Origin of the sequence: Pseudomonas sp. (assembly GCF_030698175.1) — a bacterium.
Lineage (GTDB): Bacteria > Pseudomonadota > Gammaproteobacteria > Pseudomonadales > Pseudomonadaceae > Aquipseudomonas.
This window is the reverse complement of the sequence record NZ_JAUYNT010000039.1, coordinates 1-56,285: the sequence shown is the minus strand read 5'-3', so window position 1 is coordinate 56,285 and position 56,285 is coordinate 1. Positions and strand designations below refer to the sequence as shown.

Genomic DNA, 56,285 nt, shown 5'->3' with positions numbered 1-56,285 from the left:
CTCGGCGTGGCCCTGAACGAGGTGTTTGTGCCGATTCTGCAAAAGCAGTTCCCGGAAATCACCGACTTCTACCTGCCGCCGGAAGGGTGCTCGTACCGCATGGCGGTGGTAACCATCAAGAAGCAGTATCCCGGCCACGCCAAGCGCGTAATGCTCGGTGTCTGGTCGTTTTTGCGACAGTTCATGTACACCAAGTTCGTCATAGTCACCGACGACGACATCAACGCGCGGGACTGGAACGACGTGATCTGGGCTATTACCACCCGCATGGACCCCAAGCGCGACACCGTGTTGATCGACAACACGCCAATCGACTATCTGGACTTTGCCTCGCCGGTGTCGGGCCTGGGCAGCAAGATGGGCCTGGACGCCACCCACAAATGGCCGGGCGAAACCCCGCGCGAATGGGGCCGGGTGATAGTTCAGGACGAGGCGGTCAAGCAGCGCGTCGATGCACTCTGGTCAGAATTAGGAATAGATTGATGGCAGCCCTATTGGTCTGGATGGCTCGGAGCCAAGGCTTATGAACGTCACCCTGCAACCCTCGGGTGCGGTGCTTAAATTAGAGCCCGGCGAGCGCATCCTCGACGGCGCTCGACGGCTCGGCTACGACTGCCCGCAAAGCTGTCGCAACGGTAATTGCCATATTTGCGCGGCGCTGTTGCTCGACGGGCGGATTCGCCAGGCCGGCGAGGAGCGTGATCACGGCGAGTTGTTCACCTGCATCGCCGAGCCGCTGGGAGATTGCCTGCTGCACTGGGACGGGGTCTTGGCGCCCCATGAGCTGCCGACGCGCCAACTCAGCTGCCAGTTGCTCGAATGCGTCGAGGTGGGCGGCGATGTGTGGCGGGTACGCCTGCGCACGCCGGCGGGCAAAGCGCCGCGCTACCACGCCGGGCAGTACCTGCTGATCGAGCGCGAGGGTGGCGAGCCAGCGGCTTTCTCCTTGGCCTCGGCACCGCACTGCGGGCGCGACCTCGAGTTGCATATCCTCGCCCGTGAAGCGAGCAGCCAAGAGCTGCTGACGCAATTGCAGCGTGACCGGATGGCGCGGGTGCAGTTGCCGTTTGGCGACACCCATTTGGCCGAGTTGCCGGATGGCCCCCTGGTGCTGATCGCCGCCGGTACCGGCATGGCGCAGATGCACAGCCTGATCGAGCATTGCCGCTCGGCCGGTTTCAAGCATCCGGTGCATCTGTATTGGGGCGCGCGACGGGCCAAGGATTTTTACCAACTGCCGCACTGGCAAGAGTGGCAGCAGCTGCCCAACCTGTTTTTGCACCAGGTGGTCAGCGATCCGCGCGATTGGCATGGCCGGCTCGGTCAATTGCACCAGGCGGTGCGCGAGGACTTCGCCGACCTCAAACCGCTGCATATCTACGCCAGCGGCTCGCCGGGGATGGTCTACGCCACCCTCGATGCCTTGGTCGAGGCGGGCATGGACCCGCACCAGCTGCGCGCCGACGTGTTTGCCTACGCGCCACGGGATTAATTTGAGAGTCTAAGGCACGATGCGTGGTGGTTCGTAGGGTGGAAAACCGCGAAGCGTTTTCCACCGGCCGTCCACCAACAGTCGGCGGATGGCAAAAGCGCCACTACATCTCGGTGTTTACCTGACCTGCACCACCAATTTCCCCACTGCCTTACGTTGGCCGAGAGTGTTGATCGCCTCGGCAGCCTGCGCCAGCGGGAACACCTGCGAGACCAGCGGTTTGATTTTGCCCTCGGCGTGCCAAGCAAATAGCTGGGCAAAGTTGGTGGCGTTGTCTTGCGGCTGACGTTGGGCGAAGGCGCCCCAGAACACCCCGAGCACCGCCGCGCCCTTGAGCAGGCAGAGGTTGACCGGCAGTTCCGGGATGCGCCCGCTGGCGAAGCCGACCACCAGCAAGCGGCCGTTCCAGGCGATGGAGCGGATCGCCTGATCAAATAAATCGCCGCCCACCGGATCGTAAATCACGTCGGCGCCCTGGCCGTTAGTAAGACGTTTGATTTCTTCTTTGAGATTGCTCTCGCTGTAGTTGATCAGCTCATCGGCGCCGGCCGCTTTGGCCACCGCGAGCTTATCGGCGCTGCTGGCGGCGGCGATTACCCGTGCGCCCAAGGCTTTACCGATTTCCACGGCGGCCAGGCCGACTCCGCCGGAGGCGCCGAGCACCAACAGGGTTTCGCCGGGTTGCAGATTGGCGCGCTGCTTGAGGGCATGCATCGAGGTGCCGTAGGTCATGCCGAAGGCGGCGGCACTGTTGAAGTCCATGCTGGCCGGAATCGGCATGACGTTATAGGCCGGCACCGCTACTTGCTCGGCAAAACTGCCCCAGCCGGTCAGCGCCATGACCCGGTCGCCGACTTTTAAGTGGCTGACTTTCTCGCCTACTGCGCGGACCACGCCGGCCGCTTCGCCACCCGGTGAGAACGGGAAGGGCGGCTTGAACTGATACTTACCCTCGATGATCAGGGTGTCGGGGAAGTTGACCCCGGCCGCATGCACCTCAATCAGCACTTCGGTTTTTTTCAGCTCGGGGCTGGCGATCTCTTCCAACACCAGGGTTTCGGCGGGGCCAAAGGCTTTGCATAGCACGGCTTTCATCGACAGTAATCCTCGGGTGGTTATCCCCAGACAGTGCCGCAGCTGAGGGGCGCGGGTCAACGAGCATGGCCGACTCTGATGGTGGTCTATAAGCATTGGGCTTGGGTCGGGGCTCGGCAATGGCTATGCTAGGCCATGCCCCTCTAAGGAATGACCTCTGTGAAAGTTTTGCTCACGCTGTTGCTGGCCCTGTCTCTGCCATTGTCGGCACTGGCTCAAGAGAAAAAAGAAGAAGCCGAGGGCGAAAACGCCGCGCCGAAAATCATCTATGTCGGCATAGTGCCGGCGCTGGTGGGCAACTACAGCTCGGGCATGAAGATGAAGTTTTACAAGGCCGACATCTCGCTCAAAGTGACTGGCAGCGAGGCCGAGGAGAAGGTCAAATACCATGAACCGCTGATTCGTAATCAGCTGGTGATGCTGTTTTCCCAGCAGACCGACGAAACCCTCGGCAGCATGGATGCCAAGGAAAAACTCCGCCAAGAAGCGCTTAAGCAGGTTAAGCAGGTGTTGGAGCAGGAAGAGGGCAAGCCCTATGTGGAAGACCTGCTGTTCAACAATCTGATCCTGCAATAGGAAAGCTGCTGCGCTCGTTTATGCGGCGTTGGCGGAGCTGGGAAAAATGCTCATTGGCACCAGCCAACTCCGCTTTTTCCCAGCTCCGCCGCCTAGCCTAACCTTCGCTCGCTACGCTTTCAGATTCTTAGGCGTGCCCCGATCAGGCCGCCAGGCTTTTGCGAAAGCGCGCCAGTGCGACGGCAAAAAACACTAAGCCGATGGTCGTCAGCGCCAGCAGCTCGGGCCAGATCAGCGCCAGGCCGGCATCGCGGAACAGGATCGCCTGGGACAGGCTGACAAAGTGGGTCGAGGGCGAGATCTGCATCACCCATTGCAACCAGACCGGCATGCTGTCCAGCGGCGTGGTGCCGCCCGACAGCAGCAGCATCGGGATGATCACCGGGATGCTCAGCAGGCCGAACTGCGGGATCGAGCGCGCCAGGGTGGCGAGAAAGATCCCCAGCGCCGTGCTGGCGAACAGGTACAGCGCAGTCACCGCGAGAAACATCGGCTGTGGCCCGGACAGCGGCACGCCGATCAGCCATTTCACCACCAGCTCCAGCGACACCCAAGTGCACAGCACCACCACCAGGGCGTTGCTCCAGATCTTCGCCAGCATGATCTCCAGCGCCGTCAGCGGCAGCACCAGCAGGTGGTCGAGGGTGCCGTGCTCGCGTTCGCGCAGCAGAGCTGTGCCGGTGAGGATGATGGCGAGGATGGTGATGTTGTTGACGATCTGGATCACCGCCAGGAACCAGCCGCCCTCCAGATTGGGATTGAACAGCGCGCGGGTGGTCATGCCGATTGGGCTTTGCGGCGTTTGCCCGCTGTAGTCGCTGAGTTCGCGCTGGAAGATCCGTGCCAGATAGCCGGCGCCCATAAAGGCCTGGCTCATGGCGGTGGCGTCGACATTCAATTGCACCTGGGGCTGGCGCCCGGCCAACAGGTCGCTCTGGAAGTTCGGCGGCACGTTGAGTACGAAGGTGTACTGGGCGCTGTCCAGGGCGTTGTCCATTTGCGCGTAGCTGAGCGGCTGCGGCGCCTGGAACTCCGGTGGCAGCAGGGCGTCGGTCAGTTTGCGCGACAGCGCGCTGCGGTCTTCATCGACTATCGCCACGCTGGCGTTGTGCACGCCCATGATCGAGCCCTTGGCCGGCATATAGATGGCGACGCTGAAGGCATACAGCAGAAACAGCAGCAGCACGCTGTCGTGGCGCAGGCTGGTGAGTTCTTTCAGGCCGAGGCGGAAAATATGCGCCAGACGCTGCATCTCAGGCCTCCTGCTTTTTCAGTAGCGCCACGCTCAGCGCGGTAAACACCGCGAAGAAGCCAAACAAGGCCAGGCATTGCGGCCAGAGCTGGCGCAAATCCAGGGCCTTGGTGAAGGTGCCGACGGCAATGTCGAGAAAGTAGCCGGCCGGGAACAGATTGCCCATCAGCGCGGCGCCACCGGCCAGGGACGAGCGCGGCACGATCAGCCCGGAAAACTGAATGGTCGGCAGGCTGGTGAGAATCATGGTGCCGAGGATCGCCGCAATCTGCGTCTTGGTGAAGGCCGAGATCAGCAGGCCGAGGCTGGTGGTGGCCAGCACATAGAGCAGGCCGCCGAAGGCCAGGGTGAGCACGCTGCCCTTCAGCGGCACAGCAAACAGCCAGCGGTTGACCGCCACCAGCAACGCCAGATTGAGCAGGCTGACGGCGATATAGGGCAGCTGCTTGCCGAACAGAAACTCCAGGCGACTCAGCGGCGTGGCGTAAAAATTACTGATCGAGCCGAGTTCTTTTTCACGCACCACACCGAGGGCGGTGAGCATGGCCGGGATAAACACCAGAATCAGCGCCATCACGCCAGGGCCTATGGCATTCACGCTGATCACGTCCTGGTTGTAGCGAAAACGGGTGGCCAGGCTGGCGCCGGCCGGTGGTCGGCTGGTTTGGCTGCTGTTGCTGGCGAATTCCTGCAGATTGGCCAGGTGCACCGCCTCGATATAGTTGCGACTGGTCTCGGCGCGAAACGGCATGCTGCCGTCCAGCCATACGGCCACCTGTGGCTGGCGCCCGGCATACAGGTCGCGGCCAAAGCCGGGCGGCACTTCCAGGACTATTTTGACTTCCGAGCGTTGCAGGCGCTGGTGCAGCTCTTGTGGCGAGCTGATCGGCGGGTGTTCCTCGAAGTAGCGCGAGCCGCGAAAAGCTTCCAGATAACTGCGGCTCTGTGGCGAGTTGTCCTGGTCGAAGGCGGCAAAGCGCAGGTTCTCCACGTCCAGGGAGATGCCGTAGCCGAAGATCACCATCATAAACACCGAGCCGAGCAGGGCGAACGCCAGGCGCACCGGGTCGCGGCGCAGCTCCTTGCCCTCGCGCACGGCCACCGCCCGCAGGCGGTTCAGGCTAAAGCCCCGGCGGGTTTGAATCGGGGTGCTGGCCTCGGGTGCGCTGTCGCCGCCCAAGCTGGCTGCTGCACCAGTGGCGGGTTCGCCTTGGGCTTGCTGCAGGCAGCTGACGAACGCCGCCTCCAGGTTCTCGCCGGCATACTGCTGCTGCAGCGCGGCCGGGGTGTCGCAGGCCAGCACCTTGCCGGCATGCATCAGCGAGATGCGGTCGCAGCGCTCGGCTTCGTTCATAAAGTGAGTGGACAGAAAGATGGTCACGCCCTGTTCGCGCGACAATTCAATCAGCAGGCGCCAGAAGTCATCCCGCGCCGCCGGATCGACCCCGGAGGTGGGTTCATCGAGGATCAGCACTTCCGGTTTGTGCAGCACGGCGACCGCCAGGGACAGGCGCTGACGCACCCCCAGGGGTAACTCGCCGGATTGCTGCTGGGCCACCTCGGTGAGGCCAAAGCGTTCCATCAAGGCCTGGCTGCGCGCCACGCCTTCCGCTGCTGGTAGGTCGAACAGGCGCGCGTGCAGCTCAAGGTTCTGCCGCACACTTAGCTCGCCGTACAGCGAGAAGCTCTGCGACATAAAACCGACGCGCTTGCGGGTGGCCAGGTCTTTGGCGTCCACCTGTTTGCCGAACAGCTTGGCGCTGCCTGCGCTGGCCGCCAGCAGGCCGGTGAGCACCTTCATGGTGGTGGTCTTGCCGCAACCATTGGAGCCGAGAAAACCGAAAATCTCGCCCTGGCGAATGGCGAAACTAACCTTGTCGACGGCGGTAAAGTCGCCAAAACGCAGGCACAGCTCGTTGGCTTCGATGGCGATTTCCGCCTCGCCTTCTGATTGCGGCGGAATTACTAGCGGCTCATGCTTACCCGCCTGATCGCCCTGAAAATGGGTAAAGGCATCATCGAGTTTGCCGCTCGGGGTGGCAGCCGCCAGTTCGGCGCTGGTGCCTTGGGCAATCAACTGGCCACGGTCGAGCATCAGGCATTGCTCGAACTGCGCGGCCTCTTCCATATAGGCGGTGGCCACCAGCAAGGTCAGCTGCGGGCGCTGGCGGCGGACTTGCTCGACCAGCTCCCAGAAATGCCGGCGTGACAGCGGATCGACGCCGGTGGTGGGCTCATCGAGGATCAATAAATCCGGGTCGTGGATCAGCGCGCAGCACAGCCCGAGCTTTTGTTTCATGCCGCCCGACAGCTTGCCCGCCGGCCGTTCGGCGAAGGCGCTGAGGTCGGTGGCGGCCAGCAGCTCGGTCATGCGCGCCTGGCATTGCGCGCGGCTGAGACCGAACAGGGTGGCGAAGAACTGGATGTTCTCGGCAATCGACAACTCGGGGTAGAGGTTTTGCCCCAAGCCTTGGGGCATAAAAGCGATGCGCGGATAGAGGCTGGCGCGGTGTTTGTGATCGGTGATGGCGCCGCCGAGTACCTCCAGCTCGCCCTGCTGGAGGATTTTCACCCCAGCGATCAGTCCCAGCAGGCTGGATTTGCCGGCGCCATCCGGGCCAATCAGGCCGCAGTGGGTGCCGACGGCGAGGCTGAAGCTGACTTCCTGCAGGGCCGGTTGCTTGCCATAGCTGTGGCGCAGACCGTTGGCCTTAAGCGCCAGTTCGCTCATTGCAGATTGGCCGGCCAGGCCGCGCCATTACTGCGCACATAACCGGCGCCGGGCATGCCGGGCTTGGCTTGTGGCGCGGCCGCCGGATCGGTCAGGTGCAGTTTGACGCGGAACACCAGCTTCTGGCGCTCGTCGCGGGTTTCCACTTCTTTGGGGGTGAACTGCGATTTGGCCGCGACAAAGCTGATTTTCGCCGGCAGTGCGTGGTCTGGCAGGGCGTCCAGCAAAATCCGCGCCTCGTCGCCAACGGTCAGGGCGCCGGCCTGGGCGGCCGGTAGATAAAGGTTCATGTACTGGTCATTGGTGTCGATCATCAGCAACACCCGGCCACCGGCGCCGAGCACTTCGCCGGGCTCGGCCAGCCGTAGCTGGACGATACCGTCGATGGGGGCGAGCAGGCTGCTGTCGTCGATTTCGCTGGCCAGCTGGGCGACTTGTGCCTCGGCCGCGCCGATGGCCGCCCGCAGCGCGCCGACTTGCGCCTGGGCGGCATTGACGGCGGCGTTGCTGGTCTCCAGGCGCGACTGTTGCTGTTCAAGCAATTGCCGGCTGGCGTAATTGCGCTGGAACAGTTCGCTGGTGCGCTTGAGCTCCAGGCTGGCCAGACGTTGCTCGCTCAAGCGAAATTGCACCGTGGCCTCGGCGGCCGCCAGGGTTTCCTTGGCCCGCAGCACCTCGGCTTCGGCCTGACTGCGCTGGGCCTCGAGAGTGCGGGTGTCGAGGCGGGCGAGCAGCTGATTTTTGCTCACCCGGTCGCCTTCATTGACCAGTACCTCGGCCAAGCGGCCCGGGGTTTTGCTGGCGATCTGCACTTCGGTGGCTTCCAGCCGGCCGTTGGCCATGCTGAGGCCTTCTGGCAGGCGCGAACTGAGGGATTGCCAGTAACCGAAGCCGGCCACCGCCAACAAAATCAAAATCAGTGGGATGACCAGTAAACTCGATGGGCGGTGCGAGCTAGACATGCTTCCTCCTCCTGAGGTTGATGCTGCAGTCTGCCGGTTTTGGCCGGAGTTTGTGTTGATACCTGTCAATCCAGGCCGTCTGAATCAGCCGCGTTGCACAGGCTCGTGGCGGGCTAGCCGCGTAAGGCCAGCACGGCTTGCCATTGCTCGGCGGTCACCGGCATCACCGACAAGCGGCTGCCTTTTTGCAGCAGCGGCATCTCACCGAGTGCGCTTTGGCCGCGCAGTTCGCCCAGGCTCAGTACGCGGCTAAAGGCCTCGTGGTACGCAACTGTGACGGCGCTCCAGGGGTTCTTCTCGCTGCTGGCCTTGGGGTCAAAATAGGCGCTGTGTGGGTCCAGCGCCGTTGGGTCCGGATAGGCGCTGGCGCTGATGCAGCCAATCCCAGCGATGCCCGGTTGCGGGCAGCTGGAGTGGTAGAAGAAGAACAGATCGCCGACCGCCATGCTGCGCAAAAAATTGCGCGCCTGATAATTGCGTACGCCATCCCACTGGGCGCTGCGCAGGCGTTGCAAGTCGAGGATCGACAGTTCCTCGGGTTCCGATTTCATTAACCAATAGGCCATGGACTGAACTCTGTAAGTACCCGCATTGCGGTTAAAAAATGTGCACTTATTGACACTGAGTGCTGGCAAAAAAATTGCACGGACGTGCCGGTTATTGGACAATAGCGCCGATTAAAAAATGCCACCGGACGGCTTATAACAATAATCAGCGTGGAAAACTGCGCGAAGCTGTCTATCACGGGGGCATTGATGAAACGTAAGCCAGATATATTGTGGATTTTAGTGGTTGTGTTCGGTCTGGGCGTGGTCACCAGCGCCTATGCGCAAAGCTACTGGGCGAGCCAGAGTGATGCGCCGAGCAGTGTGGCGCTCCAAGTTGAAGCCAAGCGCTGATGAGTCAGCGGCACCCTCGCGGTTTACTGCTCAGCTAAACCGTCCGGCATGATCTTCAGTCCGATGGTGGCCTGCTAATACCAGGCCCGATCGGTCACCGTCGCCGTCAGCGCCACATCCCAGCTGGCCAGCGGCAATTTCCCGACTTTTTGACACTCATGGGCCAAGCCCAGTAGCTGCGGCTTTTGCGGCTGTGCGCGCAGTTTGCGATACGCCAAACTTCGGTCATAAAAGCCACCGCCCATGCCCAGACGACCGCCGTCCAGATCAAAACCCACCAGCGGCAGCAGGATTAAATCCAGCGCCCAGACTTTGCGTTGCCTATTGCGGTTGGCCCGCGGCTCGGCAATTTTAAAGCGATTAAGCCGCAACGGCTCGTCGGCGCGCACCCGCTGAAAGACCATCTTGGTTTTCGGCCAGGCGCTAAGGACCGGTAAATAAGTGGCCTTGCCGCGACGTTGGGCGGCGCGCATTAAGTGCTGCGGGTCAATCTCGCCGTCGCTGGATAGGTACAAGGCAATCTGCCGAGCCCGGCGAAACATTGGATGTTGTGCCAGCTGTCGGTACAGATCGCGGGCGGCCCGTTGTTGTTGGCTGCGGCTCAGGGCGCGGCGGGCGGCGCGTAATTGGCGGCGCAGTTGGGCACGACTGAGCGCTGGCTGAGAGCTCATGCTTGCGGACTGCTGGATTGGTTGAGCTGTGCTGTATGCGCAGCGCGCGAGTGGCGCTGCGCTAGGGCTGAACTGCGGCTCAGGCTGAGCGGCAATGTCTGTAAAAATATGACTCCCCGGAGTGCCGCTGCCGGCTTGGCCCTTGAACCCGAAAGTTCAAGGTGGAGGTTGCAGGAGGCGTTAAGGCTTTCCGTCAAGCGGACATGCACACCGACCTCAACGTGCAACCCCCGGGGTTGTGCGAATCGGCTCAGGGACATCGCCAACTGGCGCACACACCAGGGAGGAGTTGGCAGTATACCCCCGCGTCTGGCATATGGGTATGCCGCTCGGCTATCAGCCTTGTGCTTCATCGGGATGGGTGATCAGGGCCTGGTCGACGCGCTCGATTAAGTCGCGCACCGACTCGCGGGTTTCTTCGGCGGCTTGGTCGAGGCGCTGTTTTTTGTGCAGCAGGTCGTGGCTGATATTCAGTGCGGCCATCACCGCAATGCGGTCGGCGCCGATGACTTTGCCGCTGGCGCGGATCTCGCGCATCTTGCCGTCGAGGTAGCGGGCGGCACCTTCGAGGTTGGCGCGCTCGTCGGCCGGGCAGGCGATGCAATACTCCTTGTCGAGGATTTGCACGGTAACGCTTTTGGCTTGGGTCATGAGTCTTGCTCTAGGGCCTTGAGGCGCATAATCATCGATTCGACCTTGCTGCGGGCCAATTCGTTCTTTTCAATCAGTTGGCTGCGTTCCTCGCGCCACGCTTTCGCGCTCGCCAGTAACTGCCGGTTGTGAGCCTTGAGATGCTCGGTGCGCTGGATCAGTAGCTCCAGCTTGGCCGTCAGTGCGCGCAGGTCGGCGTCGTGCATAGGTTCTCTACTTGGGCTCTCTACTTGGCGATGAATAAGCAAAAAAAGCGGTGAAATATATAAGGTCGTTAGGCGTATCGGTCAAACCCGTTGCGCACCATCAATGGTCTTGGCGCGGCTGCCGGTGCTAGGATAGCCACCTTCATTCTAGTCATTGCGTCGTCTGACGCCTAGCTCAGAAACCTACTTCGATGCCCGCCATTATGCCCATTCAAAATTCGCCCTATGCCGCCTTCGCCGCCTTGCTTGCCAGCAATGGTCATCCTGTTTCACCTGCCGAGTTGCATGGTCTGTTGCTCGGTCGCAGTTGTGCCGGCGCCGGCTTTGACAGTGAAGCCTGGCTGCTCGACGCGACTGACTTGCTCGACAGTGAGCCGTCCGAGCAAGTCCGTCAGGCCCTGATTGGCCTGCAAGAAATGGTCAAAGGCGAGCTGTCTGGCAGTGAGGTGACCATCATCTTGCTGCTGCCCAACGACGATGCGCCGCTGGCCGAGCGGGCCCAGGCCTTGGGCCAATGGTGCCAGGGTTTCCTCGGTGGTTTTGGTTTGACTGCCCGCGATGCGGCCTTGTCGGCCGAGGCCATTGAAGTGCTGCAGGACCTGGCCGGGATCGCCCAGGTGCAGGACGCGCTGGAAGAGTCCGAAGACGGCGAGAACGATTACATGGAGGTTATGGAGTACCTGCGCGTGGCGCCGTTGCTGCTGTTTACCGAGTGTGCCAAGCCGCTGGCTGCCGTGCCAAAACCGGCGTTGCACTGATTCCTAGTCTATATCCGCCGGCATTTCACACAGCCTGATTCGGCGGGGTTAATCAAATCGTTGGAGGTCCCCATGATCAGCATCCCGAAAGCCGAATTCGCGCGCCGGCGCAAGGCGCTGATGGCGCAGATGGAACCCAACAGCATCGCCATACTGCCGGCGGCGCCGGTGTATATCCGCAACCGCGACGTTGAGCATATCTACCGCCAGGACAGTGATTTCCAGTACCTCACCGGCTTCCCCGAGCAGGAAGCGGTGCTGGCGCTGATCCCCGGCCGCGTCCATGGTGAGTACGTGCTGTTCTGCCGCGAGCGTAATCCCGAGCGTGAACTCTGGGACGGTCTGCGTGCCGGCCAGGACGGCGCCATCAGCCAGTACGGTGCCGACGATGCCTTCCCGATCAGCGACATCGACGAGATTCTGCCGGGCCTGATCGAGGGCCGCGAGCGGGTCTATTACGCCCTGGGCATTCATCAAGAGTTTGACCGCCATCTGATGGAGTGGATCAACGTGATCCGCTCCAAGGCCCGCCAAGGCGCGCAGCCGCCCAATGAGTTTGTTGCCCTCGATCACCTGCTGCACGACATGCGTCTGTACAAGTCGGCGGCCGAAGTGAAGGTGATGAAGGAAGCCGCGGCGATTTCCGCCCGCGCCCATGTGCGCGCCATGCAAGCCTGCCGCGCCGGCTTGTACGAGTACCACTTGGAAGCCGAACTGGATTACGAATTCCGCAAGGGCGGGGCGAAAATGCCGGCCTACGGCTCCATCGTCGCGGCCGGCAAAAACGCCTGCATCCTGCATTACCGTGAGAACGATGCGTTGCTCAAAGACGGCGATCTGGTGCTGATCGACGCCGCCTGCGAGATCGATTGCTACGCCAGCGACATCACTCGCACCTTCCCGGTCAGTGGCAAATTCTCGTCCGAGCAAAAAGCCATCTACGAGTTAGTGCTGGCCTCCCAGGAAGCCGCCTTCAAGGAAATCGCTCCCGGCAAACATTGGAACGCCGCCCATGAGGCGACGGTGCGGGTGATCACCGCAGGCTTAGTCGAACTCGGCCTGCTCGAAGGCGCGGTCGATGAGCTGATCGCCAGCGAGGCCTACAAAGCGTTCTATATGCACCGTGCCGGCCACTGGCTGGGCATGGATGTGCATGATGTCGGCGACTACAAGGTCGGCGGCGAATGGCGCGAGCTGGAGGTCGGCATGGCCATGACGGTGGAGCCGGGTATCTACATTGCCGTCGACAACCAGAACGTCGCCAAGAAGTGGCGCGGCATTGGCGTGCGCATCGAAGACGACGTGGTGGTGACCAAAACCGGCTGCGAGATCCTCACCGATGGGGTGCCCAAGACCGTGGCCGCCATCGAGGCGCTGATGGCGCCGGCCCGTGTGGTCGCACCTGTAGCGGCGGCGGTGGCCGGCTAATGGCACGGGTGCAACTGGCGATTATTGGCGGCGGCCTAGTCGGCGCCAGCTTGGCCTTGGCGTTGCAAACCGGTGCCAAAGCCCGCGGCTGGCAGATAGTGCTGATCGAGCCATTTGCCCCCGGCAGCAGCTACCAGCCCAGCTACGACGCGCGCTCCACCGCCTTGTCGTTCGGCACCCGGCAGATTTACCAGCGCCTGGGCCTGTGGCCGAGCATCGCCGAGCGGGCCGAACCGATTGCGCAAATTCATGTCTCCGACCGTGGTCGCTTTGGCGCCGCACGGCTAAGTGCCGCCGATGAAGGGGTGCCTGCGCTCGGTTATGTAGTCGAGAACGCCTGGCTCGGCCATTGCCTGTGGCAAGCCTTGGATAAGAATGTGATCAGTTGGCGCTGCCCGGCCGAAGTGCTGGCCATGCACAGTCTCGGTGATGGCTATCGCTTAACTTTGAATGATGACTCGACCCTGGAGTGCGACCTGGCCGTGCTGGCCGATGGCGGCCGCTCCGGCTTGCGCGAGCAACTGGGCATCGCCGTCAGCCAGCAGGCCTATCAGCAGAGTGCGCTGATCGCCAATATCAGCGCCAGTCAGGCGCACCAGGGGCAGGCCTTCGAACGCTTCACCGAGGCCGGGCCGATGGCCATGCTGCCGTTGGCGGATAACCGCTGCGCGTTGGTTTGGACCCGGCCGAGCGCGGATGCCGAACGCTTGCTGCAACTGGATGATCGGCACTTTCTGGCCGAACTGCAGGAGGCCTTTGGTTATCGTCTCGGCGCCTTGCACAAGGTTGGCGCTCGCCATCTGTATCCGCTGGCGCTGACCGAGGCCCAGGAGCAAGTGCGGCCCCATCTGGTGGTGCTCGGCAACGCCGCCCACAGCCTGCACCCGATTGCTGGCCAGGGTTACAATCTGTCGCTGCGCGATACTCTGGAGCTGGCTGAAACCCTGTTGGCCAGCACTGCGCCCTTGGGCGAGCTGGCCTGCTTGCAGGGTTATCTGGAGCGCCAGCGCCTCGACCAGCAACTGACCGTGGGTTTTTCCGATCAGGTCACCAAACTCTTTACCAGTGACCAGCCGCTGCTGGCCGCCGGGCGCAATCTCGGCCTCCTGGGGCTGGATTTATTACCGCCGGCCAAGCGCTGGTTTGCCCGCCAGGCCATGGGCCTGGGCCCGCGCCCGTCGTGAGAGAACTGTTATGAGTGATGCCAAATTGGCCCGTCGCGCGCGTTTGTTGCGCATTGGCCTGAACCTCTATCCGCCTTACCTCGGTGCCGGCATCTCGGTGCAGCAGATCAGTCCGGATTGCCGGCAGGCGCGGGTGAAGATGGCGTTGCGCTGGTACAACCGCAATGCGGTTGGCACCCAGTTCGGCGGCTCGCTGTACAGCATGGTCGATCCCTTCTACATGCTGTTGTTGATGCCCTTGTTGGGCGACGATTATCTGGTCTGGGACAAGGCCGCCAGCATCGATTTTATCGCCCCCGGCAAAGGCCCGGTGTACGCCGACTTTGTCATCGACGATAAGCTGCTGGCGGACATTCGCGCGCACACCGCCGCCGGCGAAAAATACCTGCCGCAGTTGCACGTTGACGTGCGCGACGGCGAAGGCACCCTGGTGGCGCGGGTGCACAAAACCCTTTATGTACGACTCAAGCCGCGCGCGCGGCAGGCAGCCTAAGCATGCAACTACAAGCGGATGTGATCATTGTTGGCGCCGGTATGGTTGGTAGTGCCTTGGCCTTGGCGCTGCAAAACAGTGGTCTGCAAATCATGTTGCTGGATGGCGGCCCGCTGAGCGTTAAGCCGTTCGATCAGGCTGCGGCCTTTGAGCCACGGGTCAGCGCCCTGTCGGCCGCCAGCCAGCGCATCCTTGAGCGCCTGCAGGTCTGGCCGGGGATCGTCGCCCGGCGCGCCAGCCCCTACGGCGAGATGCAGGTGTGGGACGGCTCCGGCACCGGCCAGGTGCATTTTTCCGCTGCCAGCGTGCATGCCGAGGTGCTCGGCCATATAGTCGAAAACCGCGTGGTTCAGGATGCGCTGCTGGATGCCCTGTATGACGCCGACCTGGGTATTTTGCCCAGCGCGCGCCTGGAGCAACTGCGCCGCTCCGGCGACGACTGGTTGCTGACCCTCAGCGATGGCCGCGAGTTACGCGCGCCGCTGCTGATCGCCGCCGATGGCGCCAACTCGGCGGTACGGCGCCTGGCTGGCTGCGCCACCCGCGAATGGGATTACCTGCACCACGCCCTAGTCACCAGCGTGCGCTGCGCCAAGCCACACCAACAAACCGCCTGGCAGCGCTTTACCGACGATGGCCCGCTGGCGTTTTTGCCTTTGGCCGGGCGCACGGGCGAGGATGCCGAGCAATGGTGCTCGATTGTCTGGTCGGTGACGCCGAGCGAGGCCGAACGCTTGATGGCACTGGATGACGCAGCGTTTCGCTACGCCCTCGGCAAGGCCTTCGAGTGGCGTCTGGGTGAGGTGTTGGAGGCCGACCCACGGCATTGCATCCCGCTGCGCCAACGGCATGCCAAGCGCTATGTGGAGCCCGGCCTGGCCTTGATCGGCGACGCCGCCCACACCATTCACCCGTTAGCCGGCCAGGGGGTCAATCTGGGTTTTCTGGATGCTGCGGTGCTCGCCGAAGTGCTGCTGCATGCGCTGGAGCGCGGCGAAAACCCTGCCGATATTCGCGTGCTCAGCCGTTACGAGCGCCGCCGTATGCCGCATAACCTGGCGATGATGGCGGCGATGGAGGGCTTCGAGCGGTTGTTCCAGGCCGATCCGCTGCCGCTGCGCTGGTTGCGTAATTCGGGGCTGAATCTGGTTGATGGCCTGAATGAAGGCAAGGCCTTGCTGGTGCGTCAGGCCTTGGGTTTGTCCGGTGATTTACCGGAGCTGGCGCGGGCGTAGCCAGAGGCCGGCGTATTGGCGGGCTAAAGCCCAGATAAATTGATCGGCGACAAGTGCCGGCGGTGGCGTTTGTGTGAGAGTAATTGCTAACCTAAATGCTATTCATTAGTATTTGTTTAGAATTATCACTCTGCCGAGATTATCGCCATGCGCCTGCGCCAGACGTTGCTTGCCACGCTTCCCGTTCTTGCCCTCTCTACGGTGTCTGCCCCGCTGCTGGCGGCCGAAGAATTGATGGTTTACACCGCGCGCATCGACGAGCTGATCAAGCCGGTGTTCGATGCCTACACCGCCAAAACCGGGGTCAAAGTCAAATTCATCACCGACAAAGAGGCGCCCTTGATGGCGCGTCTCAAGGCCGAGGGCGCCAATACGCCGGCTGACCTGCTGATTACCGTGGATGCCGGCAACCTCTGGCAGGCCGAGCAGGAAGGCGTGCTCAAACCGTTAAAATCGGCGGTTATCGACGCCAATATCCCCGCGCAATATCGCTCCAGCACCGGTAGTTGGACTGGCCTGTCGCTGCGGGCGCGGACCATCGTCTATTCCACCGAGCGGGTTAAAGCTTCTGAGTTGTCGACCTACGAAGCCTTGGCCGACAAGGACTGGGCTGGCCGTCTGTGCTTGCGCACCAGCAAGAAGGTCTACAACCAGTCGTTGACCGCCACCCTGATCGAAACCCACGGCGCGGCTAAGACCGAAGCCATCGTCAAGGGTTGGGTCAATAACCTGGCCACCGACGTGTTTGCCGACGACACCGCCTTGCTGCAGGCCATCGATGCCGGCCAGTGCGATGTTGGCCTGGTCAATACCTACTACTTTGCCCGCCTGCATAAGCAAGACCCGGACCTCAAGGTTAAGCTGTTCTGGCCCAATCAGGCCGATCGTGGTGTGCACGTCAACCTCTCGGGCGCCGGCGTGACCAAATACGCACCCCATGGGGTTGAGGCGCAAAAACTGCTGGAGTGGATGACCACCGCCGAGGCGCAAAACCTGTTTGCCGACATCAACCAGGAGTTCCCGGCTAACCCTGCGGTTAAACCTTCGGCGGAAGTCAGTGCTTGGGGGCCGTTTAAAGCCGACAGCATTCCGCTGGAAGTGGCCGGCAAGCGCCAGGTCGAAGCCTTGAAGTTGATGGATCGCGCCGGCTGGAATTGAGCCTGGCGCGGTTAAAAGACTGAGCCCTTGAGTTGCCAACAACGCCCCGCCATAGTGCGGGGCGTTGTTGTTTCAGCGCCAGGCCCAGCAGCGGGGCCTTTGATCCGCAGAGGCTGGCGATAGGTTCAGGCCGCGCCGCGTCACGACGCTTATTGCAAGCATGCATAAACCCCAAAAGGAGCATTTCATGAGCTGGATTGTTGCGAACATCAAATGGATCATGCTGGTCGCCGGGGTGCTGACTTGCAGCATGCTGTTTGCCGCCATCGCCCCGCAGGCGGCGTTGCTCAGCACCTTTGGCGTGACCCTGGAAGGTCCGTTGGCAGAAATTATCGTGCGCAGCTGGGGCGTGCTGATTGCGCTGGTGGGCGGCATGTTGATTTACGCCGCCTTCAATCCGCCGACCCGATCTTTGGTGTTAGTGGCGGCCTGCGTTAGCAAGCTGAGCTTTATCGGTCTGATCCTGACCTACGGCCGCGACTTTCTTGGCCATCAAGCCGGGCTGGATATCTTGGTGGATGCGCTGATGATTACGCTGTTTGTCAGCTACTTGATCGGCGTGCGGCGCAGCGCTTAATTAAATAGCCTGAGGTTGAGCACCGGCACGCTCAGCAGCAGGCCTTCGGATGACTAGCCGGACGAGGCCAACAGCACTGGCGCATCATCGTCAGGCCGCTCAGCATAACGGTCGTCCGCGGCCGATTACCGCCGGTGTGCCAAGTGCCAATCAGCTTTGGCTGGTGTCGCTGGTCGCGTCGGGCGCGGGCTGGTCGTTGATCCACTGCCAAAACAACTGATAAGCCACCGCCAGCATCACTGGGCCAATAAACAGGCCGATGATGCCGCTGGCAATCATCCCGCCCAAGGCGCCGATCAGAATCACCGGCATCGGCACCGCCACCCCACGACCCAGCAGCAAGGGCTTGAGCACGTTATCGACCATGCCGGCGAGGACGCTGTAGATGGCAAACCCAATGGTCGCGGCAGTGGCGCCTTCAGTGGCGAACACGAAGCCAAGCACCGGGATGATGATCAGGCTGGCCGGCAACTGCATGATGCCCAGCAGCAACACGCCGAGGGCCAGCAAACCGGCGCCGGGAATGCCCATCACCACAAAACCGGCGCCCACCAGCAACATCTGGATAAAGGCGATACCGACCACGCCCTGGGCGACGGCGCGCACGGTGGCGGTGCACAGCTCGGCGATCTGCGGACCTTTCTCCGGGCCGGAAATGCGTGCCGCGATCAGCTGCGCGCTGTGGCTACCTTTGTCGCCGTAGGCCATGACAATGCCGGCGATAAACAGCGCGAAGATAAACATCAGCAGGCCGACGCTGGCCCCGGCCAGTTTGCCCAGCAGGCTCAGGCTCGGGCCCTTGAGATGCGGGGCCACGGTTTGCAGCAAACCGGTGAGGTCGGTCGACGCTTGCAGCCAGAATCCATGCAGGCTTTTGCCCACCAGCGGCCAACTGGCCACGGAATCAGCCGGCGCCGGGATATGCAAACCACCGCTTTTGACCACTGCAATAGTTTGCTGGATCGATTCGGCCATTGAGTTGCCAAGCAGGTACACCGGCACCAGCAGAATGCCCACGGTGAAAAATATAATCAGCGACGCGGCCCGCGCGTCACTGTTGCCCAGCTTGCGTTTAAGCATGCCGTGCAAGGGATAGAGGGTGATGGCCAAAATAACCGACCACAGCATCAGATTGAGAAAGGGACGGAAGATCTGGAAGCAGGAGATCACCAGGGCGGCAATCAAGCCGGCCCGAATCAGTACATCAAGCAGGCCGCGCGACAGCACCTTCTCAGTTATTTGGGTGGGTAGCATGGGGTCGCTCCTAGCGGTCGTGGGCACGGCGGTGGGGCTGCCGGCGACCGATGGTAGCGTAAAGCGCATGTTTGCGGCAGCTGGTGGAGGGCTTTATGCGCCCGGCCAACGTCGGCGCACAGGTAGGCTGCGGGCTTTGGCTATGTGGCTTGAGGTAGAGCGGCCGGCGAGTGCCGGCCGGAGGTGTTGGTTTACGCTTCAAGTTCCGTCGCCGGACCAAAGAACTCATGGTGGCATTGGTCGCCCGGTACACCGAGGCGCTGCAGGTGACGCTTGATCTGTGCCATAAACGGCTTGGGGCCGAGGTAGTAGGCGTCCAAATCCCGCTGCACCGGCAACCATTGCGCCAGCAATGGCTCGGTCAGCAAACCGCTGGCGCAGTGGCCGTCATGGGCGCGCGGCTCGCTGTAGCAGTAGAAACGCTGCAACTGCGGATGCTTGGCCACCATAGTCTCCAGCCAGTCGCGAAAGGCATGCACACCGCCATGGCGCGCGCAGTGGATAAAGTGAACCTCGCGGCCGCTGCTCAGCGCCTGCTCCAACATTGCCAGCGCCGGGGTGATGCCGACCCCGGCGGTAATTAGCGCCAAAGGTTTACTGGATGGGCGCAGGACAAAATCGCCGGCCGGCGGAAACAGCTGCAGGGTAGCGCCGACGGCCACCTGATCGTGCAGGTAGTTCGACACTCGCCCGCCGGCTTCGCGCTTAACGCTGATGCGGTACTCGTGCTGGTTGGCGGCGGCCGACAGCGAGTAGTTGCGGCGCACTTCTTCGCCGTCCAGTTGCAGGGTTAAGCCAATGTATTGGCCGGGGCTGAAACTCAGTAATGCGCCGCCGTCTTCGGGTACCAGGTAGAAGGAGGTGATTTCTTCGCTTTCGACCTGCTTGCGCGCCACTCGAAACGCTCGCGCGCCGCGCCAGCCGCCAGCGCCTGCGGCATTCTCGGCGTAGACCTGTTCTTCGGCACCGATAAGAATCTCGGCCAGTTGCTGATAGGCCGCCGCCCAGGCGGCAATCACCGAATCGGTGGCAATCTCGGCGCCCAGTACCTCGCGAATCGCCCGCAACAGGCAGGCGCCGACAATCGGATAGTGCTCGGGCAAGATTTGCAGCGACACATGCTTGCTGACGATCTGCCCAACCAGCGGGCCGAGCGCCTCCAGGCGATCAATGTGTTTGGCATACATCAGCACCGCATTGGCCAAGGCCCGCGATTGGGCGCCGCTGGCTTGGTGCGCTTGGTTAAACAGCGGACGGACTTCGGGGTACTCGCTGAGCATGATGGTGTAGAAGTGCGCGGTAAGGGTTTCACCACCCGACTCCAGCAGTGGGACAGTGGCTTTAATCAAGGCGGTTTGTGCGGGGCTGAGCATGGCGGTTTTCCTGAAGAGTAATTGAGCATCTACACTGGGACATATCAGGATTCGTGCCATAAAATAAGTCGTTAAATATCAATTGGTTAGTTTTTTAATGAGTCATTAAGACTATGGCTAAATCGAGTCAATATGACTGCTAAAGGGTGTAAATGACTACTAATCCCCTGCTCGCCACCTTACTGCCACTGGTGGCTGATCTGGCCTGTGAGTTGCCCGAGGCCGAGCGGTATCGGCGTTTGCTCGGTGCCTTGCGCGTCTTGTTGCCCTGCGATGCCACGGCCTTGTTGCGCCTGGATGGCGAGCAATTGGTGCCGGTGGCGGTCGATGGCTTGAGCGCCGACACCCTCGGACGGCGTTTTAAAGTGGTCGAACACCCGCGCTTGCAGACGTTGCTGGGCAGTGCGCAGGCCACCCATTTTGCCGCCGATTGTGAGTTGCCCGACCCCTACGACGGCCTCGTCGAGGGCCATCTGGGACAGCTGGAGGTACATGATTGTCTCGGTTGCGGCCTGTATCTGGATCAGCAGCCGTGGGGTGTATTGACCCTCGATGCACTCAATCCACAGCGCTTCAGTGGCGCCGATCTGGGCACCTTGGAGGCCTTTGCCAGCCTCGCCGCCGCCACGGTTAAAGCCGGCGAGCGGATGCAAAGCCTGGCCCGCCGGGTCGAAACCGAGCATGAGTTGGCGCAGCTCTACAAGCAGGCCGCCGCGCAGTTGCGCCCCCGCGAGATGATTGGCCAGAGCCCGGCGCATAAAGCCCTGCTGGCCGAGATCGGATTGGTCGCCGGCACTGAACTTAACGTGTTGATCAGTGGTGAAACCGGTGTCGGCAAGGAGCTGGTCGCGCACGCCATCCACGCCCAGTCGGCGCGGGCCCAGGCGGCGTTGGTTAGCCTGAATTGCGCCGCACTGCCGGAAACCCTGGTCGAAAGCGAGTTGTTTGGCCATGTGCGCGGTGCATTTTCCGGCGCCCACGCTGACCGCCAAGGCAAGTTCGAGCTGGCCGACGGCGGCACCTTGTTTCTCGATGAGGTCGGTGAGTTGCCCTTGGCGGCGCAGGCCAAGCTCTTGCGAGTGTTGCAGAGCGGCCAGCTGCAACGGGTCGGCTCGGACCGCGAGCATCGAGTCAATGTCCGGGTGTTGGCCGCCAGCAACCGCGATCTGGCCGAGGAGGTGCGCGCCGGGCGCTTGCGTGCCGACCTCTATCACCGTCTTAGCGTGTATCCGTTGCGCGTGCCGCCGCTGCGCGAACGCGGTCGCGACGTGATTTTACTGACCGGCTGTTTTCTCGAAGAGAATCGCCCGCGCCTGGGGTTGCGTAGCCTGCGCTTGGGCGCCGATGCCCAGGCCGCGCTGCTCGGTTACGACTGGCCGGGCAATGTCCGTGAGTTGGAGCACTTGATCGGCCGTGCCTCACTCAAGGCGCTGGCCGCGTGCCGTGAGCGGCCACGAATTCTTACTCTGCAGGCGCACGATCTGGATTTGCCCGGCAGCCAGCCGCCCAATGCAGTGGCCGAAACTAATGCAGAGCCGGCGGCCATGCTTGGCGGCGGCGAACTGCGGGCCGCGCTGGATGTGTATCAGCGCCAGTTCATCGGTGCCTGTCTTGAGCGCCAGCAGGGCAACTGGGCGGCCGCCGCCCGCGAGCTGGGGCTGGACCGCGCCAATCTTAATCGGCTGGCCGTGCGCTTGGGGCTTAAGTAAGGTTGTGTTCTAGTCGCAATTGCCTGCAGCGCTGGCTGGCGGTCTGCGCGTTACGCTGCTGAGTCTGCCTTGCGGCGCTTATACTGCGCCGCCCGGCTTGCGGGTGTGGGTTGTTTCCGTCTTGAGGTCATTGCGTGAGTCATTCTGTCCAGCGGCGCTGGTACCCCATCAGCTTTGCCATTGCCGCCCTGGTGCTATTGCCCTTGAGCGTATTGCTGCTCAGTTGGCAGCAAGTCGATGGTGAGATTTGGGCGCATCTGTGGCAAACCCAGATGCCGCGCCTGCTGGGCAATACCGCCAAGTTGCTGCTCGGAGTGGGTGTTGGCGTGACGCTGCTGGGCGTCAGCCTGGCCTGGCTCACCAGCCTCTGTGAGTTTCCCGGTCGGCGCTGGTTGGACTGGGCGTTGATGCTGCCTTTTGCCATTCCGGCCTATGTGCTGGCCTTTGTGTTTGTCGGCTTATTGGACTTTGCCGGGCCTTTGCAAAGCCTGTTGCGCGACTACTTTGGCAGTGGCTTGAAACTGCCGCGGGTGCGCTCCACGGGCGGGGTAATACTGGTGCTGGTGCTGGTGTTTTATCCCTATGTGTACCTGCTCGCCCGCAGCGCTTTTTTGGCCCAGGGTAAGGGCCTGATGGAAGCGGCGCGGATGCTTGGGCAATCGCCGTGGCAGGCGTTTTGGCGGGTCGCGCTGCCGATGGCACGGCCGGCGATTGGCGCCGGCTTGGCCCTGGCCTTGATGGAGACCCTGGCCGACTTTGGTGCGGTCTCGGTGTTTAACTTCGATACCTTCACCACGGCCATCTACAAGACCTGGTACGGCTTTTACAGCCTGAGCAGCGCCACCCAGTTGGCCAGCTTGCTGCTGTTGGTGGTGGCGCTGCTGGTCTGGGCCGAGCGCGGCGCCCGCGGAGCGGTACGTCCGGCCAATGAGCGGCAGCGCAGTAAGGCCTTGTTTCAGCTGCGCGGTTTAGCGGCCTGGGCGGCCAGTGCCTGGTGCGGTCTGGTGTTTGCCTGCGCCTTTGTCATCCCCGTACTGCAGTTGCTGCTGTGGGTCTGGCAGCGCGGCCGTTTCGACCTGGACGAGCGCTACAGCGGCTTGATTCTGCACAGCCTGACGCTGGCCGGGATGGCCGCCTTGCTCACGGTCAGCGTTGCCTTGTTGTTGGTGTTCGCCCGACGCATGGCGCCGACCCGGCCGATTCACCTGGCGGTGGCGGTGGCCAATCTCGGCTACGCCTTGCCCGGCTCGGTGCTGGCGGTGGCGCTGATGCTGGCCTTCAGTTATTTCGACCGTTGGCTGGTGATGCCGCTCTCGACGCTGTTGGGCGGCGCCGGTAAACCCTTATTGCTGGGCAGCTTGCTGGCCTTGTTACTGGCCTATCTGGTGCGTTTTATCGCCGTCGCCTATGGCCCGCTGGAGAGCAGCCTGGCGCGGATTCGGCCGTCCCTGCCGCAGGCCTCGCGCAGTCTCGGGGTCAGCGGCGTGGCGCTGTTCACCCGGGTGTATTTGCCACTGCTGCTGCCCGGCGTGCTGTCGGCCGCCTTGCTGGTGTTTGTCGATGTGCTCAAGGAGATGCCCGCTACCTTACTGATGCGTCCTTTTGGCTGGGACACGCTGGCGGTGCGGGTGTTTGAAATGACCAGTGAAGGCGAGTGGGCGCGCGCCGCCTTGCCGGCCTTGAGCCTGGTGCTGGTGGGGTTGCTGCCGGTGATAGTGCTGATTCGCCGTTCGGCGCGTCCGCTCGGCTAACTCGCCAGTGCGGGTGTCCAGCCGCCGACTGAGGGGCTACAATGCGCGCGTTTTATTGATGCCCACAGTATTCAGCAGGGTTTCCGACGGTGAGCCGCCGCGCCACAGTACATCAGGCTCATTGGCAGCTTGCCCCGACGAACCTCTGCCCGCCCACAGTAGCTTCATAAGGAAATCCCATGGGACAGCGCACACCACTCTTCGAACAGCACCTAGCCTTGGGCGCCAAGATGGTCGATTTCGGCGGCTGGGACATGCCCTTGCATTACGGCTCGCAAGTCGAGGAGCACCATCAGGTGCGGCGTGACTGTGGGGTGTTCGACGTGTCGCACATGACCGTGGTGGATGTCACCGGCAGTCAGGCCAAGGCTTACCTGCAACACCTGCTGGCCAACGACGTTGAACGCCTGCAAGTGCTCGGCAAGGCGCTGTACAGCGGCATGCTGAATGAGCAGGGCGGGGTGATCGACGACCTGATCGTCTACCTGGCCGTCGAGGGTTACCGGGTGGTGGTGAATGCCTCGACTCGCGACAAAGACATCGCCTGGATGGAAAAACAGACCGCCGGCTTTGACGTGACCCTCAATGAGCGCGCCGAACTGGCGATGCTGGCCATTCAAGGCCCGCAGGCCCGGCTGAAAACCGCCGAACTGGTGAGCCCGGCCCGCGCCGCGCTGATCAGCGGCCTCAAGCCCTTCCAGGGTCTGGCCGACGGCGAGTGGTTTATCGCCCGCACCGGCTATACCGGCGAAGACGGCCTGGAAATCATGCTGCCAGCCGCCGAAGCCGCAGGCTTTCTCACTGAGCTGGTGGGTGCCGGGATCGCCCCGATTGGTCTGGGTGCCCGCGATACCTTGCGTCTGGAAGCTGGCATGAACCTCTACGGTCAGGACATGAACGAAGAGATTTCGCCGCTGGCCGCCAACATGGCCTGGACCATCGCCTGGGAGCCGCAAGCGCGTAACTTCGTCGGCCGTGCGGCGCTGCAAGCCCAGCAGGACGCCGGGGTTGCCGACAAATTGGTCGGCCTGGTGCTGGAAGAGCGCGGTGTGCTGCGCGCCCACCAAGTGGTGCGGATCAACGGCGTGGGCGAAGGCGAAATCACCAGCGGCAGTTTCTCGCCTAGTCTGGGTAAGTCGATCGCGCTGGCCCGCGTACCGGTAGCCACCGGCGAGCGCGCCGAGGTGGAGATCCGCGGCAAGTGGTACCCGGTGCGCGTGGTGCAGCCAAATTTTGTGCGTAACGGCAAGGCCCTAATCTAACAAACTGCCGGCTATCGTCGCGAACGCGACCGATGGCGGCTAGCTGCTAACTTTATGCGGGCACTCAGCTGCCCAGTCAAACTTTGAGGACTCTGAAATGAGCAATATCCCCGCCGATCTGCGTTACGCCGCCAGCCACGAATGGGTTCGCCTGGAAGCCGACGGCACTGTGACCGTGGGCATCTCCGATCACGCGCAAGAAGCCTTGGGCGACGTGGTCTACGTTGAGCTGCCAGAAGTCGGCGCCAGCTTGAACGCGGGCCAGGAAGCCGGGGTGGTGGAGTCGGTAAAAGCCGCCTCGGACATCTACGCGCCGATTTCAGGTGAAGTGCTCGCCGTCAACCAAGTGCTGACCGACAGCCCTGAGCAAGTGAATAGCGACCCTTACGCCAGCTGGTTCTTCAAGCTGCAACCAAGCAACGCCGCCGAGCTGAACAAGCTGCTCGACGCTGCTGCTTACACCGCAGCCTGCAACACCGAAGCCTGATTACCGGTTAATTCCACAAAGCCTCGTCCTTCGGGGCTTTGTGCATTTTGAGAGCATGAATATGTCCCAGTCGCCTAGCCTTGCCCAGCTGCAGCAGTCCGCTGCCTTTTTGCGTCGTCACCTCGGCCCCGATGCCCCCGAGCAGCAGGCCATGCTGGCAACGCTCGGCCTGAGCAGCCGCGCCGAGTTGATCGAGCAAACCGTGCCACCGGCGATTCGTCTGAATCGCGAGCTGGCACTGCCGGCCGCGCTGGACGAGGAGGCGGCACTGGCTAAGTTGCGCGGCTACGCCGAGCAGAACCAGCTGTGGACCAGCCTGATCGGCATGGGCTACCACGGCACCATCACCCCGGCGGTGATCGTGCGTAACGTGCTGATGAGCCCGGGTTGGTACACCGCCTACACGCCGTATCAGCCAGAAATCGCCCAAGGCCGTTTGGAGGCGTTGCTGAACTTTCAGCAGCTGACCATCGACCTGACTGGCTTGGACCTGGCCAGCGCCTCGCTGCTGGACGAAGCCACCGCCGCCGCCGAAGCTATGGCCATGGCCAAGCGCGTGGCTAAGAGCAAGAGCAACCTGTTCTTCGTCGACCAGAACTGCCACCCGCAGACCATCTCGGTGGTGCAGACCCGCGCCGACGCTTTTGGCTTCGACGTGGTGGTGGATGCGGTCGAGAACCTCGCCAGCCATCAGGTGTTTGGCGCCTTGCTGCAGTACCCGGACAGCTTCGGCGAGATCCGCGACCTGCGCCCGATCATCGAACAACTGCATTCCCAACAAGCGCTGGCCTGTGTGTCGGCCGACCTGCTCAGCCTGTTGCTGCTGACCCCGCCGGGTGAGTTGGGTGCCGACATCGTGCTCGGCAGCGCCCAGCGCTTCGGCGTGCCGATGGGCTACGGCGGCCCGCACGCGGCCTTCTTTGCCTGCCGCGACGAGTACAAGCGCGCCATGCCCGGCCGGATCATCGGCGTGTCGAAAGACGCCCGTGGCAACATCGCCTTGCGCATGGCCCTGCAAACCCGCGAGCAACATATCCGCCGCGAGAAGGCCAACTCGAACATCTGCACCGCCCAAGCCCTGCTGGCCAATATCGCCAGTTTCTACGCCGTCTATCACGGCCCGGTCGGTCTGAAGAACATCGCCCTGCGCGTGCAACGCCTGACTGCCTTGCTGGCGGCCGGCCTTGCGCAAAAAGGTGTGCAGCGCCGCAACGTGAATTTCTTCGACACCTTGACCGTCGAAGTGGGTGATCAGCAGGCGGCGATCCTCGCCCGCGCCCATATCCAGTGCATCAACCTGCGCGTGATAGGCCCGCATGCCCTCGGCGTCAGCCTGGACGAGACTTGCAGCGCCGACACAGTGGCCAACCTGTTCGACCTGTTCCTCGGTGAAGACCACGGTCTGGACGTTGCCGCCCTGGACGCCACCGACGTTGCCTCGGGTATCCCGGCCGAGCTGGTGCGCACCTCGACCTACCTGACTCACCCGGTGTTCAACACCCACCACAGCGAAACCGAAATGCTGCGTTACTTGAAGCAGCTGGAGATCAAGGACCTGGCCCTCAACCAGTCGATGATCCCGCTCGGCTCCTGCACCATGAAACTTAACGCCACCAGCGAGATGATCCCGATCACCTGGCCGGAATTCGCCAACCTGCACCCTTTCGTCCCGCTTGAGCAGGCCGAGGGTTATAAGCTGATGATCGACGAGCTGGATGCTTGGCTGCGCGCCATCACCGGTTTCGACGCCATCTGCATGCAGCCCAACTCGGGCGCCCAAGGCGAATACGCCGGCCTGTTGGCGATCCGCAAATACCACGAGAGCCGTGGCGATGCGCACCGCAATATCTGCCTGATCCCGGCTTCGGCCCACGGCACCAACCCTGCCTCGGCGCAGATGGCCAGCATGCGCGTGCAGATCGTCGAGTGCGATGCCCAGGGCAACGTCGATCTCGACGACCTGAAGAAAAAAGCCGCCGAAGCCGGCGAGCAGCTGTCGTGCCTGATGGCGACTTATCCATCGACCCACGGCGTGTACGAGGAAGGCATTCGCGAAATCTGCGAAGTCATCCACGCCCACGGTGGTCAGGTGTATATGGACGGCGCCAACCTCAACGCCCAAGTTGGCCTGACCCGCCCGGCCGACATCGGCGCCGACGTGTCGCACATGAACCTGCACAAGACTTTCTGCATCCCCCACGGCGGTGGCGGTCCAGGCATGGGCCCGATTGGCGTGCGCGCGCATCTGGCACCCTTCGTGGCCGATCACCCGGTGGTCAAGATCGACGGCCCGAATCCCGGCAACGGCGCCGTCAGCGCCGCACCGTGGGGCAGCGCGAGCATCCTGCCGATCAGCTGGATGTACATCGCCATGATGGGCCCGCAACTGGCCGACGCTACCGAAGTGGCGATCCTCAACGCCAACTACCTGAAAGAAAAACTCAGCGCCGCTTACCCGGTGTTGTTCAGCGGCCGCAATGGCCGGGTCGCCCACGAATGCATCATCGACCTGCGTCCACTCAAGGCCGCCACCGGGATCAGCGAAGAAGACGTCGCCAAGCGCCTGATGGACTACGGCTTCCACGCCCCGACCATGTCCTTCCCGGTGGCTGGCACGCTGATGATCGAGCCGACCGAGAGCGAGTCCAAGCATGAGCTGGATCGTTTTATCGAAGCCATGCTGAGCATCCGCGCCGAGATCGCCAAGGTCGAAGCCGGTGAATGGCCGGCCGAGAGCAACCCGCTGAAAGGCGCACCGCACACTCTGGCGGATGTCACCAGCCTGTGGGAGCGGCCGTACAGCATCAGCGAAGCCGTGACTCCGTCGCAGCACACCCGCGACCACAAGTACTGGCCAACGGTAAACCGCGTCGACAACGTCTATGGCGACCGCAACCTGCACTGTGCCTGCGTACCGGTAGACGATTACCGTTAAGCCGCAGAACGCTGGATACAACTAGGCCGCCCTCGGGCGGCCTAGTTGTTTGTGCGGTCTTTTATCCTGCGGTTCTGATCGGGCCGTTATTCAGGCTTGAGTTGCAGGCGCGACAGCAGGCCAAGCAGTAGCACGTTGAACAGGAGCAGCAGCAGGTTGCCGAACAGGCCGAGCAGTTGCACCACCAAGGCCGGCAGCAGGGCTAAAATATCGATCTCGACGAGCGAAAACAGGCGGTCGCTGAACCAGATAAGGTTGATCGCAATCATCAGGATCAGCACGGTTTTCAGCGTGGGAATCGGATTGCCCATGGGGGAACTGTCCTTGTTGGTTGGGTTGCTGTGAGCGCCGAATGGTCGCACAGCTCGGCTCGAGGTGTGCCACGCCCAGCGCACAAATCCGCAGATCAATAGGCGGGCTGGCCTGATTGTTTATGCGGCGCGCTATTTGTGTGGGCACGCGCTACCAGCGATTACGCACTTCTTCGGCAAAGCCGGGCAGGTGGCTGAGTTGCAGTACTTGGCCGTTGTCGAGGCTGACGCGGCCACTGAAATGGCCAAACACCTGGTGCTGTTCGCTGGCAATCAGCAGCAGGTTGAGTTTGCTGCTGCGGTCGACCCGTGGCACAAACTCCAATGCGATGCGGCCGTCGTTGCTGTTGATCCGCCAGGGTTTGGTCCAGTTTTTACGGTCGAAATGAAACTCGACCTGATCGAGTTTGTGCGCCCGCCCGCGATACAGCAGCAAGTTCTCCGAGGCCTGGCTGCGGTCGCTGAAGCCGTAGCCGAAGTTAAGCCCGAACGGCTCGCCATCGACAAAACCCGAGGCTGAGGCCCAGTACCAGGTGTTGCGGTAAGTCCAGACGCCACGGCCCCAGTCGAGCACGCCGAGATCGCGTATCGGGCTGAGCTGATAGTGCTTGCCGGCATAGCGAAAGTCGCCGCTGACCGCCAGGCAGTTGAACTTGCTGTTGTAGTAGAAGGCCTTGCGCTGGCGTGGCCATGAGGTGGCGATGTTTAGCGACTCTTGCCGTGGCGGCAGGCGGAAGTACAGCTCGCCGTCGATGCCTTGACCGTGCGGCCCCGGCATCTTCGGGCTGCTAAAGCGCAGTCGATGCTCGCCGGCAATCCGTTGAATACTCAGGCTGAGTTTGTCGCTGCGAAAGCGAATTTCGCCGCTTTCGGCCGTTTCCGGAAAGTTCTGCCGGCCCAGCGGCAAGGCTTGCAGGGCGTCAACCTGCCAGCTGCGGCCGCTGGCCAAGTCGACAAAGCACAGGGCATAGAGGCCGGCGTAGCCAAGGTTGCTGGCGGTTAAGCAGAAGGCGAATTGCTGCGGCGAAACCACCGCGTAGTAATCCCACTCCTTGATTCGCCAGTTACTGGCCTGTACCTGATTGCGCTGATAGTGCCAGTGAGGCTGACGAGCCCAGCCGGGCTCGGTTAGCGTGCCGTTGCGCTGCAACAGCGGCAGGGGCGCGAGAATTTCGTGCTGCATGGGCTGCCTCTGATTTTTATCCTGGGCATTTCCGGCGGAGCAAACTGCAGCACTCGGGTGGCAGGTGCTGCAGTTTTTCAGTCGACGAGGGCGACCTTTAGCAGCACGCCGTCCTGGCCGATTACGCGGATCTGCGCACCCGCTGGTAGCTCTGGACCGGTCACCAGCCACAGGCTATCGCCGGCCTTGATCTTGCCGCGCCCGCCGACTATGGCTTCGTGCAGGGTAAAGGTGCGGCCTTGCAACTCACTGCCGCGCTGGTTCAGGCCTGGTTGGTCGGAGGGCTTGGCCGCGACCCGTTGGCGTCGCCACCAGAACACCGCGGTCAGAATCGACAGGCTGCCGAACAGCAAAAGCTGCCAGCTCCAGGGTAAGTCGGGGAACAGGTACAGCAGCGCGCCGACCATGGCCGCCGCCAGTCCGGTCCAGAGCAGATAGCCGCCGAAGCCGAACACCTCAAAAATCAGCAGCAGGCTGGCGAGTGCCAACCAGTCCCAGTACGACAGGTGATACAGGTAGTCCCACATGACTCAGCGCCTCTTCGAATGTCTATGCCCGCAGACGGGATGAAGGGTGGGCTTTAGCCCACCGCCCCAGGCATAAGGGAATTGGTGGGCTGAAGCCCACCCTACGTCCGCCCTATCCACCCTGCAACGGTGAGTCGGCGCTTAAACCTTTTTGTCGCCGAAGGTGGCTTTGACGATTTCGCCGATGCCGCCGATCGAACCGATCATCTGGCTGGCTTCCAGGGGTATCAGGATCACCTTGCTGTTATTGGCACTGGCCAGTTTGCCGAGGGCGTCGATGTATTTCTGCGCGACAAAGTAGTTGACCGCCTGCACGTTACCGGCGGCGATGGCGTCGGAGACCATGCGGGTCGCTTCGGCTTCGGCGGCGGCCGCCCGTTCGCGGGCTTCGGCTTGCAGGAAGGCGGCCTGGCGTTCGCCTTCGGCTTCGAGAATCTGCCCCTGCTTCTTGCCTTCGGCGGTCAGAATCGCCGCGGCGCGCAGGCCTTCGGCTTCGAGAATCTGCGCACGTTTGATCCGTTCGGCTTTCATCTGCCCGGACATGGCGGCCATCAAGTCGGCCGGCGGGCTGATGTCTTTGATCTCGATGCGGGTGATCTTGATGCCCCAAGGCGCGGTGGCTTCATCCACGGTCTTCAGCAGTTTCTCGTTGATCGCGTCGCGCTGGCCGAGCATCGCATCCAGCTCCATGGAACCGAGCACGGTACGGATATTGGTCATCACCAGATTGCGGATGGCGTGCTCGAGGTTATTCACCTCATAGGCGGCCTGGGCCGAATTGATGATCTGGAAGAAACAGATGGCATCAATCTGCACCGTGGCGTTGTCGGCGGTGATCACTTCCTGGGGCGGAATATCCAGCACGCTTTCCATCACGTTGAGCTTGCGCCCGATCCGGTCCATCACCGGCACTATGATGTTCAGGCCCGGTTTCAAGGTGTTGGTGTAGCGGCCGAAGCGCTCCACCGTCCACTCGTAGCCTTGCGGCACGACCTTGAAACCCATGAACAGAATGGCCACTGCGAGGCCGACGAAGAGCAACATGACACTGCCGATTTGCATAACGATTCCTTGTATTGCTGGGGGAGGGATTAACTAAACAGTTTGTTTAGTCGGGTTCTGGACTGAGTGTAAACAGCTTCAGGCGATGGGCAATGGCCTTGTTACCTTTGCTTACCTTAGGTGAGCGCTGTGACTTTACTGCGCACCAGCCTCGAGGGGTGTGCTGGCACAGACGCAGTTGCGACCGGCCTGCTTGGCCGCATACAAGCGCCGATCGGCTTCGTTGATCAGCTGTTCGAGTTGTTGCTGTTGTGCGCGTTCGGTTACCCCGAAGCTGCCGCTGAGGCTGGCCTGCTGCTCCCCGGCTTGCAGGGCTATGGCTTGAATTGCCAGGCGCAGCCGCTCTGCCAGTGCTTGGGCGTGGGCCAGGTCGGTTTCCGGCAACAGCAGCAGAAACTCTTCGCCGCCCCAGCGCGTGGTCAGGTCGCCGGTGCGGCAGCTGCGCTCCAGCAGTTTGGCGACGGCTTCCAGGGCCTGATCGCCGAAGTCATGACCGTACTGATCGTTGAGCCGTTTGAAGTGGTCGAGGTCGAGCATGATCAGTGAGAGCGGCCGCTGATTGCGCAGGCTGGTGCTCCACAATGTGGCGGCTTGCTGGTTGAAGCCGCGGCGGTTGAGCAGGCCGGTCAGTGGGTCGTGTTGGGCCAGGCGCTCGGCGTGCAGTTTGTCCGTCTGCTGCTGGCGCACCTTGAGGCTCAACCCGAGGGCCAGCAGGGTGGCCTGGAGAATGATGCCGATCTTCACGGCGCCGTAGTTCCAACCGGTGAATGGTAAGGCGCCCCACACGGTGAGCGTGGTGATTACCGCGCCGAGCATGCCGCAGAGGGTCGCCGCCTGGTAATAGCGCCCCGCCACGCGCCCCTGCCGGAGGGTGATCAAACCCAGCAGGGCCATGCTCACGGTGGCCACCAGGCTGTAGCTGAAGGCCACCAACGCCTCGATTGACTGCTGGCCCAGCAGCAGGCTGATCAGCAGCGCGCCGATGCCGATGGTTGCCAGCGCCTTGAGTAGGCGCAGGGCTTTGGGGGCGTTTTGCGCCAGGTCCAGAAAACTGCTGGCGAAGGCCAGGCCGCTGCTACCGAACAGCACCATGCAGACCAGGATGATGTGGTTCTGCAGCTGTGGATTGTTTGCCCAGACCCAGGCAAAACCATGGCCCGAGTAGGCGAAGTTGAGCAGGGCAAACAGGCTCAGGTAGATCGAGTAATACAGGTAACTGCGGTCACGCAGGCCGATAAACAGCATGCTGTTGTAGACGATCAGCGACAGCAGAAAGCCGTAGATCAGGCCGTAGACGAACTTGTATTCACGATCACGGGCGAGAAAGCCCTGTTTGGACAGCACCTCGATCGGCAGCACCAGCGGGTCGGGGCTCTGCGCGCGCAGGTAGAGCTGGCTGCTGCCGCTGGGGATTTGCAGGGGCACCACGTAGCCAATACCGGGGATCAACTCAGCGGCGCCGGCCAGGGCATCGCCGGATTGCCACTGTTTGAGCAGCTGGCCGTCCTGCAGCAGCGAAAGTTGCAGGGCATCGATCCAGGTGGTGCCGGTGACCACCAGTACCGAGACCGGTGCGTTGCTGGCGTTGAGCAGTTGCAGGTGCAGCCAGGTCGGCCGACTGCCGATGCCAAAATTCAGAACCGGGCTCTGCCCCGGCCGGCCCTGGCCTTGCTGGAAGCGCGCCATGGCCTGCTCAACCGTCAACGGGCCGTCATCTTCTTGCAACACCTGGCTGAGCAGGCCGGCGTGGCCGGCGGGCAGCGCGTCGACCTGCAGTGGCTGCGCCCAAACGCCGCGTGCCAGCCCCAGCAGCAGGCACAGCGTGATCAGGCGTAGGTAGGGGGCGAGTCGTCGCTGCATGCTTATCGGCTCTGCGGTTTTGAGTGGCAACGACCCAAGTCTAACCGGGCAGTGACTCGGCGGTCATGTCTCGCGGCGCGAGCCTGACGCAGCGGTTATTTCTGCTCGCTTTGCGGGGTCACGCGCAGCACTTCTTCGATGGTGGTCAGCCCGGCGGCGACCTTTTGCGCGCCCGACAAACGCAAGCTGCGCATGCCTTCCTTGAAGGCCTGGCGGCGCAAGGCCACCAGGTCGGTGTCGGCGCTGATCAGGCTTTTCATGCCGTCATTGAGCAGCATGATTTCATACACCCCGGCGCGGCCACGGTAGCCGGTGTCGCGGCATTCCAAGCAGCCCACGGCTTGTTGCGCGCCAGTCGGCAGCGGTGCGTTCCAGGGCTTGGTCAGGCTCTGCCAGTCGTCTTCCGCCAGTTCCAGCGGCGCCTTGCAGTGCGGGCACAGGGTGCGCACCAGGCGCTGGGCCATGACCCCGAGCAGGGTGGCTTTGAGCAGGTAATGCGGCACGCCGAGTTCCAGCAGGCGGGTGATGGCGCTCGGCGCATCGTTGGTGTGCAGGGTGGACAGCACCAGGTGGCCGGTCAGCGCCGCCTGGATCGCCATCTCGGCGGTTTCCAGGTCGCGGATTTCGCCGATCATGATGATGTCCGGGTCTTGGCGCATCAGGGCGCGCACGCCGCTGGCGAAGGTCAGGTCGATATTGCTCTGCACCTGCATCTGGTTAAACGCAGGCTCCACCATCTCTATCGGGTCTTCGATGGTGCACAGGTTCACCTCGCTGGTGGCCAGGTGTTTTAGCGTGGTGTAGAGGGTGGTGGTCTTGCCCGAGCCGGTCGGACCGGTGACCAGGATGATGCCATTCGGCTGCTCGGTCATGTGCTGCCAGCGGCGCAGGTCGTCCGGGGAGAAACCCAGCTGATCGAAGCTTTTCAGCAGCACTTCCGGGTCGAAAATCCGCATCACCATCTTCTCGCCGAAGGCGGTGGGCAGGGTCGAGAGACGCAGCTCCACTTCACCGCCATCGGGGATCTTGGTCTTGACCCGGCCGTCCTGGGGTTTGCGCTTCTCGGCGATGTTCATCCGCCCGAGGGATTTCAGCCGGCTGACGATGGCCATGGTCACTTGTGGCGGGAATTGATAGACGTTGTGCAGCACGCCATCGATGCGAAAGCGCACCGTGCCTTGCTCGCGGCGCGGTTCGATATGGATATCGCTGGCCCGCTGCTGAAAGGCGTACTGGAACAGCCAGTCGACGATATTGACGATGTGTGCGTCGTTGGCATCCGGCTCCTGATCGCTGGCGCCGAGCTTGAGCAACTGCTCGAAGTTGCCGAAGTTGCTGAGTTTTTGGTCGGTGCTGTTGGCGCCGGTGACCGATTTGGCCAGGCGGAAAAACTCGATGGTGAAGCGCTGAATGTCGGTCGGGTTGGCCACCACCCGCTTGATCGGGCGCTTGAGCACATGGGCCAGGTTGGCTTCCCAGCCGTGCATAAAAGGTTGGGCGCTGGCGATGGTGACGGCGTCTTTGTCGGCGGCCACGGCGAGAATCTTGTGGCGCTGGGCGAAGGCGTAAGACATCAGCGGGGTGACGGCTGCCACGTCGATTTTCAGCGGGTCGATACGCATATAAGGCTGGCCGGCCAGTTCGGCAAGCCAGACGGTGAGGCTTTCCAGGTCGAGTTTTTTACCGGGACGCAGCAGGTCATCGACTTGCTGGCTGGCGATAAACTCCAGCGGATGCTGCTGATTATTCACCGCGCTGCGGCGAATGTTCAGGCATTGCTCGGCGGTTTCTTGATTGATGCGGCCTTGGCTTACCAACTCGCGCAGCAGGTCGTTGAGATCCAGCAAACGATCCGGGGCGGACGAGGGGTTGGCAGACATAGGGCATCCTTGAGGTGATGTGGTGGTCGACTCGCGTAGGGTGTACTCGCCGCAGGCAGTACGCCATAAGACACGGTGTTGTGTCTGGTTGCGAACTGTTCGCGGCGCACATTGGCGGACTGTTCGCTACGCTCCTGAGTCCGCCCTACGCCGGCGGTTGTAGCTTATTTCATCAACAGCTTCCACGCCTTGAGCGTCTGCACAGTTTGCGCCTGGGCGCAGCGCTCGGCCAACAGCTCGGGGTGCAACTCAGAGTTCAGTGGCCGGCAGGCCAGCTCATTGAGTTTGCACAGTTCTCCGTATAGACGGTCGACTTCCGGTACTTCCAACACGCTGCGAGCCAGGTGCAGCCAAGTCAGCAGGCGTTCGATGCGTGGCAGTTGCTCGGCCAAATCTTCCGGTTGCTGCTGGTAACGTTTGAGCTGCAGGGCCACGCCCTCATCTTTGATCAGGGTCGGCAGCCAGTTGCCCAGTGGCGCGGCGCCTTGGCGGTTGCCGCGGTTGTTGCGCTCGGCCGCCCAGCTGCGGGCTAGCAGCCAGCGCGAAGCCTGCAGCGAGAACAGGCCCCAGCGGGTGCCATTAAGTTCCTCGGCAAACTGCGCCGGTGCGGCTTGGCGTACGGCGTCGTCGAGCTGGCCGGCCAGGGCCCGTGGGCGCCAATCGGCGAGCAAGGCATCCAGGTGGCTGCGCAACTCATGGCTGGCCACCCGTGGTGCGGCCTGGCCGAGGCTGCCGAGCAGGGCGCGCAGTTCGACCAGCTGCTCGACCCAGTCGAGCAGCAAGCGCCAGTGACCATTGAAGCGGTATTGCTCGGCCAGGCGCTGGCTGCTGCCCAGCAGGTGCCAGGCCAGGGCGGCGAAAGCGTCGTCCAGGGCCATTTCGGCGTTCAGCTCAGGCGCGGGCAGGCTGAGTGAGTAGCTGTTGGCATCGAACAGGCGATAACCGCGCTCGGCCTTGCTGATGTCGCAGGGCATCAAGGCCAGGTCGGCGGCCAATTCGGCGGCCAACTCCAGCAGGGCGGCGGGTTCGCCTTGGCGCAGCTCCAGTTCCAGCTCGCAGATTTCTTCGCTGTGTTTGCCGGCGATGACTTTACCGAGATCCAGCGCCGCTTCGATTACTACCTTGGCCTTGCCACGGCCCCAGGCGATTTCGGCGCGTTCGCGGACAAAATCGGTGGTGAAGATGGCGCTTAGTTGCTTCTTGTCCAACTCGGCCAGACTGGCCGGCCAGCAGTCGCCGTCGAGTTTTTTCGCGTCGAGTTTGGCTTTGCTCAAGGCCCAGTCGTATTCGTTGCGCTCCGACAGGCCGGCCACGCTCTGACCACGGGTTTTCAGGGTTTGGATAAACTCGTCGCCATCGCGGCGGATGCGCAGCGCGACCTTGGCCTGGGCCAGCTCGCGGCTTGGCGTGTCGAAATACTGATTGAACAGCTCGCGCCGCTCCCAGCCGCTCTTGTTGCGCTTTTTCAGCAGCGGGTGCTCACGCAGTGCGATCAGGGTTTCACGGCTGACGCGCAACTTGATTTCGGTTTCTTTTTGCATGAGCTGGGTGTCCAAACGCGAATAACAGGGCGCAGCTTGATTGGGCTGCTTGAACCCTGCAGTGTACAGGACTAGGAGCCTGCCGGGCCGCCGGCGATAGCGCCGGGCGGGCAGATCACTCTATGATTGAGCCCTACCCCGGAGCCCACCGATGCCAATCCCTTCTCTGCAAGACCAATTCGCCGCGCTGATTGCCGCGCCTTCGGTGAGTTGCACCCAGCCGGCCTGGGATCAGTCCAACTTGCCGGTGATCGAGTTGCTGGCCAGCTGGCTGGGCGATCTGGGCTTTAACTGCGAAGTGCAAACCATCAGCCCCGGCAAGGCCAATCTGCTCGCCACCTACGGCAGCGGCCCCGGCGGCCTGGTGCTGGCCGGCCATAGCGATACGGTGCCCTTCGATGCGGCGCTGTGGCAGAGCGACCCGCTCAAACTGACCGAGGTCGGCGACCGTTGGGTCGGCCTCGGCGTGTGCGACATGAAGGGTTTCTTCCCGCTGGTGATCGAGGCGGTGCGTGGCCTGCTGGATCAGCCGTTCCAGCAGCCGCTGCTGATTCTGGCCACCTGCGATGAAGAAAGCTCGATGTCCGGCGCCCGCGCTTTGGCCGAGGCTGGCCGGCCGCTGGGGCGCGCCGCGGTGATCGGCGAGCCGACCGGGCTCAAACCTATTCGCCTGCATAAAGGCGTGATGATGGAGCGTATCGACATCCTCGGTCAGAGCGGCCATTCCTCCGACCCGAGCCTCGGTCATAGCGCGCTGGAGGCCATGCACGCGGCGATTGCCGAGCTGCTGGTGCTGCGCCAGCAATGGCAGCTGGAATATCGCAATCCGCTGTTCAATGTGCCGCAGCCGACCCTGAATCTGGGTTGTATCCATGGCGGAGACAATCCCAACCGCATCTGCGGGCAGTGCTCGCTGGAGTTTGATTTGCGCCCGTTGCCGGGCATGGACCCGGAAGTGCTGCGGGCGGCGATCCGGCAGAAACTCCAGCCACTGGCCGAGCAGCGCCAGGTGCGCATCGACTACGGGCCGATTTTTCCCGGCGTGCCACCGTTCGAGCAGGCTGCTGACTGTGAATTAGTGCGTTTGGCCGAGCGACTGACGGGGCAAGCCGCCGATGCGGTAGCCTTTGCCACCGAAGCGCCGTATCTTCAGCAGCTCGGTTGCGAAACCCTGATATTGGGCCCTGGCGACATCGCCTGCGCCCATCAGCCCAACGAGTTTCTCGAGTTGGCACGGATCGAACCGACGGTGCGGATTTTGCGCCAATTGATCCAGCATTATTGTTTGCGGTGAGTGGGGCGCTGGGGAGTGGGCAGTGGGAGAGCTGGGGAGTGGGCGCGGTGCGGCGAGCTTGGTTGTTTTAGCTCACAGAGGCGCTGAGGCATGGAGGAAAAGCCGTAAGCAGGGTTTCCACTAACTTCCCACTTTCCACTTCCCAGCTGTCCAACTTCCCACTCCCCACTTATCTTGAGATTCATCTATGCCCGATTACGTTACCTGGCTGCGCCACGCCTCGCCCTATATCAACGCCCACCGCGACTGCACCTTTGTGGTGATGCTGCCCGGTGAAGGGGTGGCCGACGCCAACTTTGGCAATATCGTTCACGACCTGGTGCTGCTGCACAGCCTTGGTGTGCGGCTGGTGCTGGTGCACGGCTCACGCCCGCAAATCGAAACCCGCCTGGCTGCCCGTGGCCTGACGCCGCGCTTTCACCGTAACCTGCGGATCACCGATGCGCCGACCCTGGAGTGCGTGATCGACGCCGTCGGGCAGATGCGTATCGCCATCGAGGCGCGGCTGTCGATGGACATGGCCGCCTCGCCGATGCAGGGCTCGCGTTTGCGGGTCACGGGTGGCAACTTCGTCACCGCGCGGCCGATTGGCGTGCTGGACGGCGTCGATTACCACCACACCGGCGAAGTGCGGCGGGTTGATCGCAAGGGCATCAATCGCCTGCTGGATGAGCGCAGCATCGTCGTGCTGTCGTCGCTGGGTTACTCGCCGACCGGAGAGATTTTTAACCTGGCCTGTGAAGACGTGGCCATGCGCGCGGCCATCGATTTACAGGCCGACAAGCTGTTGCTGTTTAGCAGCGAGCGCGGCCTGCTGGATGAAGCCGGTGCACTGATCCGTGAGTTGCGCCCGCAACAGGTGCCGGCCCATTTGGCCCGGTTGGGTAATGACTATCAGGCCGAGTTACTGGACGCTGCAGCGCAAGCCTGTCGGGCCGGCGTGGCCCGCAGCCATATCGTCAGTTACAGCGCCGACGGCGCCCTGCTGACCGAGCTGTTCACCCGTGACGGTGGCGGCACCCTGGTCAGCCAGGAGCAGTTCGAGCAATTGCGCGAAGCCACCATCGAGGATGTCGGCGGTTTGCTCGAGCTGATCAGCCCGCTGGAGGAGCAAGGCATTCTGGTGCGCCGCTCGCGCGAAGTGCTGGAGCGCGAGATCGAACAGTTCAGCATCGTCGAGCGCGACGGCTTGATCATCGCCTGCGCGGCGCTCTATCCGATTGCCGACTCAACGGCCGGCGAGCTGGCTTGCCTGGCGGTCAACCCGGAGTACCGCCATGGCGGTCGCGGTGACGAGCTGCTCGAACGGATCGAGGAGCGCGCCCGGGCGCTGGGGCTGCAGACGCTGTTTGTGCTGACCACCCGCACCGCCCACTGGTTTCGCGAGCGCGGCTTCCAGCCCAGCGGCGTCGAGAGCCTGCCGGCGGCGCGCGCCTCGCTGTACAACAATCAGCGTAATTCCAAGGTGTTTGAAAAACAGCTATAGATGGGGAGTGGGAAGTGGGCAACCGCGAAGCGTTGCCCACCGGCAGCCGTCGATGGGTATCGCTGCGCTCGACCCATCCTACAAGCTGATCCAAGGCTTAATCGGCTAGATGTCGGCACCGTTACCGGCCCGACCTACGCGCTTTTTTGCAGATACAGTTTGAATTGCTCTTCGCCATCGGCCCAGCCGGCTTCCCAAGCGGCCGCCAATACTTCGGCCGGATAGGGTTGTAGTTGCAGCTGTTGGCCCGTCAGGCCGGCCATGTAACCTTGCTGGTAAGCCTTGTTAAGGCTGTCCAAACTCCAGGCTTGGTCTGCATCGGGGAGCGCGGAAGGCGCCATGTTGAGGGCTCGCAGTGATAGGTCTGCGCTTATGCTAGCTGGCTGATTCAGGCAAACCGAGCAGCTTTGCATGGATCGCCAAGTAGCTTTGCGCATTTGTGACGGGTTCGACGCTTGTCTCAGCCAACGGCGGGTTACGCCGCTACGCGTCTAACCCGCCCTACACCTGCAAGATGCTCGCCTGATAGGCCGCGACGAAGTCTTCGAAGCTGCCGGCCGGCTCGCTTTCCATCCGTGCCTGGGCGGCCAGCGACTCGCTGACGCTGGCGCTAAACGCGGCCTGCTCGGCTGCGCGGAGCGGCTGGCTGCGCAAATATTCGGCGTGCACACGGCTCTGGCGCAGGGAGAACTGGGCAAAGCTTTCGCCGTGCTCGCGCAGCTTGGCCAGCACTTGAGCCGAGGGCGTCAGGCTTGGGTCAGCAACTTTGGTCTGTTGCTGGGTCAGACTGTCGGCATGGGCGCTGCCGCCATGACTCTGGTCGAGCAGCGCCGCCACCGGTTGAATGCGTTCGAGCAATTGCTGCGCCAAGGCCGTCAGTTCGATTGGTTGGCCTTGGTGTTGCAGATGCAGGCCGGGGCGCCGGCCTTCCTTGACCACTTTGAGGAAGTTGCCGGTGGCGGCGTGGCATTCCTCGCTGCTCAGCAGCGGGCTGTCCTGCAGGGCACAGAACAGCAAGAAGGCATCGAGAAAACGCGCCTCAACCAGGTCTATCCCCAGTGGCAGGAAGGGGTTGATGTCCAGGCAGCGAGCCTCGACGTATTGCACGCCGCGGGCCACCAGCGCCTGAATCGGCCGCTCGCCGCTGTCGGTGACCCGCTTGGGGCGGATGCTCGAGTAGTACTCGTTCTCGATCTGCAACACGTTGGTGTTGAGCTGCAGCCACTGGCCATCTTTCTGCATGCCGATCTCGGCATAGGCCGGGTAGGGCGTGGCCACGGCTTTGCGCAGGCTATGGATATAGCTGTCGAGGTCGTTGTAGCAGGGCGTCAGGCCGCTCTGGGCGCTGCTTTGGTAGCCCAGGTCGCTCATCCGCAAGCTGGTGGCGTAGGGCAGGTACAGGGTGTCGGCATCCAGCTGCTGCAGTTGGTGCGGGCGGCCACGCAGGAAGCCGGCATCCAGGGCCGGCGAGGCGCCGAACAGGTACATCAGCAGCCAGCTGTAACGGCGGAAATTACGGATCAGACCGATATAGCGCGCCGACTGATAATCGCGGGCACTGTGCTGATCGCCATCCAGGCTTTGCAGCAGCGGCCAAATGGCTTCGGGTAGCGAGAAGTTGTAATGAATGCCGGCAATGCACTGCATGCTCTTGCCGTAACGCAGGGCCAGCCCTTGGCGATAGACGTACTTGAGTCGGCCGATATTCGAGCTGCCATAGCGGGCGATCGGGATCTGCTCCTCACTCGGCAGCGGGCAGGGCATCGACGGGCTCCACAACAGCTCATCGCCCAGTTGGCTGTAGGCGGCGCGGTGAATCTGCTCCAGATCGGCCAGGGTTTGCGCGGCATCCGGCTCGGCGGGGGTGATGAACTCCAGCAACGACTCGGAGTAATCGGTGGTGATCTGCGCATGGGTCAGGGCCGAACCCAGGGCTTGCGGGTGCGGGGTGAGTGCCAGCTGACCGTCTGCATCGACGCGCAGGCATTCGCGCTCAATACCGTGCAGGCATTGGCTGAGCAGTGGCAGATTGGCAGGTTCGGCTAAAAGGCCTAAGCGACGGGGCAGCAGAGAGTTCAAAATGCGATTCCTTGAAGGCAGCCCTTCACACGTCAGTCGCCCCAATATGGGGACGCCAGCGCCGCTGTACAAGGGCCAAGAGGTAACCGCAGTTATCGGTGGAGCTGCGACTCGGGCGCTTATGGGCATGCCGTGCGGGTTCGAGCCAAGCCTAGCGCACCAGCATTAAGGTTACTTGCTTGGCTGCGACAGGTCTGTAGGCCGTACTCGTCGCAGGCAGTACGGCCTTCGGCGGTGTCCATCGTGGCGATCAAGCGCGGCGGACTGTTCGCTGCGCTCCTGAGTCCGCCCTACTCCCCACTTCCCACTCCCAACTTCTTACTTCTTTTTCATCTGTTTGGCGCCGGCAAACAGCGCGGCCATGCCGGCGTTGGCGGGCGCGGGCTTGTCCTGGCTGGAATGCCGTTCGGTGCGTGGGGCGTTGCCCTTGTTGCCGCCGCGTGGGCCTTCGATTTTCTCGCCGGGGGTGTCGCCCATGCGCATGCTCAGGGCCACGCGGTTACGCGGGATGTCCACTTCCATGACCTTGACCCGCACGATGTCGCCGGCCTTGACCACTTCGTAAGGGTTTTTGACGAACTTTTCTGACAGTGCCGAGATATGTACCAGGCCGTCCTGGTGCACGCCGATGTCGACGAAGGCGCCGAAGTTGGTGACGTTGGTGACTACGCCTTCCAGCTGCATGCCGAGCTTTAGGTCTTTAAGGGTTTCCACGCCCTCCTGGAACTCGGCGGTTTTGAACTCGGGGCGTGGGTCGCGGCCGGGTTTTTCCAGCTCCAGCAGAATGTCGCTGATGGTGGTCAGGCCGAATTTTTCGTCGACGTATTGCTTGGGATCGAGGCGCTTGAGGGTGCTGGCATCGCCGATCAGCGAGCGAATATCGCGGCCGGTATCCACGGCGATCCGTTGCACCAATGAGTAGGTTTCCGGGTGCACGGCCGAGGCGTCCAACGGGTTGTCGCCGTTCATTACGCGCAAGAAGCCGGCGGCTTGCTCGAAGGTTTTCTCGCCCAGGCGCGGCACTTTCAGCAAGGCAGCGCGGGTCTTGAAGGCACCGTTAGTGTCGCGGTGGTTGACGATATTTTGCGCCAAGGTGCTGTTGAGACCGGAGATCCGCGCCAGCAAGGCCACCGAGGCGGTGTTGACGTCGACGCCGACGGCGTTTACGCAGTCTTCCACCACGGCATCGAGACCACGGGCCAGTTTCAGTTGCGAGACGTCATGCTGGTACTGGCCGACGCCGATGGATTTCGGGTCGATCTTCACCAGCTCGGCCAGCGGGTCTTGCAGCCGGCGGGCGATGGAGACGGCGCCGCGCAGGGTCACGTCCAGATCGGGGAATTCTTTGGCGGCCAGTTCCGAGGCCGAATACACCGAGGCGCCGGCCTCGGAAACCATCACCTTGGTCAGCTTCAGGCTAGGCAGCTGTTTGATCAGGTCGGCGGCCAGTTTGTCTGTCTCGCGGCTGGCGGTGCCGTTGCCGATGGAGATCAGGTCAACCTGATGCTTGGCGCACAGCTTGGCCAGCGTCACCAAGGTGCCGTCCCAGTCGTTGCGTGGCGCGTGGGGGTAGACGGTGGCGGTGTCCAGCACCTTGCCGGTGGCATCCACCACCGCCACTTTGCAGCCGGTGCGCAGGCCCGGATCGAGGGCCAGCGTCGCCCGTGGGCCGGCCGGGGCGGCCAGCAGCAAATCATGCAGGTTACGGGCGAAGACCATGATGGCTTCGTCTTCGGCGCCTTCGCGCAGCTCGCCGAACAAGTCGGTTTCCAGGTGGGTGTAGAGCTTGACCTTCCAGGTCCAGCGCACCACCTCGGCCAGCCATTTATCGGCCGGGCGGTTTTGATTGGTGATGCCGAAACGCTCGGCAATCATGCCTTCGCCCGGATGCATGCTGCCCGGTAACTCGTCGCCGACCTTCAGGCCAGCGCTGAGGAAGCCTTCATTGCGGCCACGGAAAATCGCCAGGGCACGGTGCGAGGGCACGCTCTTGAAGCGCTCGTCGTGCTCAAAGTAGTCGCGAAACTTGGCGCCTTCTTCTTCCTTGCCCGCCACCAAACGGGCGCTGAGGGTGGCTTCCTGCTTGAGGAAGCTACGCAGATTGGTCAGCAAGGTGGCGTCTTCGGCGAAGCGCTCCATCAGGATGTACTTGGCGCCTTCGAGCACGGATTTGAGGTCGGCGAAGCCTTTTTCGGCGTCGATAAAGCGTGCCGCTTCGGACTCGGGATTCAGGCTCGGGTCGCTAAACAGCGCGTCGGCCAGCTCGCCGAGACCGGCTTCCAGGGCGATCTGGCCCTTGGTGCGGCGCTTTTGCTTGTAGGGCAAATACAAGTCTTCGAGGCGGGTCTTGGTGTCGGCCAGATTGATCTCACGGGCCAGCTCCGGGGTCAGCTTGCCTTGCTCATTGATGCTGGCAAGGATGCTGGCGCGACGGTCGTCCAGCTCGCGCAGGTAACGCAGGCGCTCCTCTAAGTTACGCAGCTGGGTATCGTCGAGGCTGCCGGTGACTTCTTTGCGGTAGCGCGAGATAAATGGCACGGTCGAACCTTCATCCAGCAACGCCACGGCGGCGGCCACTTGCTGCGGACGTACGCCCAGTTCCTCGGCGATACGGTTGTTGATGCTGTCCATAGATCCACCTACTAACGAATTGGAAACCGGTCTAGACCGTCTGAAAAGGCCGGCATTGTACCTGAGTGGGGAGTGGGGAGTGGGCGCAGTGGGACTTCCCACTCCCCACTTTTTCCAACTTTCCAGCCGCAAGGACAAATCTGCTAACAATGGTGGCGATACGCCCACGCACTGGCTGCGCCATAATGCCGCGTATTAGCCAAGGAGCTGCCATGACCGCTGAATCGAAAACCAACAGTGCCGACGAAGGCGAAAAAATCCTCATCGTCGATGACGATCCGGGTTTGCGCCGTTTGCTCGAGCGCTTTTTGACCGAGCAGGGCTACCGCGTTAAAGCCGTGGAAAACACCGAGCAAATGGACCGTGTGCTCGGCCGCGAGCTGTTTCAGTTGTTGGTGCTCGACCTGATGCTGCCCGGCGAAGACGGCCTCAGCGCCTGTAAGCGCCTGCGCGAGGCCAACAACCAGATGCCGATCATCATGCTCACCGCCAAGGGCGATGAGGGCAGCCGGATTCAGGGCCTGGAGTTGGGCGCCGACGACTATCTGGGCAAGCCATTTAACCCGCGCGAGCTGCTGGCGCGAATCAAAGCTGTGTTGCGCCGCCAGGCACCAGTGGTGCCGGGCGCGCCGGGCAGCGAGGACGAAACCGTCAGCTTCGGTGAGTACGAGCTGTTCCTCGCCACCCGCGAGCTGAAGAAGGGCGATGAAGTCCATATGCTCACCACCGGCGAATTCGCCGTGCTCAAAGCCTTGGTGCAGCATGCCCGCGAGCCGCTGACCCGGGACAAACTGATGAACCTGGCCCGTGGCCGCGAGTGGGACGCGCTGGAGCGCTCCATTGACGTGCAGATATCCCGACTGCGCCGGATGATCGAGCCCGACCCGTCCAAGCCGCGCTATATCCAGACGGTCTGGGGCGTGGGTTATGTGTTTGTGCCCGACGGTAAGTAAATCGTAATCCATGAAAACCCCACTCTGGTTCCCGCAAAGCTTCTTCGCTCGCACCCTCTGGTTGGTGTTGGGCGTGGTGCTGTTTTCCAAGGCCCTGACCCTGGTTTATCTAATGATGAACGAGGACGTGCTGGTTGATCGTCAATACAGCCACGGCACCGCGTTGACGGTGCGTAGCTATTGGGCGGTGGGTGAACAATCGCAGGTCGCTATCAGCAAGGCGTCCGGCTTGCGCGTGGTGCCGGTTGAGAGTGTGCCGGCCGGGGAGCAACATTGGCCTTACAGCAGTGTGTTTGAGCGGCAAATGCAGGCGGAGTTGGGCGCCGATACCGAGGTGCGGGTGCGCGTCCAGCACCCACCGGCGCTGTGGGTGCGCGCACCCAGCCTGGGCCCGGACTGGCTGATAGTACCGCTGTATCCGCACCCGTTGCGCGGGCAGCGGATCTGGGGCGTGCTCGGCTGGTTCTTGGCCATCGGCTTGCTCTCTACGGGTGCGGCCTGGATTTTCGTGCGCCAGCTCAGTGCGCCCTTGAAACGCCTGGTGTTTGCCGCCCGCCAATTGGGTCAGGGTCGCAGCGTGCGGCTGCCGGAAAGCGACACCCCGAGTGAAATTGCCGAGGTCTACCGGGCTTTTAATCAAATGGCCGAAGACGTCGAGCAGGGCGCCCGCGAGCGCGAACTGATGCTCGCCGGCGTCTCCCATGACCTGCGCACACCGCTGACGCGCCTGCGCCTGGCGCTGGAGTTACTGCACAGCGATGCCGAACTGACTGACGACATGGTGCGTGACATCGAGGACATGGACGCCATTCTCGAGCAGTTTTTGGCCTTTATCCGCGATGGTCGCGATGAGGCGCTGGAGCAAGTCGATCTCGGTGCGTTGATCGAAGATCTGGTGGCGCCCTACAACCAGGCCAAAGAACAGGTGCGCCTGTGTCTGGAGAGCATGCCGGCGCTGCCCCTGCGGCGGGTGTCGATCAAGCGGCTGCTGACCAATCTGATCGAAAATGCCCTGCGCTACGGCACCGACGGCGTCGAAGTGGCCGCCTATGTGACCGGCAGTTGCGGCGCGCCCTATGTGGTGCTGAGCGTGCTGGATCGCGGCGTCGGGGTCGATCCGGCGGAGCTCGCGCAGCTGTTTAATCCCTTTATTCGTGGCGATAAGGCCCGTGGTGGCAAAGGCGCGGGCCTGGGCTTGGCGATTGTGAAGCGGATTGCTGCACTGCATGGCGGCAGTGTCGAGTTGCTCAATCGCTCCGGTGGCGGGGTCGAGGCGCGGGTTTGCCTGCCAATTGGGCTGATGCTGCCGCGCAACGCGGTGTAACCCGGCATGCTGGCTAGAATCGGACGCGGTGTGCGTTGTGTGCGGGCAGCAAGCGATTTAGAGCATCGGCAACGGGTTTAAGCGGCACGCCGAGCGCGGCTGAACTACGCTCAGGACGCGTATTGAGGCGAGAGATCTATGCCCGCAGCAGCTTGGCGTTTGCCAACATGGACCTGGTGGCTCGCGCTGCCGCTGTTACATGTGGCCACTTGGTTGTCCTTGTCCAGCCAGTACCTTGGCGGGATCGCGCTGGGTTACCTGCCGTTTGGCCTGGGCTTGGTGTTGTGCCTGTGGTGGGGGCCGCGGGTATTACCGGCGCTGTATCTAAACGCGCTGCTGAGCATCCCTTTATGGGGGCTCGACTGGCAGTGGGCACCCCTCTATGCAGTGCCAGAAACCCTCTGCGTGGCCCTGGCCTGGTGGCTGCTGGGGCGACGACCCTTTGATGCCGCCCTGGCGAACTTTACCCCCTTGCTGCGGTTGATCTTGCTCGGTGTGTTATTGCCCTTGCTGTTAATGGCCTTGACCGTGCAAGGCAATTTGCAGCTGCTGGGGCGTATCGCCTGGAGCGATTTGCCAGCGGCGATTCTGGCCCAATGGTTGGTCGACAGTCTGACCAGTCTGGGCCTGTGCGTGACATTGCTGGTCTACCTCACACCCTATTTACGTGGCCGTGGCTGGTGCCAGTTACCGGTGGATCTGCCCGAAGCTGTGGCGCCGTGTCCTGCACCACCACGGCTGTTACTGCTGGCGTTGTTGTGTGCTTTGCCGCTGTTGTTGAGTTTGCTGCCGCCGTTGTTGGCGCTGCCGTTGGTGGCTTGCGTGATGCTGCTGCTGGCCTTGCGCTGGGGCTTTAGTGGTGCGGTGTTTGGGGCTGGCCTGACCACGCTGCTGGCCATAGTGCTGCCGGCATTGCAGGGGACAGGCGCGGTTGATGCCTGGCTCGACCCGCAGCGCACCGGACTGCACCTGAGTGCGCTGCTGTTGCTTTGCGCCACCTTGCTGGTCGGTCGCAGCCTGAGTGATTTGCGCCAGGCCTTGGCCCGCAGCGCGCAGATGCAGCAGCAGTTGGCGCTGGCCAACTCGGTGCTGGAGGCCTGCCCGCTGGGGATCAGCATCAGCGATGCACGGCAGGTCGATTTTCCGCTGATTTACTGCAATCCGGCCTTTGAGCGGCTCAGTGGTTACTCCGCCAGCGAAATGCTTGGGCGCAACTGTCGCCTGTTGCAGGGTCAAGCGCCGCCGCAGGTGGCGCTGGCAACGGTGCGGGCGGCCTTGCAGCGCAGCGAATCTTGCCGGGTGGTGCTGCGTAACTATCGCAAAGACGGTCACGCGTTCTGGAATGAGCTCAGTCTGACGCCCATGCGCGACGCTCAGGGCATCAGCCATTACATCGGCATGCAGCACGATGTCAGCGCCCGCGAGTGGCAAAACCAGGCGTTGCACAAGCAGCGCGAAGAGCTGTTACGGCAAACCCAGTTACTCGCGCAAACCGAGGCGATTGCCGATATCGGTGGCTGGGTGCTGAACCTGCCGGGCCGCGACATGTTCTGGAGCGAGGGTACTTTTCGCCTCTATGAATTGGATTCGGCCGAGCCGACGCCAACGCTTAATCAGGCTCTGAGTTATTTTGATGATGAGTCTCGTGGGCGTATCGAGGCCACCCTGGAAGCGGCATTGCAATCGGCTCAGCCGTTTGACCTCGAGGCGCGCATGTATGGCGCGCGCGGGAGCCTGCGCTGGTTACGGATCAAGGGTTTTTGCGAGCAGCACGAGCAGCAGGTAGTGCGTATTTACGGGGCCACTCAAGATATTTCCGCGCGCAAATTGGCGCAAAAACAACTGCACGAGCGCGATGAATGGCTGCGCATGTTCTTCGATGCACCGCTGATCGGCATGGCTATGATCGGCCCGCAGGGGCAGTGGTTGCAGGTCAATAACAAGCTCTGCCAGATCCTTGAACGCAGCGCCGAAACCTTGCGCCAAAGCAGTTGGGCGGCGATTACCCATGCCGATGACTTGGCTCTTGAAACGCACTTGTTTGACGCGCTGCGGGCGGGCAGCCGGGATGAATACGAGCTGGACAAGCGCTTTGTGCGCAGCGATGCCAGCAGTGTTTATGTGCGTTTGAGCCTGCGTGCGGTGCGCAACGTAGAGGGGGAACTGGAAGCTTGCCTGGCACTAATTGACGACATCAGTGCGCGCCATGAAGCCGAGGCGCGCTATCAGATTTTGGTCGAGCACGCGCCCGAGGCGATTCTGTTGCTCGATACCGAGCGTGGAATTATCGAGGCCAATGACAATGCTGTGCGACTGTTCGGCACCCCGCGCGAGCAACTGCTGGGCACTATGCCGACCCGGTACTGCCCCGCTATTCAGGCCAACGGGCAGTCGTCGCGCCGCCTGGCGCGGGCTCATGCGAAGGCTGCATTGGCCGGTGCGGTGCCGGTGTTTGATTGGCTGCTGCGTGACGCCGGGGGGCGCGTGCGGCCCTGCGAAGTCAGCTTGGTGCGTTTGCCGAGTCAGCAGCGCCCGCTGATTCGCCTGAGCGTTACCGATATTTCCGAGCGTCAGCGCTACCAGAAAGAGATCGAACGCCTGGCCTTTAGCGATGAGCTCACCGGGCTGCCGAATCGACGTTTATTGTCTGATCGTTTGCAGCACGCCATCGTCCGCGAGCAGCGTGAGCGGCGTTTTGGCGCCTTACTGTTTATCGATTTGGATCACTTTAAAACCGTCAACGACAGCCTTGGTCACCCGGTCGGCGACACCTTGCTGCGCGAGGTCAGCGCACGCTTGGCCGGCTGCCTGCGCGCCGAAGACACCCTGGCACGGATTGGTGGTGATGAGTTTTTGGTGTTGCTCGAAGCCCTGGCCGACAACCTGGAAGGCGCCGCCGAGCGAGCCGCCGAGATCGGCGAGAAACTGCTCGAGTGCCTGCTCGGTAGTTATTTGATCGACGGTCATGAATTGTCGATCAGTGCCAGCATCGGCATCAGTTTGCATCCACTGCCGGGTCAGGCCGCCGCCGACGCGCTCAAGCAAGCCGACACCGCCATGTATCAGGCCAAACAAAGTGGTCGCAATGGCCTGCACTTTTTTGCCAAAGAAATGCAGGCGGCCATCGACCAGCGCCTGCTGATGCAAAGCGAGTTGCGCCAGGCCATAGTGCGCAATCAGCTGCACCTGGTGTTTCAGCCGCAGTTGGCGCTGGCCGATAACCGCGTGATTGGCGCCGAGGTGTTGCTGCGCTGGCAACACCCGCAGCGCGGTGCCATCTCGCCGGAGCAATTTATCCCGCTGGCCGAAGAAACCGGCTTGATTCTCGAACTTGGCGATTGGGTGCTCGAGCAAGCCTGTGCGGCGTTAGCACGCTGGCAGCCGCAGTGGCCGGAGCTGGTGCTGGCGGTCAACCTCAGCCCGCGGCAATTACGCCAAGTCGATGTGGTGGCGCAGGTCAGCGCCTGCCTGCAACGTCACGGCTTGGCCGCCAGCGCGCTGGAGCTGGAAATCACCGAGAGTGTGTTGGTCGAGAACGTCGAACAATGCATTCAGGCCATGCAGGGTTTGAAAGACTTGGGCGTGCGCTTTGCCATCGATGACTTTGGCACCGGCTACTCATCGCTGACCTATCTCAAGCGCTTGCCGCTGGACCGGCTAAAGGTCGACCGCAGCTTTATTCACGACCTGCAAGGTGATCTCAGTGATCGCATGCTGGTGGAAACCATCTTGCTGATCGCCCACAACCTCGACCTGGAATGCGTCGCCGAAGGCATCGAAAACCCCGAGCAGCTGGCGTTTCTGCGCGAGCGCGGCTGCGCCATTGGCCAGGGTTATCTGTTCAGCAAGCCACTGGCCGAAGCGGAGTTTCTCGATTGGTTGCAGCAGCAGGGGAGTGGGGAGCGAGTGGGAAGTGGGGAGTAGGGCGGACTCAGGAGCGCAGCGAACAGTCCGCCAATGCCATGAACAGTTCGTCAAATCCGCAGTGCTGCAACGTTGGCGGGCTGCCTGCGGCGTCAGCCGGTGCCCTTGGTGCGGGTCAGGTTGGGCCCGCCGGATTTCTCGATGTACTGAATGATAATCCCGGCGACATCTTTGCTGGTGGTGGTTTCGATGCCTTCCAGGCCCGGCGAGGAGTTGACCTCCATCACCAGCGGGCCGTGGTTGGAGCGCAAGATATCCACCCCGGCGACGCTCAGGCCCATCACCTTGGCTGCGCGGATGGCGGTCATGCGCTCCTCGGGGGTGATTTTGATCAGGCTGGCGGTGCCGCCGCGGTGCAGGTTGGAGCGGAACTCGCCGGGTTTGGCCTGGCGTTTCATCGCTGCGATCACCTTATCGCCGACCACGAAGCAGCGAATATCGGCGCCACCGGCTTCCTTGATGTATTCCTGGACCATGATGTCTTGCTTGAGGCCCATAAAGGCTTCGATCACCGACTCGGCGGCGGTCGAGGTTTCACACAGCACCACGCCGATGCCCTGGGTGCCTTCCAGCACTTTAATCACCAGGGGCGCGCCGTTGACCATTTCTATCAGGTCGGGAATGTCATCCGGGGAGTGGGCAAAACCGGTCACCGGCAAACCTACGCCGCGCCGCGACAGCAGTTGCAGGGAGCGCAGCTTGTCCCGCGAGCGGGCGATGGCCACCGACTCGTTGAGCGGAAACACCCCCATCATCTCGAACTGGCGCAGCACCGCGCAGCCATAAAAAGTCACCGAGGCGCCGATCCGCGGGATCACCGCATCGAAGCCTTCCAGGGGTTTGCCGCGGTAGTGGATCTGCGGCTTGTGGCTGGCGATGTTCATATAGGCGCGCAGGGTGTCGATCACCACCATCTCATGGCCGCGCTGCTGACCGGCTTCAACCAGCCGGCGGGTGGAATACAGGCGCGGGTTGCGCGACAGCACGGCGATTTTCATTGGGCACCGGCGAGGTTGGCGAGCGGCGATTGGTCTGATGCGGCGGTGCGCGCAGGGTTAGCCGCGAGCTGACTGTCGAGCAGGGCATTGACCAGGCGGCGGGTGGAATACAAGCGCGGGTTACGCGACAGCACAGCGATTTTCATTTAACACCTGTAGCGCAAGAAATAAGTGCCGGCAGCGCCGGCTCGTGTTGAAGAGGGGCCGTTAGGGCCGGCTTATGCTGAATGGGGGGCGGGGTTGTCGGCTTGTCTTGAATATAAGTAAGGGCCGGATTAACCACCAATTGCCCGTCGATCAGTGCCTTGGCGCCGATCAATAGGCGGTAGCGCATGGCTTTGCGGCAGGTCAGGGTGAAGTCCACCGGCCAGGTGCGGTCACCCAGGCTCAGTTGAGTACGGATCACGTAGCGAGTCTGGGTCTGGCCGTTGGAGCTTTTGATGGTTTTTAGCGTTACCAACGGCGCTTCGCAACGGCGATGACGCAATTGCGCCTGGCTGCCGAAGTGCGCGCTAAAACGTACCCAGCCGGCACCCTGCTGCTCGAACACTTCGATATCGGAGGCGTGCAGGGTCGAGGTGCTGGCACCGGTGTCGATCTTCGCCCGCAGGCCCGCCACGCCCAGCTCGGGTAAGGCGACCCATTCGCGCAGGCCAATCACGGTGAGGTGGTCGAAAGTCTTCACAGCCGGGCCAGCTTTTCAGATAAGTCAGATAAGGTTGTCGGCATTCTAGTCGGGCATTATGCCGAGCGCATCCAGCGATTTAGCCGAACACTTAAGTCGGCGGGTTAAAACAGCGAGGCAAAATGGGCGGTAAAATAAGCGGCAAAAGCAATCCAAGCCCCAGCGAAGCCGTGCGTCTGGACAAATGGCTGTGGGCGGCGCGATTTTTCAAGACCCGCGCCCTGGCCAAGGCGGCCATCGAGGGCGGCAAGGTGCATTGCCAGGGCGAGCGCTGCAAACCCAGCAAGGAGCCGAAGGTCGGTGATGAGTTGCTGATTCGCCAGGGCTTCGAGGAGCGCCTGGTGCGGGTTGAGGCCCTGTCTTCGGCACGCCGGGGGGCCAGCGAGGCGCAGCAGCTGTATACGGAGACCGCCGAGAGCATTGTCCGCCGCGAGCAGGCGGCGGCCCTGCGTAAGGCCGGCGCGTTGGGTATGACCACCGATGGGCGACCAACCAAGAAGCAGCGTCGGCAGATCCATGGTTTTCGCGATGCCCAGGAGCAATAAAGGCCTTGGTTAATGCCGAGGACCCTGTAGGGGCGCATTTGTGACCCACATGGAGGTGGGAAATGCAGTAAACCGTAGGGAGCGGTTGCTGCCCTGCGATGGGGCTCGGCCAATCGCGGACAAGTCCGCACCTACAAAAGCCTAGAGGCAAGACCGGCTCAATCGCCCCGATAGATAACCGGCGCTTGGTGGCCCGGCGGTTTGCGCCTAAAATCGCCGGCCCGAGCCGAACATAGCGAAACTGGCATGTCTGATTTTTCCCAGCGATTTCTGTTTGATGAGTGCGATGTGCGTGGCGAACTGGTCGCCCTCGACGCCAGTTATCAGCATGTCTTGGCCAAACACCCGTACCCACCGGCCGTCGCCCAGTTGCTGGGCGAGGTGCTGGCCGCCGCCGCCTTGCTGGTCGGCACCCTCAAATTTGATGGCCTGCTGATTCTGCAAGCGCGCTCCACCGGCGCGGTGCCGCTGCTGATGGTCGAGTGTTCGAGCAACCGTGAGCTGCGCGGGATTGCCCGTTACCACGCCGAGCAGATCGGCGCCGATGCCGGTCTGCATGAGCTGATGCCCGAAGGCATGCTGGCGATCACCGTTGATCCTACCGGCGGCCAGCGGTATCAAGGCGTGGTGGCCCTCGATGGGGTGGATTTGGCCGCCTGCTTGTCCGCCTATTTCGAAACTTCCGAGCAACTGTCGACGCGTTTTCGATTGCAGGCCGATGGCCGTCGCGCCCGCGGTTTTATGCTCCAGCAATTACCGGCTGATCGGCTGCCCGACAGCGATGAGCGGGCCAATAACTGGGAGCATCTGCTGACCCTGACCAGCACCCTCAGCACCGAAGAGCTGCTCGCGCTGGACAATGAAACCTTGCTGCACCGGCTCTATCACCAAGAGCCGGTACGGCTGTTTGAACCCAGCCCGTTTAATTTTCGTTGCAGCTGCTCGCGGGAACGTTCGGCCAATGCGCTGGTCAGCTTAGGGCTGGCCGATGCCGAGCAACTGTTGACCGAGCATGCAGGCGCTATCGTCATCGACTGCCAATTTTGCAATCAGTGCTACTCGTTTGACGCCGCCGATGTGGCGCAGTTATTCGCCGGCGGTGGCAGTGCCGGGGCCGCAGAAACCCGCCACTGAAGCATAACCACTGAGCGCTTTAGGCCTGCGCAGTTTGCTTGCCCACAGACCTAATCGGCTCAGGATTGGCGCGGATTTTGAGTGTATTTCACTCGCATTCGCGATTTCTGGCATAATTGCCGACAAATTTTTCCGTTGTAGTGGTCAGTTCTAGGCACTACATCACGACTGGAGGACTCGGCCACTGGCCGACGGGGACCCGCATGACTCAAGCCAATACCGCCGTGTACACCGACATTAGTGCCGCGCAACTGATCGAAGAAGCGATTCGGCGTGGCGAAGGTGAGCTGGCCGCCAACGGTTCGTTGGTAGTGAAAACCGGTCACCGTACCGGTCGTTCCCCAGCGGACCGCTTCATCGTTGAAGAGCCCACCACTCAGGCCGCCATCGCCTGGGGCAGCATCAACCGGCCGTTCCCTGCCGACAAGTTCGATGCCCTGTGGGAGCGCGTAGAGGCTTACGTCGCCGGCCGCGAGTCGTTCGTTTCCCACGTCCATGTAGGCGCTCACCCAGAGCACTATTTGGCGATCAAAATGACCACCGAAACCGCCTGGCACAACCTGTTCGGTCGTTGCCTGTTTATCAATCCAGAACAGTTCAACCCCAGCAGCAGCCGCGAATGGCAGATCATCAACGCGCCGTTCTTCGAATGCGTGCCTGAGCGTGACGGCACCAACTCCGATGGTTGCGTGATCATCAACTTCGCTGCCAAGAAGGTGTTGTTGGCGGGCATGCAGTACGCCGGCGAAATGAAGAAAGCCATGTTCTCGGTGCAGAACTTCCTGCTGCCAGCGGTTGACGTGCTGCCGATGCACTGCGCCGCCAACGTTGGCGAAGACGGCGACACCACGCTGTTCTTCGGCCTCTCGGGCACCGGCAAAACCACCCTGTCGGCCGATGAAAGCCGTTACCTGATTGGCGACGACGAACACGGCTGGGGCGTGGGCACCGTGTTCAACATCGAAGGCGGCTGCTACGCCAAGTGCATTGACCTGTCGGCCAAGAACGAGCCGGTGATCTGGAAAGCCATCCAGTTCGGCGCCGTGTTGGAAAACGTGGTGCTCAACCCGGTCACTCGTCTGCCCGACTACGCCGACGCCAGCCTGACCCAGAACAGCCGTGCGGCTTACCCGCTGGAGCTGATCGAGAAGCGCGTCGAGGCCAATCGTGCCGGCGAGCCGAATGCGGTGATCTTCCTGACCTGCGACCTGACCGGCGTACTGCCGCCAGTGTCGATTTTGAACAACGAGCAAGCGGCCTACCACTTCCTGTCGGGTTACACCGCGTTGGTCGGCTCGACTGAAATGGGTTCGGGCGGCGGCATCAAGTCGACCTTCTCCACCTGCTTCGGCGCGCCGTTCTTCCCACGTCCGGCGGGCGAATACGCCGAGTTGCTGATCAAGCGCATCAAGGGCTTCGGCTCCAAGGTGTACCTGGTCAATACCGGCTGGACCGGCGGCGGCTACGGCGTTGGCAAGCGCTTCAACATCCCGACCACTCGCGGCGTGATCGCGGCCATCCAGAGCGGCGCGTTGATTGGTGCCGAGACCGAGCACCTGCCGATGATCAACCTCGACGTGCCGAAGTTGGTGCCGGGTGTTGAGACTAATCTGCTCAACCCACGCAACACCTGGGCTGACGGCGCCGCTTACGACGCCGCCGCCAAGGTGCTGGCGCAGCAGTTCATCGACAACTTCAAGAAGTTCGATGTATCAGACGCCATCAAAAATGCGGGGCCACAGCTGTAAGGCCTTAGCGTTTTAAAAAAACCGCCTTCGGGCGGTTTTTTTCTGGGCGCTAGAAAGCGCGCGCGAAGCGCCAGTGCAGGCAGTTGCGGGTTTCGCCGGCACTACATGGCTTTATTTATGTAGTAACGAATATCTTGCGCTGTTTGTTTTTTGTTACTACAGTAAGTCTTGTGGACATTACTTACGATCCCGGCAAGAACGAAAACAACATCCAGGGTCGCGGCTTGCCGTTCGATTTGATGGTGGATTTCGACTGGTCGAGCGCACTGATCCATGAAGATACCCGCAAGGATTACGGTGAGCGCCGTTATCAAGCCTTGGGGTATATCGGCGAACGCTTGTTCGTCGTGGTATTTACGCCGCGCGCTGGCAAGGTCCATGTGATCAGCCTGCGTAAGGCCAATTCCCGCGAGGTGAAACGATATGCTTAAGCGTAAAAATTCTGAATTGATCGACGCCGACAATCCGCAATGGAGCGAGGCCGATTTCGCCCGTGCGCGCCCGGCCGCAGAGGTATTACCTGAGCTGTTTGGTGCCGAGCAAGCAGCGCAAATGCTTAAGCCTAAAAAACGTGGCCGGCCTGCCGGCGTGACCAAGGTGTCGACGACGGTGCGGTTCAATGCCGAGGTGCTCGCGAGTTTCAAGGCCTCCGGCCCTGGTTGGCAAACCAGGATGAATGCCGCGCTGCAAGACTGGCTGAAAACCCACGACCCGCGCGATGCGGCGTAGTGGCTAGCCCGCGCCGTTGGTTTGGTCGTTAGTGGCTGGCCTGCTTGGCGCACCACTAAAGGTCGGATGACAAGCCCGCCGTGGCCGGTGACTCTGGCCGGCATTGCGCGCCGCTAGCAGCCTGTCGGGCTTAGGCGTCCGTAGCGAGGGAAAGACCGGTTTGAGGCAGTTTTTGCGCTCTTTTGAGGCGAATAGTCGCTCTCTTTAACGAAAAAGAGCGCGAAAAATGACCAAGTCCGGCTTTTCCGCAGT

Annotated in this window: 49 protein-coding genes and 1 other RNA gene (1 of these 50 running past the window's edge); 26 read left to right on the top strand and 24 right to left on the bottom strand. The window is 62.1% G+C overall.

What is annotated here, in order from left to right; all coding sequences use genetic code 11:
• On the top strand, positions 1-483 hold the end of the coding sequence (gene ubiD, locus Q8R10_RS19205; protein ID WP_305655559.1) for a 4-hydroxy-3-polyprenylbenzoate decarboxylase. It extends 984 nt beyond the left edge of the window; the window shows 483 of its 1,467 coding nt (coding positions 985-1,467); the start codon falls outside the window, past its left edge; it ends in the stop codon at positions 481-483.
• 40 nt (positions 484-523) lie between these two features.
• Positions 524-1,492, top strand: coding sequence for a CDP-6-deoxy-delta-3,4-glucoseen reductase (locus tag Q8R10_RS19200; protein WP_305655558.1), 969 nt, complete (start codon positions 524-526; stop codon positions 1,490-1,492).
• Between the two features lie 117 nt (positions 1,493-1,609).
• On the opposite strand, the gene Q8R10_RS19195 is transcribed toward Q8R10_RS19200, so the two are convergent.
• A complete protein-coding gene (locus Q8R10_RS19195) occupies positions 1,610-2,587 on the bottom strand; it encodes an NADPH:quinone oxidoreductase family protein (RefSeq protein WP_305655557.1) in 978 nt (325 codons plus the stop codon).
• Positions 2,588-2,746: 159 nt separating this feature from the next.
• Between Q8R10_RS19195 and Q8R10_RS19190 the strand changes: the two genes are divergently transcribed.
• Positions 2,747-3,163 (top strand): flagellar basal body-associated FliL family protein, encoded by a 417-nt coding sequence (locus Q8R10_RS19190; protein WP_371133372.1) that lies wholly within the window; start codon positions 2,747-2,749, stop codon positions 3,161-3,163.
• 142 nt (positions 3,164-3,305) lie between these two features.
• Here Q8R10_RS19190 and Q8R10_RS19185 read toward each other — a convergent pair whose 3' ends face one another.
• The 4 genes from Q8R10_RS19185 to Q8R10_RS19170 all read right to left on the bottom strand — a co-directional run bounded on the left by Q8R10_RS19185 (position 3,306) and on the right by Q8R10_RS19170 (position 8,674).
• Positions 3,306-4,415 carry an ABC transporter permease gene (locus Q8R10_RS19185; protein ID WP_305655555.1) on the bottom strand — a complete coding sequence of 370 codons (1,110 nt, stop codon included), beginning with the start codon at positions 4,413-4,415 and terminating at the stop codon, positions 3,306-3,308.
• A gap of 1 nt (position 4,416) precedes the next feature.
• Complete coding sequence (gene rbbA, locus Q8R10_RS19180; protein WP_305655554.1) at positions 4,417-7,146, bottom strand: ribosome-associated ATPase/putative transporter RbbA; 2,730 nt, start codon at positions 7,144-7,146, stop codon at positions 4,417-4,419.
• The gene (locus Q8R10_RS19175; protein ID WP_305655553.1) at positions 7,143-8,108 is read right to left on the bottom strand and encodes an HlyD family secretion protein; all 966 of its coding nucleotides are present in this window, start codon (positions 8,106-8,108) and stop codon (positions 7,143-7,145) included. The genes rbbA and Q8R10_RS19175 overlap by 4 nt, the downstream gene beginning before the upstream one ends.
• 113 nt (positions 8,109-8,221) lie before the next feature.
• Positions 8,222-8,674: an EVE domain-containing protein gene (locus Q8R10_RS19170; RefSeq protein ID WP_305655552.1), complete on the bottom strand. Its 453-nt coding sequence runs from the start codon at positions 8,672-8,674 to the stop codon at positions 8,222-8,224.
• Positions 8,675-8,863: 189 nt separating this feature from the next.
• On the opposite strand from Q8R10_RS19170, the gene Q8R10_RS19165 reads away from it, so the two are divergent.
• Positions 8,864-9,007 carry a hypothetical protein gene (locus tag Q8R10_RS19165; protein WP_305655551.1) on the top strand — a complete coding sequence of 48 codons (144 nt, stop codon included), beginning with the start codon at positions 8,864-8,866 and terminating at the stop codon, positions 9,005-9,007.
• A 74-nt stretch (positions 9,008-9,081) separates the two neighbouring features.
• Here the strand turns inward: Q8R10_RS19165 and Q8R10_RS19160 are convergent, their stop codons facing one another.
• The 4 genes from Q8R10_RS19160 to Q8R10_RS19145 all read right to left on the bottom strand — a co-directional run bounded on the left by Q8R10_RS19160 (position 9,082) and on the right by Q8R10_RS19145 (position 10,535).
• Positions 9,082-9,678 carry a 5-formyltetrahydrofolate cyclo-ligase gene (locus tag Q8R10_RS19160; protein WP_305655550.1) on the bottom strand — a complete coding sequence of 199 codons (597 nt, stop codon included), beginning with the start codon at positions 9,676-9,678 and terminating at the stop codon, positions 9,082-9,084.
• A gap of 109 nt (positions 9,679-9,787) precedes the next feature.
• Positions 9,788-9,966: non-coding RNA, 6S RNA (gene ssrS / locus Q8R10_RS19155), on the bottom strand.
• A gap of 48 nt (positions 9,967-10,014) precedes the next feature.
• Positions 10,015-10,329 carry a cell division protein ZapA gene (locus tag Q8R10_RS19150; protein ID WP_305655549.1) on the bottom strand — a complete coding sequence of 105 codons (315 nt, stop codon included), beginning with the start codon at positions 10,327-10,329 and terminating at the stop codon, positions 10,015-10,017.
• On the bottom strand, positions 10,326-10,535 hold the full coding sequence (locus Q8R10_RS19145; protein ID WP_305655548.1) for a TIGR02449 family protein: 210 nt from the start codon (positions 10,533-10,535) through the stop codon (positions 10,326-10,328). The genes Q8R10_RS19150 and Q8R10_RS19145 overlap by 4 nt, the downstream gene beginning before the upstream one ends.
• Positions 10,536-10,738: 203 nt before the next feature.
• Here Q8R10_RS19145 and Q8R10_RS19140 point away from each other — a divergent pair, with 203 nt between their 5' ends.
• From Q8R10_RS19140 to Q8R10_RS19110, 7 genes are all read left to right on the top strand, one after another.
• On the top strand, positions 10,739-11,293 hold the full coding sequence (locus tag Q8R10_RS19140) for a YecA family protein (RefSeq protein ID WP_305655547.1): 555 nt from the start codon (positions 10,739-10,741) through the stop codon (positions 11,291-11,293).
• Positions 11,294-11,365: 72 nt separating this feature from the next.
• Entirely contained in the window at positions 11,366-12,721 is a 1,356-nt protein-coding gene (gene pepP / locus Q8R10_RS19135) for a Xaa-Pro aminopeptidase (RefSeq protein ID WP_305655546.1), read from the top strand.
• The gene (gene ubiH, locus Q8R10_RS19130) at positions 12,721-13,905 is read left to right on the top strand and encodes a 2-octaprenyl-6-methoxyphenyl hydroxylase (protein ID WP_305655545.1); all 1,185 of its coding nucleotides are present in this window, start codon (positions 12,721-12,723) and stop codon (positions 13,903-13,905) included. Before pepP ends, ubiH begins: the two co-directional genes overlap by 1 nt.
• Before the next feature lie 10 nt (positions 13,906-13,915).
• Complete coding sequence (locus tag Q8R10_RS19125; RefSeq protein ID WP_305655544.1) at positions 13,916-14,398, top strand: DUF4442 domain-containing protein; 483 nt, start codon at positions 13,916-13,918, stop codon at positions 14,396-14,398.
• A 2-nt stretch (positions 14,399-14,400) separates the two neighbouring features.
• The gene (locus Q8R10_RS19120; protein WP_305655543.1) at positions 14,401-15,633 is read left to right on the top strand and encodes a 2-octaprenyl-3-methyl-6-methoxy-1,4-benzoquinol hydroxylase; all 1,233 of its coding nucleotides are present in this window, start codon (positions 14,401-14,403) and stop codon (positions 15,631-15,633) included.
• 147 nt (positions 15,634-15,780) lie between these two features.
• The gene (locus Q8R10_RS19115; protein ID WP_305655542.1) at positions 15,781-16,791 is read left to right on the top strand and encodes an extracellular solute-binding protein; all 1,011 of its coding nucleotides are present in this window, start codon (positions 15,781-15,783) and stop codon (positions 16,789-16,791) included.
• Positions 16,792-16,978: 187 nt separating this feature from the next.
• The gene (locus Q8R10_RS19110; protein WP_305655541.1) at positions 16,979-17,368 is read left to right on the top strand and encodes a hypothetical protein; all 390 of its coding nucleotides are present in this window, start codon (positions 16,979-16,981) and stop codon (positions 17,366-17,368) included.
• Positions 17,369-17,518: 150 nt separating this feature from the next.
• Here Q8R10_RS19110 and Q8R10_RS19105 read toward each other — a convergent pair whose 3' ends face one another.
• Both Q8R10_RS19105 and hmpA read right to left on the bottom strand, forming a co-directional pair.
• On the bottom strand, positions 17,519-18,622 hold the full coding sequence (locus tag Q8R10_RS19105) for an AI-2E family transporter (RefSeq protein ID WP_305655540.1): 1,104 nt from the start codon (positions 18,620-18,622) through the stop codon (positions 17,519-17,521).
• 191 nt (positions 18,623-18,813) lie between these two features.
• Complete coding sequence (hmpA, locus tag Q8R10_RS19100; RefSeq protein ID WP_305655539.1) at positions 18,814-19,995, bottom strand: NO-inducible flavohemoprotein; 1,182 nt, start codon at positions 19,993-19,995, stop codon at positions 18,814-18,816.
• Between the two features lie 152 nt (positions 19,996-20,147).
• Here hmpA and norR point away from each other — a divergent pair, with 152 nt between their 5' ends.
• From norR to gcvP, 5 genes are all read left to right on the top strand, one after another.
• The gene (gene norR / locus Q8R10_RS19095) at positions 20,148-21,704 is read left to right on the top strand and encodes a nitric oxide reductase transcriptional regulator NorR (protein WP_305655538.1); all 1,557 of its coding nucleotides are present in this window, start codon (positions 20,148-20,150) and stop codon (positions 21,702-21,704) included.
• 134 nt (positions 21,705-21,838) lie between these two features.
• A complete protein-coding gene (locus Q8R10_RS19090) occupies positions 21,839-23,455 on the top strand; it encodes an iron ABC transporter permease (protein WP_305655537.1) in 1,617 nt (538 codons plus the stop codon).
• Positions 23,456-23,634: 179 nt separating this feature from the next.
• A complete protein-coding gene (gcvT, locus tag Q8R10_RS19085; RefSeq protein WP_305655536.1) occupies positions 23,635-24,717 on the top strand; it encodes a glycine cleavage system aminomethyltransferase GcvT in 1,083 nt (360 codons plus the stop codon).
• 97 nt (positions 24,718-24,814) lie between these two features.
• Complete coding sequence (gene gcvH, locus Q8R10_RS19080) at positions 24,815-25,204, top strand: glycine cleavage system protein GcvH (protein ID WP_305655535.1); 390 nt, start codon at positions 24,815-24,817, stop codon at positions 25,202-25,204.
• A 61-nt stretch (positions 25,205-25,265) separates the two neighbouring features.
• Positions 25,266-28,139: an aminomethyl-transferring glycine dehydrogenase gene (gcvP, locus tag Q8R10_RS19075; RefSeq protein WP_305655534.1), complete on the top strand. Its 2,874-nt coding sequence runs from the start codon at positions 25,266-25,268 to the stop codon at positions 28,137-28,139.
• Positions 28,140-28,225: 86 nt separating this feature from the next.
• Here gcvP and Q8R10_RS19070 read toward each other — a convergent pair whose 3' ends face one another.
• The 7 genes from Q8R10_RS19070 to Q8R10_RS19040 form a co-directional block, all read right to left on the bottom strand.
• Complete coding sequence (locus tag Q8R10_RS19070) at positions 28,226-28,450, bottom strand: hypothetical protein (RefSeq protein WP_305655533.1); 225 nt, start codon at positions 28,448-28,450, stop codon at positions 28,226-28,228.
• A gap of 151 nt (positions 28,451-28,601) precedes the next feature.
• The gene (locus Q8R10_RS19065) at positions 28,602-29,633 is read right to left on the bottom strand and encodes a DUF2804 domain-containing protein (protein WP_305655532.1); all 1,032 of its coding nucleotides are present in this window, start codon (positions 29,631-29,633) and stop codon (positions 28,602-28,604) included.
• A gap of 77 nt (positions 29,634-29,710) precedes the next feature.
• Positions 29,711-30,160, bottom strand: a complete 450-nt coding sequence (locus Q8R10_RS19060; RefSeq protein WP_305655531.1) for an NfeD family protein — start codon at positions 30,158-30,160, stop codon at positions 29,711-29,713.
• A gap of 141 nt (positions 30,161-30,301) precedes the next feature.
• Positions 30,302-31,222 (bottom strand): SPFH domain-containing protein, encoded by a 921-nt coding sequence (locus tag Q8R10_RS19055; RefSeq protein ID WP_305655530.1) that lies wholly within the window; start codon positions 31,220-31,222, stop codon positions 30,302-30,304.
• A gap of 135 nt (positions 31,223-31,357) precedes the next feature.
• Positions 31,358-33,082 (bottom strand): diguanylate cyclase, encoded by a 1,725-nt coding sequence (locus Q8R10_RS19050; RefSeq protein WP_305655529.1) that lies wholly within the window; start codon positions 33,080-33,082, stop codon positions 31,358-31,360.
• Positions 33,083-33,177: 95 nt separating this feature from the next.
• Positions 33,178-34,962 carry a GspE/PulE family protein gene (locus tag Q8R10_RS19045; protein WP_305655528.1) on the bottom strand — a complete coding sequence of 595 codons (1,785 nt, stop codon included), beginning with the start codon at positions 34,960-34,962 and terminating at the stop codon, positions 33,178-33,180.
• Positions 34,963-35,126: 164 nt separating this feature from the next.
• The gene (locus Q8R10_RS19040; RefSeq protein WP_305655527.1) at positions 35,127-36,503 is read right to left on the bottom strand and encodes an inorganic triphosphatase; all 1,377 of its coding nucleotides are present in this window, start codon (positions 36,501-36,503) and stop codon (positions 35,127-35,129) included.
• A gap of 151 nt (positions 36,504-36,654) precedes the next feature.
• Between Q8R10_RS19040 and argE the strand changes: the two genes are divergently transcribed.
• Positions 36,655-37,797: an acetylornithine deacetylase gene (gene argE, locus Q8R10_RS19035; RefSeq protein WP_305655526.1), complete on the top strand. Its 1,143-nt coding sequence runs from the start codon at positions 36,655-36,657 to the stop codon at positions 37,795-37,797.
• Between the two features lie 187 nt (positions 37,798-37,984).
• Positions 37,985-39,283 (top strand): amino-acid N-acetyltransferase, encoded by a 1,299-nt coding sequence (argA, locus tag Q8R10_RS19030; RefSeq protein ID WP_305655525.1) that lies wholly within the window; start codon positions 37,985-37,987, stop codon positions 39,281-39,283.
• Positions 39,284-39,417: 134 nt separating this feature from the next.
• Here argA and rmf read toward each other — a convergent pair whose 3' ends face one another.
• From rmf to Q8R10_RS19015, 3 genes are all read right to left on the bottom strand, one after another.
• Positions 39,418-39,624 (bottom strand): ribosome modulation factor, encoded by a 207-nt coding sequence (gene rmf, locus Q8R10_RS19025; RefSeq protein WP_305655524.1) that lies wholly within the window; start codon positions 39,622-39,624, stop codon positions 39,418-39,420.
• 160 nt (positions 39,625-39,784) lie between these two features.
• The gene (gshA, locus tag Q8R10_RS19020; RefSeq protein ID WP_305655523.1) at positions 39,785-41,362 is read right to left on the bottom strand and encodes a glutamate--cysteine ligase; all 1,578 of its coding nucleotides are present in this window, start codon (positions 41,360-41,362) and stop codon (positions 39,785-39,787) included.
• 318 nt (positions 41,363-41,680) lie between these two features.
• On the bottom strand, positions 41,681-43,993 hold the full coding sequence (locus Q8R10_RS19015; protein ID WP_305655522.1) for a Tex family protein: 2,313 nt from the start codon (positions 43,991-43,993) through the stop codon (positions 41,681-41,683).
• Between the two features lie 212 nt (positions 43,994-44,205).
• Between Q8R10_RS19015 and ompR the strand changes: the two genes are divergently transcribed.
• From ompR to Q8R10_RS19000, 3 genes are all read left to right on the top strand, one after another.
• Positions 44,206-44,946 carry a two-component system response regulator OmpR gene (ompR, locus tag Q8R10_RS19010; RefSeq protein ID WP_305655521.1) on the top strand — a complete coding sequence of 247 codons (741 nt, stop codon included), beginning with the start codon at positions 44,206-44,208 and terminating at the stop codon, positions 44,944-44,946.
• Positions 44,947-44,956: 10 nt separating this feature from the next.
• Entirely contained in the window at positions 44,957-46,270 is a 1,314-nt protein-coding gene (locus Q8R10_RS19005; RefSeq protein ID WP_305655520.1) for an ATP-binding protein, read from the top strand.
• A 138-nt stretch (positions 46,271-46,408) separates the two neighbouring features.
• Positions 46,409-50,194: an EAL domain-containing protein gene (locus Q8R10_RS19000; protein ID WP_305655519.1), complete on the top strand. Its 3,786-nt coding sequence runs from the start codon at positions 46,409-46,411 to the stop codon at positions 50,192-50,194.
• Positions 50,195-50,286: 92 nt separating this feature from the next.
• Here the strand turns inward: Q8R10_RS19000 and rimK are convergent, their stop codons facing one another.
• Genes rimK through Q8R10_RS18985 form a run of 3 tightly spaced genes read right to left on the bottom strand, consistent with a single transcriptional unit; the run spans position 50,287 to position 51,877 of the window.
• Entirely contained in the window at positions 50,287-51,192 is a 906-nt protein-coding gene (gene rimK, locus Q8R10_RS18995; protein ID WP_305655518.1) for a 30S ribosomal protein S6--L-glutamate ligase, read from the bottom strand.
• The gene (locus Q8R10_RS18990) at positions 51,189-51,338 is read right to left on the bottom strand and encodes a hypothetical protein (protein ID WP_305655517.1); all 150 of its coding nucleotides are present in this window, start codon (positions 51,336-51,338) and stop codon (positions 51,189-51,191) included. The genes rimK and Q8R10_RS18990 overlap by 4 nt, the downstream gene beginning before the upstream one ends.
• Complete coding sequence (locus Q8R10_RS18985) at positions 51,335-51,877, bottom strand: ATP-dependent zinc protease (protein WP_371133371.1); 543 nt, start codon at positions 51,875-51,877, stop codon at positions 51,335-51,337. The genes Q8R10_RS18990 and Q8R10_RS18985 overlap by 4 nt, the downstream gene beginning before the upstream one ends.
• A gap of 122 nt (positions 51,878-51,999) precedes the next feature.
• Here Q8R10_RS18985 and Q8R10_RS18980 point away from each other — a divergent pair, with 122 nt between their 5' ends.
• The 5 genes from Q8R10_RS18980 to Q8R10_RS18960 all read left to right on the top strand — a co-directional run bounded on the left by Q8R10_RS18980 (position 52,000) and on the right by Q8R10_RS18960 (position 56,033).
• Complete coding sequence (locus Q8R10_RS18980; protein WP_305655516.1) at positions 52,000-52,422, top strand: RNA-binding S4 domain-containing protein; 423 nt, start codon at positions 52,000-52,002, stop codon at positions 52,420-52,422.
• Positions 52,423-52,668: 246 nt separating this feature from the next.
• Positions 52,669-53,556 (top strand): Hsp33 family molecular chaperone HslO, encoded by an 888-nt coding sequence (gene hslO, locus Q8R10_RS18975; RefSeq protein ID WP_305655515.1) that lies wholly within the window; start codon positions 52,669-52,671, stop codon positions 53,554-53,556.
• Between the two features lie 203 nt (positions 53,557-53,759).
• Positions 53,760-55,304 (top strand): phosphoenolpyruvate carboxykinase, encoded by a 1,545-nt coding sequence (locus Q8R10_RS18970; protein WP_305655514.1) that lies wholly within the window; start codon positions 53,760-53,762, stop codon positions 55,302-55,304.
• Between the two features lie 170 nt (positions 55,305-55,474).
• On the top strand, positions 55,475-55,735 hold the full coding sequence (locus tag Q8R10_RS18965; RefSeq protein WP_305655513.1) for a BrnT family toxin: 261 nt from the start codon (positions 55,475-55,477) through the stop codon (positions 55,733-55,735).
• Positions 55,728-56,033, top strand: coding sequence for a BrnA antitoxin family protein (locus Q8R10_RS18960; RefSeq protein ID WP_305655512.1), 306 nt, complete (start codon positions 55,728-55,730; stop codon positions 56,031-56,033). The genes Q8R10_RS18965 and Q8R10_RS18960 overlap by 8 nt, the downstream gene beginning before the upstream one ends.
• Positions 56,034-56,285: the final 252 nt, after the last annotated feature.

What these genes read in the sequence shown, in the direction of transcription:
- Q8R10_RS19200 (WP_305655558.1), top strand. Translation starts at nt 524, where the DNA reads ATGAACGTCACCCTGCAACCCTCGGGTGCGGTGCTTAAATTAGAGCCC.
- Q8R10_RS19195 (WP_305655557.1), bottom strand. Translation starts at nt 2,587, where the DNA reads ATGAAAGCCGTGCTATGCAAAGCCTTTGGCCCCGCCGAAACCCTGGTG.
- Q8R10_RS19185 (WP_305655555.1), bottom strand. Translation starts at nt 4,415, where the DNA reads ATGCAGCGTCTGGCGCATATTTTCCGCCTCGGCCTGAAAGAACTCACC.
- rbbA (WP_305655554.1), bottom strand. Translation starts at nt 7,146, where the DNA reads ATGAGCGAACTGGCGCTTAAGGCCAACGGTCTGCGCCACAGCTATGGC.
- Q8R10_RS19175 (WP_305655553.1), bottom strand. Translation starts at nt 8,108, where the DNA reads ATGTCTAGCTCGCACCGCCCATCGAGTTTACTGGTCATCCCACTGATT.
- Q8R10_RS19170 (WP_305655552.1), bottom strand. Translation starts at nt 8,674, where the DNA reads ATGGCCTATTGGTTAATGAAATCGGAACCCGAGGAACTGTCGATCCTC.
- Q8R10_RS19165 (WP_305655551.1), top strand. Translation starts at nt 8,864, where the DNA reads ATGAAACGTAAGCCAGATATATTGTGGATTTTAGTGGTTGTGTTCGGT.
- Q8R10_RS19160 (WP_305655550.1), bottom strand. Translation starts at nt 9,678, where the DNA reads ATGAGCTCTCAGCCAGCGCTCAGTCGTGCCCAACTGCGCCGCCAATTA.
- Q8R10_RS19150 (WP_305655549.1), bottom strand. Translation starts at nt 10,329, where the DNA reads ATGACCCAAGCCAAAAGCGTTACCGTGCAAATCCTCGACAAGGAGTAT.
- Q8R10_RS19145 (WP_305655548.1), bottom strand. Translation starts at nt 10,535, where the DNA reads ATGCACGACGCCGACCTGCGCGCACTGACGGCCAAGCTGGAGCTACTG.
- Q8R10_RS19140 (WP_305655547.1), top strand. Translation starts at nt 10,739, where the DNA reads ATGCCCATTCAAAATTCGCCCTATGCCGCCTTCGCCGCCTTGCTTGCC.
- pepP (WP_305655546.1), top strand. Translation starts at nt 11,366, where the DNA reads ATGATCAGCATCCCGAAAGCCGAATTCGCGCGCCGGCGCAAGGCGCTG.
- ubiH (WP_305655545.1), top strand. Translation starts at nt 12,721, where the DNA reads ATGGCACGGGTGCAACTGGCGATTATTGGCGGCGGCCTAGTCGGCGCC.
- Q8R10_RS19125 (WP_305655544.1), top strand. Translation starts at nt 13,916, where the DNA reads ATGAGTGATGCCAAATTGGCCCGTCGCGCGCGTTTGTTGCGCATTGGC.
- Q8R10_RS19120 (WP_305655543.1), top strand. Translation starts at nt 14,401, where the DNA reads ATGCAACTACAAGCGGATGTGATCATTGTTGGCGCCGGTATGGTTGGT.
- Q8R10_RS19115 (WP_305655542.1), top strand. Translation starts at nt 15,781, where the DNA reads ATGCGCCTGCGCCAGACGTTGCTTGCCACGCTTCCCGTTCTTGCCCTC.
- Q8R10_RS19110 (WP_305655541.1), top strand. Translation starts at nt 16,979, where the DNA reads ATGAGCTGGATTGTTGCGAACATCAAATGGATCATGCTGGTCGCCGGG.
- Q8R10_RS19105 (WP_305655540.1), bottom strand. Translation starts at nt 18,622, where the DNA reads ATGCTACCCACCCAAATAACTGAGAAGGTGCTGTCGCGCGGCCTGCTT.
- hmpA (WP_305655539.1), bottom strand. Translation starts at nt 19,995, where the DNA reads ATGCTCAGCCCCGCACAAACCGCCTTGATTAAAGCCACTGTCCCACTG.
- norR (WP_305655538.1), top strand. Translation starts at nt 20,148, where the DNA reads ATGACTACTAATCCCCTGCTCGCCACCTTACTGCCACTGGTGGCTGAT.
- gcvT (WP_305655536.1), top strand. Translation starts at nt 23,635, where the DNA reads ATGGGACAGCGCACACCACTCTTCGAACAGCACCTAGCCTTGGGCGCC.
- gcvH (WP_305655535.1), top strand. Translation starts at nt 24,815, where the DNA reads ATGAGCAATATCCCCGCCGATCTGCGTTACGCCGCCAGCCACGAATGG.
- gcvP (WP_305655534.1), top strand. Translation starts at nt 25,266, where the DNA reads ATGTCCCAGTCGCCTAGCCTTGCCCAGCTGCAGCAGTCCGCTGCCTTT.
- Q8R10_RS19070 (WP_305655533.1), bottom strand. Translation starts at nt 28,450, where the DNA reads ATGGGCAATCCGATTCCCACGCTGAAAACCGTGCTGATCCTGATGATT.
- Q8R10_RS19065 (WP_305655532.1), bottom strand. Translation starts at nt 29,633, where the DNA reads ATGCAGCACGAAATTCTCGCGCCCCTGCCGCTGTTGCAGCGCAACGGC.
- Q8R10_RS19060 (WP_305655531.1), bottom strand. Translation starts at nt 30,160, where the DNA reads ATGTGGGACTACCTGTATCACCTGTCGTACTGGGACTGGTTGGCACTC.
- Q8R10_RS19055 (WP_305655530.1), bottom strand. Translation starts at nt 31,222, where the DNA reads ATGCAAATCGGCAGTGTCATGTTGCTCTTCGTCGGCCTCGCAGTGGCC.
- Q8R10_RS19050 (WP_305655529.1), bottom strand. Translation starts at nt 33,082, where the DNA reads ATGCAGCGACGACTCGCCCCCTACCTACGCCTGATCACGCTGTGCCTG.
- Q8R10_RS19045 (WP_305655528.1), bottom strand. Translation starts at nt 34,962, where the DNA reads ATGTCTGCCAACCCCTCGTCCGCCCCGGATCGTTTGCTGGATCTCAAC.
- Q8R10_RS19040 (WP_305655527.1), bottom strand. Translation starts at nt 36,503, where the DNA reads ATGCAAAAAGAAACCGAAATCAAGTTGCGCGTCAGCCGTGAAACCCTG.
- argE (WP_305655526.1), top strand. Translation starts at nt 36,655, where the DNA reads ATGCCAATCCCTTCTCTGCAAGACCAATTCGCCGCGCTGATTGCCGCG.
- argA (WP_305655525.1), top strand. Translation starts at nt 37,985, where the DNA reads ATGCCCGATTACGTTACCTGGCTGCGCCACGCCTCGCCCTATATCAAC.
- rmf (WP_305655524.1), bottom strand. Translation starts at nt 39,624, where the DNA reads ATGGCGCCTTCCGCGCTCCCCGATGCAGACCAAGCCTGGAGTTTGGAC.
- Q8R10_RS19015 (WP_305655522.1), bottom strand. Translation starts at nt 43,993, where the DNA reads ATGGACAGCATCAACAACCGTATCGCCGAGGAACTGGGCGTACGTCCG.
- ompR (WP_305655521.1), top strand. Translation starts at nt 44,206, where the DNA reads ATGACCGCTGAATCGAAAACCAACAGTGCCGACGAAGGCGAAAAAATC.
- Q8R10_RS19005 (WP_305655520.1), top strand. Translation starts at nt 44,957, where the DNA reads ATGAAAACCCCACTCTGGTTCCCGCAAAGCTTCTTCGCTCGCACCCTC.
- Q8R10_RS19000 (WP_305655519.1), top strand. Translation starts at nt 46,409, where the DNA reads ATGCCCGCAGCAGCTTGGCGTTTGCCAACATGGACCTGGTGGCTCGCG.
- rimK (WP_305655518.1), bottom strand. Translation starts at nt 51,192, where the DNA reads ATGAAAATCGCCGTGCTGTCGCGCAACCCGCGCCTGTATTCCACCCGC.
- Q8R10_RS18990 (WP_305655517.1), bottom strand. Translation starts at nt 51,338, where the DNA reads ATGAAAATCGCTGTGCTGTCGCGTAACCCGCGCTTGTATTCCACCCGC.
- Q8R10_RS18980 (WP_305655516.1), top strand. Translation starts at nt 52,000, where the DNA reads ATGGGCGGTAAAATAAGCGGCAAAAGCAATCCAAGCCCCAGCGAAGCC.
- hslO (WP_305655515.1), top strand. Translation starts at nt 52,669, where the DNA reads ATGTCTGATTTTTCCCAGCGATTTCTGTTTGATGAGTGCGATGTGCGT.
- Q8R10_RS18970 (WP_305655514.1), top strand. Translation starts at nt 53,760, where the DNA reads ATGACTCAAGCCAATACCGCCGTGTACACCGACATTAGTGCCGCGCAA.
- Q8R10_RS18960 (WP_305655512.1), top strand. Translation starts at nt 55,728, where the DNA reads ATGCTTAAGCGTAAAAATTCTGAATTGATCGACGCCGACAATCCGCAA.